Consider the following 51,046-nt stretch of genomic DNA (forward strand, 5'->3'; position numbering starts at 1 on the left):
CCACCCGGCGGCGTCCTGGCGCTCCAGCAGGTGGCGGGTCGCCCGCGCCACGGCCTCGTACGCCCCCGGCTGGGCGGTGGCGGGCCCGGCGCCGGCCCGCACGGCGGCGAGGTCCCGGGCGGGGCCCCCGGACGCGAGCCCGGTCACGGAGGCGAGCCCGCTCACGGGCGGTGCCGTGGCCTGCGGGGACGGGGCCTTGCGTGCCGCGGCCTGCCGGGCCGGGCCGCGCACCGTCCGGCCCTCGGGCGGGACGGGGCCGGGCCGGAGGGCCGCGGCGCCTCGGGGCGGCGCGGCGGTCTGCGGCCCGGCGGTGGTGTCATCCGGATCGGCGCCTCGGGAACCGGCGCCGTCGGTCGTCGCTGTCATGGCTTCCCCTTACGTGGCAGTGGTGCTCTGCTGTGCTGGGGTCTGCCGTCGGCCGGCGCCGCTAGCTGAGGGCGCCGGCCGGCGACTCGCGCGTCATATCCGTACCCGGGTGACGAGGGTGGTGGTCACTTCTTGCGGACGACGACGAAGTCGGCCAGGGCCACGAGCTGTTCGCGCACCTTCTGCGGCATGTCGACGTCGTCGAGGGCGGCGATGGCGATCGCGTGCTGGCGGCGCGCCTCCTCGGCGGTCCACGCGCGCCCGCCGGCCGCCTCGATCAGAGCGGCGCGGGCCGCGAACTCCTCCTCGGAGAAGTTCTCGAAGTCGTTGCTCTTGGCGTCGGCGGCGAGGAGCTCGCCGAGTTCCTCCGCGGCGGGTCCGCCCGCGGCGAGCGCGGCGACGACCGGCAGGGACTTCTTGCGCTGGCGCAGGTCGCTCCAGGTCTGCTTGCCGGTGGACTCCGGGTCGCCCCAGATGCCGAGCAGGTCGTCGACGGCCTGGAAGGCGAGGCCCAGGTGGTAGCCGTACTCCTCCAGCTTGTCGGCGGTGCGGTCGTCCGCGCCGCCGAGGACCGCGCCGATGGAGATCGCGCAGGCGAGCAGGGCGCCGGTCTTGTTGCCCTCCATCTCCAGGCACTCCTCGACGCTGACGCGCTCGCGGTGCTCGTAGGAGATGTCCTGGGCCTGACCGTCGATCAGCTTGCGGGTGGCGGTGGTCAGGCGGCGGGTGGCGCGGCCGGCCTCGACGGTGCCGAGTTCCAGGAGCAGTTCGTTGGCCAGGGCGAACAGCGCGTCGCCGACCAGGATGGCCTGCGCCGGTCCGTGGACCTTCCAGACCGTGTCGCGGTGGCGGCGCTGCTCGTCGCCGTCCATCAGGTCGTCGTGCAGCAGGGAGAAGTTGTGGACGAGCTCGACGGCGACGGCGCCGGGGATGCCGACCTCGGCCGGGGCGCCCGCGGCCTCCGCGGACAGCAGGGCGAGGGCGGGGCGGACGGCCTTGCCGCTGTCGGCGTCCGTCGGGTTGCCCCGGGCGTCGATCCAGCCGAAGTGGTAGGCGGCGACGGTGTCCATGGGCGCCGCGAGGCGGGCCACCGCCTCGCGGAGCACGGGAGTCGACAGCGTGCGGCCGCGCTCCAGGAGGGCGAGCGTCTCCGCCGTCCCCGTCCCCGCCGCTCCCTTACCGGCTTCCGTGTTCTCGACGGCCGGATTCCCCGGGTTCACTGGCTCTCCTCTGTTTCCTGTACGTGCTGCTGCGCCGGTGGTGCTGATGATCGTCATGCCGCCTCCTGCAGGGGGTGGGCGCGGTGGCGGCCGAGTGCGGCGAGCGCGGCGTGTGCTGCGCTCAGTCCGCTCCGGACGGCACTCTCCATGGTCGCGGGCCAACCGGTGGCGGTCCACGCACCGGCGAGATAGAGGCCCGGCGTGTCGGTCCGCGCCCCGGGGCGCAGCCGGCCGACGCCGGGGGTGGGGGCGAACGTGGCGGTCCGCTCCCGGGTGACGAAGAAGTCCCTGACCTTCGCGCCGCGTGCGGCGGGCAGCAGCCGTTCCAGTTCGGGCAGGTACTTCTCGCGCAGCACGGACACCGGCTCGTCGATGTCGTTCTGGGCGGCCGACTGCGACAGCGCCAGGTACTGGCCGCCGTCGGGCAGGCCGGAGGACTCCGTACGGTCGAACACCCACTGGACGGGGGTTCCGAGCGCGGCGAAGAAGGGCTGCCGGAGCACCTTGCGGTCGTAGACGACGTGGACGTTGAGGATCGGCGCGGTGCCGATGTCGAGGAGCTTGTCCGGGTCGGCGAGGGCGCCGGGCGGGAGCAGGGCGTGGGCCTCGCGCTGCGGGACGGCGAGGACGACGGCGTCCGCGTCGAGGCGTTCGCGTTCGGTGGCGATCTGCCAGGCGGCGCCGTCCCCGGTCCGGGAGAGGGACGTGACGCGGGTGCGCAGCTCGGTGCGTACGCCGGCGGCGTCGAGGGCCTTGCGGGCGAGGGTGTCGTGGAGCTCGCCGAGCGGGACGCGGGCCCAGCCGATGTCGGCGGCGCCGTTCTCGGAGAGCAGGCCGGTCTTGAAGACCATGGCGGCCAAACCCAGCGAGGAGTGCTCGGCGGTGGCGTTGAGGGTGGCGATGCCGACGAGGTCCCACAGGGCCTCGACGGCGCGCCGGCTCTGGCCGTAGCGGCCGAGCCAGGTCGCGAAGTCCAGGCCGTCGAGGGCCGGGTCGGCCGGGTCCAGGCGGCGCAGGGCGAGGGCGGCGCGGCCGACGCCGGCGCGCTCGGCCGGGCTCAGGTGCGGGTAGCGGGCGAGGGAGGCGGCCAGGTGCAGGGGCACGGGCAGGGCGCTGCGGCGCAGCCGGCCCAGCCGCGGGCCGCGGGGGTGGGCGACGTCGAGGACGGGTACGTCGAGGCGGTCCTGCACCGGGGCGAGGGCGGCGCCGTCGATGCGGTCCAGGAACCACCGGTAGGCGGTGCAGCAGCGCAGGTAGACGTGCTGGCCGTTGTCGACCGTCAGATCGCCGCGCTTGAAGGAGAACGCGAGGCCGCCGAGGCGCGGGCGGCCTTCCAGGAGGGTGACCCGCATCCCCGCGTCGGCCAGCTCCAGGGCGGCCGTCACCCCGGCGAGCCCGCCGCCGACGACGACGGCCCGCCGCTCGCCGGCGCCGACTCCGTCGCCGCTCATGCACCCTCCCCGGTGGTCCGGCGCCCTGCCCCGTGCGGCAGCGCGGACGCGGGGCGGGAGGCCCCGCCCCGGCCGGGCACCGCCACGGCGGCAACCCGGCGGCGGGCCGGGTACGGCGGGGCGGCCGCGGGCCGGGGCGGGGGCGGCGCGGTGGGGGTGAGGGGCATCAGGGCCGCCTTCGGGTGGTGTGGCGGGAGACGGTGCGGGCGTCCAGGCCGGACAGGCCGCGCACGGCGACGTAGGCCTTCTCGTGCGGGGGCAGCGAGACGCGGCCGCGGAGCACGGCCTCCGGCTCGCGCTCGATGCGGTCCAGCAGGCGCCGGTAGATGCCCGCCATGGCCGCGACGCAGGCGCCGCTGCGCCGGTCCAGCATGGGCAGCAGCCGGTAGCCCTCGGCGAACAGGGCCCGGGCGCGGCGCACTTCGTGGTGGACGAGCCCGGCGAAGTCGGCGCCGGCGGGCATCCGGCCGTCGGCCGGGAACTCCTCGGGGCAGCCGAACTTCCGCAGGTCCTCGGCGGGCAGGTAGGTGCGGCCGTTGCCGGCGTCCTCGCGGACGTCGCGCAGGATGTTGGTGAGCTGCAGGGCGAGGCCGAGGGTGTCGGCGTACTCGCCCGCCCGCTCGGCGCCGGCCGCGCCGGGCGCGGTGCCGAAGACGCCGAGGGAGAGCCGCCCGATGGCTCCGGCCACGCAGCGGCAGTACGCCTGCAGCTCCTCCCAGGTCTCGTAGCTCTCGCCGCGGACGTCCATCAGGACGCCGTCGATGAGCTCGTCGAGCCCGCCGAGCGGGATCGGGAAACGGCGCGCGGCGTGCGCGAGGGCGACGGCGACGGGGTCGGTGTCGTCCTCCTCGATCTCCTCGGCCCGGATCCGGCCGAGCAGGGTCCGGGTCTCCTCCAGGCGGGCGAGCTTGGCCTCGGGTGCGAGCGTGCCGTCGCCGATGTCGTCGACGCGCCGGGAGAAGGCGTACAGCGCCGACATGGCCTGCCGCTTGTCGGTGGGCAGCAGCCGGATGCCGTACGCGAAGTTGCGCGCCTGCGTCCCGGTGACGGCCTCGCAGTAGCTGTAGGCCGCGAGGACCGGCGCGGACGCGGTCGTGTGAGCGGAAGCCTCCACGGTCGGGCTCACCCCTTTCTCGGCGCGGTGCGCAGGACGGCGGCCACCTCGCGGAGCAGGCCGGTCTTGGTGGGCCCCGGCGGGCCGGGGAGGACGTCGAACCCGGCGGCGGCGACGGCGCGCAGGGCGGCGCGCCCGCCGCCCACGAAGCCCGCGAGCAGCAGCCGGAGCCGGCCGTGCACGCTGCCGACGAGCGGGAGCCCCTCGTCGAGCAGTTCCCGGGCGCGCCCGGCCTCGTACGCGACGAGGGCGCGGACGGAGGCGCCGGCGGTCGCGGCCTTGAGGTCGGCCTCGGCGACGTGGAAGCGGCGCATGTCCTCGGCGGGGAGGTAGATCCGGTTCCGGCCGAGGTCCTCGGCGACGTCCTGGACGTGCTCGACGATCTGCAGGGCGGTGCAGACGGCGTCGGAACGGCGGATCCGCTCGGGGGTGGCGGTGCCGGTGAGGGCGAGCACGAGGCGGCCCACCGGGTTGGCGGAGAGCTCGCAGTACGCCGCCAGCTCCGCGTAGGTCGCGTAGCGCGTGGTGCGCTGGTCCTGCCGGTTGGCCTCGATGAGCGCGAGGAACGGCTCGGGGGTCAGCGCGTGGTCGCGGACGACGGGCTGCAGGGCCAGCAGCAGCGGGTGGCGCGGCGGGCCGTCGATGCCGCCGAAGACGCGCCGCAGGTCCGCCTCGAAGGCGTCGAGGAGCGCGAGGCGGTCCTCGGCGGCGGCGGGGTCGAGGCCGAGGAGGACCGCGTCGCGGCCGCCGGGGGCGAGGTCGCCGTCGCCGATGTCGTCGACGAGGCGGGCGTACCCGTAGACCGCCATGAGGCCCTCGCGCCAGGCGCGCGGGAGGAAGGAGGGGGCGACGGGGAAGTTCTCCGTGCGGGCCTTGCCGAGCGTCGCGCGCGCGTGGGCGTCGGGGGCCGGGTGCGGCAGGGGGCGGTCGCGGTGGGTCGGCGTCACCGGCCGCCGCCCGCGGTGACGGCCTTCATGCCTGGGGGCCGGAGAATTCCCGTAGCCATTGCCGTCACATCTCCCGTTCTACACTGCCGACCCAATACATCCCATTTCGGACACGCCGCCGGACTTTCCCCCGGGTGGCCCCAGGCCGTTCACCTGCGGGGAATCGTCCCCTCTTGCCGCGATTCAGGACCGCCCCAGCTTACGCTGTACAACGCCGCGGGAGCCGCTCGGGTATTCACTGCGCCACCGAATGTCGGCCGGATGCCGACCGAAATCCGCCCCCCTTGTCCGCGGGGGCACGCGCAGGCCCCCGCCGCACGGGGCGACGGGGGCCTGCCGGACGATCGGCTCAGTGGCTGGTCGCCTTCTCGTAGGCCGAGACGACTTCCTCGGTCGGCCCGTCCATCAGCAGCTCACCCTTCTCCAGCCACAGCACGCGGCTGCAGGTGTCGCGGATGGACTTGTTGTTGTGGCTCACGAGGAACACGGTGCCGGCCTGCTCGCGCAGCTCGCGGATCCGCTCCTCGGAGCGCACCTGGAACTTGCGGTCACCGGTGGCCAGCGCCTCGTCGATCATCAGGACGTCGTGGTCCTTCGCCGCCGCGATGGAGAAGCGCAGGCGCGCCGCCATGCCGGAGGAGTACGTGCGCATCGGCAGGGAGATGAAGTCGCCCTTCTCGTTGATGCCGGAGAAGTCGACGATGTCCTGGTACCGCTCGCGGATCTGCTCGCGGCTCATGCCCATGGCGAGGCCGCCGAGCACGACGTTGCGCTCGCCGGTCAGGTCGTTCATCAGGGCCGCGTTGACGCCCAGCAGGGAGGGCTGGCCGTCGGTGTAGACCTTGCCCTCCTCGCAGGGCAGCAGGCCGGCGATGGCGCGCAGCAGGGTGGACTTGCCCGAGCCGTTGGAGCCGATGAGGCCGATGGCCTCGCCGCGGTAGGCGGTGAAGGAGACGCCGCGCACGGCGTGGACCCTGCGCACGCCCGGCGCGTCGACGCCCTTCTTCCGGCGGATTATCTTGCTCAGCGCCGCCGTGGCGCTGCCCTTGCCGGAGCTGCCGGTGTTGACGCGGTAGACGATGTGCACGCCGTCGGCGATGACGGTGGGGACGCGGCCCCGGTTGTTCTCAGCCACGGCCGTAACGCTCCTCAGCCTTCCAGAAGTACACGAATCCGCCGAAGCCGATCACGACGGCCCAGCCGACGGCGAAGGCCCAGACGTGCGGCGGCAGGTTGTGCCGGCCGTAGTCGTCGATGAGCGCGTAGCGGACCAGGTCCATGTAGATCGCCGCCGGGTTCCACTGGAGCACGTCGGTGACCCACGCGGGCACGTGCCGGTCCTTGAGCGCGCCGCTGATCGAGAACATGACGCCCGAGGCGTACATCCACGTACGCGTGATGAACGGCATCAGCTGCGCGAGGTCGGGGGTCTTCGAACCCATCCGCCCGAAGATCAGCGCGAGGCCGGTGTTGAAGACGAACTGCAGCGCCAGCGTCGGGATGACCAGCAGCCAGGACAGCTTCGGGTAGTTCCCGAAGGCCACGGTGACGATCAGCACGACGATCATCGAGTACAGCAGCTGCTGGAGCTGCTGCATCGAGAAGGAGATCGGCAGGGAGGCGCGCGGGAAGTGCAGGGCGCGGACCAGGCCGAGGTTGCCGGGGATGGCCCGGACGCCGGCCATGAGCGAGCTCTGGGTGAAGGTGAAGACGAAGATGCCCGTCACCAGGAAGGGGATGTAGACGCCCTTCTCCATGCCCCGGCCCGCATTCATGATCAGGCCGAAGATCAGGTAGTACACCAGCGCGTTGAGCAGCGGCGTCGCCACCTGCCAGATCTGGCCGAGCTTGGCCTCGCTGTACTGGGCGACCAGCTTGGCCCGGGAGAACGCCATGATGAAGTGGCGCCGGTCCCAGAGCTGGCGCACGTACTCGGCCAGGGTCGGCCGGGCACCGCTGACGAACAGGCCGTACTTCCTGGCGAGCTCGGCCGGGGTCAGCCCCGCGTCGTCGGACGGCGGCTTGCTCGTGGCGAGGGCGCCATCCTGGGTTGTGTCACTCACAAGTTGAAACTTTCCGTCTTCAAGATGCGGCTGGCATCGGGCGTCGGGCGGGGGGCGCACGGCCCGTGATCGGCCATGTTCTCAGATGCCCGCGGGTCAGATGACAGGCGGTCGGCCCAGCCGGGTCAGCCGCCAGACCGTGCGCCACCTCATGGGGCGCCGGGGACCGCAGGGGGTGGTCCATCCCTCCTTGAAGCCACCGAACCAGGCCTTGAGCGCCGGTCCCGAGGGTCTGCGCAGCAGCGTCAGCAGCAGCCAGACGCCCACGTAGACCGGGACCAGCGGGGCGGGCAGGTTCCGGCGGGCGAGCCACACCCGGTTACGGGCCACCATACGGTGGTAGACGGCGTGCCGGGAGGGGGCGGTCGTCGGGTGCAGCAGCACCATGTCCGCCCGGTAGTCGATCAGCCACCCTGCGTCGAGGGCGCGCCAGGCGAGGTCGGTCTCCTCGTGCGCGTAGAAGAACTCCGCGGGAAGCGCCCCGACCTGCTCGAACACGCGGGTGCGCACGGCGTTGGCGCCGCCGAGGAAGGTGGTCACCCGGGAGGAGCGCATCGGGTCCGAGGCACGCAGCCGCGGCACGTGCCGGCGCTGGGTCCGCCCGGTCTCCGGGTCGGCGATCCGGAAGCTGATGATCCCCAGCGCGGGGTCCTCCGTGAAGGCCTGCCGGCACAGCTCGGCGGTGTCGGTGCGCTCCAGCAGGCCGTCGTCGTCGAGGAAGAGCAGCACGTCCACGTCGCTGCCGCCGGGGCCGAAGGCCTCGATGCCGACGTTGCGGCCGCCGGGGATGCCGAGGTTCTGCGGGAGGTCCACGGTGCGCACACCGGCCGGCAGGTCCATCAGCTCGGAGACCTTGACGCCCTGGCCCACGACGACGGTCTCGACCGGGGCGCCGTCCTGGCGGGCCACCGAGTCGAGCAGCGCCTTCAGCTCGTCGGGGCGGTTTCCCATGGTGATGACGACCGCGCCGACGCGCAGCGGGGCGGTCACCGCAGCCTGCTCGAGACGAGGACGGACACCAGGTGCAGCACCGTCTGCAGCAGCGCGATGCCGGCGAGGACGGCGACGCCGAGCCGGGAGAAGAACAGGTCGCCGCGGACCTGGTCCGCGACCGCCAGCACGAGGATCAGCAGCGAGGCCTCTATGCCGAGGATCAGCCGGTGGAACTTGAGCGCGGCGGCGGCCCGGCGGGCGAGCGCCATGCCGGAGGAGCGCGGCTCGGCGGCGGCCTCCTTGACGGGCGGCAGGCCGCCCTGGTGGCGGGCGACGCCGACCAGGTCGGTCTCGGCCTTGATCAGGATGGCGCCGAGCGCGGCGAGGGTGCCGAGGAAGGCCCACAGCCAGTCGATCCGGCCGCCGCCCCACAGGTCGGCGGCGCGCAGGCCGAAGCCGGTGAGGACCGCCGCGTCGCACAGGTAGGCGCCGACGCGGTCCAGGTAGACGCCGGACAGCGAGAACTGCTTCTTCCAGCGGGCCACCTCGCCGTCGACGCAGTCGAGCAGCAGGTAGAGCTGGACCGCCACCACGCCCAGGACGGCGCCCCAGATGCCGGGCACCAGCAGGGCCGGGGCGGCCAGGACACCGGCGAGGGTCATCACGTAGGTCAGCTGGTTCGGCGTGACCTTGGTGGTGACCAGGTAGCGGGTGATGCGCAGGGAGATCTCGCGCATGTACAGGCGGCCGCCCCAGTGCTCGCCGCTGCGCCGGTCCTTGACGCCCGCCGGGTGAACGACGGGCCGGAGTTCAGCTACGGATGGTCTTGGCATAGTCGGCGTAAGCGTCCCTGATCTCGGCTGCGGACAGATTGAGGTGCTCCAGGATCGTGAAGCGTCCCGGGCGGGTCTGGGGGGCGTACTCGACGGCCGCGACGAACTCGTCCGTGCTGAAGCCGATCTCGGCGGGCAGCACCGGCAGGCCGTGGCGGCGCAGCACCTCGGTGAAGAGCCCGGCCTGCTCGCGGGCCCCGCGCAGGTGCATGGCGAAGGCGGCGCCGAGGCCGACCTGCTCGCCGTGGAGCGCGGAGCGCCCGGGGTAGAGCAGGTCGAAGGCGTGGCTGATCTCGTGGCAGGCGCCGGAGGCGGGGCGGGTGTCCCCGCTGATCGACATGGCGATGCCGGTGAGGACCAGGGACTCCGACAGCACGGTGAGGAACTCGTCGTCGCCGCAGCCCCCGGGGTGGCGCAGCACGGACTCGCCGGCGGTACGGGCCATGGCGGCGGCGAGTCCGTCGACGGCCTCGCCGTTGATCTCGTGCGAGAGCTCCCAGTCGGCGATGGAGGAGATGTTCGACAGCGCGTCGCCGATGCCGGCGCGGACGAACCGGACCGGCGCCTCCTTGATCACGTCGAGGTCGATGACCATCGCGATGGGCGTGGGCACGCCGTAGGAGCCGCGGCCGTTGTCGTTGTCGAGGGTCGCGACGGGCGAGCAGATGCCGTCGTGGGAGAGGTTGGTGGCCACGGACACCATGGGCAGGCCGACCCGCGCCGCGGCGTACTTCGCCACGTCGATGATCTTGCCGCCGCCCAGGCCCACGACGGCGTCGTAGCGGCGGCCCTTTATGTCGTCGGCGAGCTTGACCGCGGAGTCGATGGTGCCGTCGACGACCGGGTACCAGTCGGCGTGCGGCAGGACGGGCTCCAGCTTGGTGCGCAGCACCTGGCCGGAGCCGCCGCTGATCGCGATCGCGAGCTTGCCGGAGGCCGAGATCCGCTGGTCGGCCAGGAGGCCGGCCAGGTCGTCCATGGCGCCGCGGCTGATGTCGACGACGACCGGGGAGGGGATGAGCCTCGTCAGTACTGGCATGCGATCGTCCGGCCCTTGGCGAGGTCGTCGTGGTTGTCGATCTCGACCCACCTGACGTCGCCGATGGGGGCCACGTCGATCACGAAGCCGTCGTTGACGAGCTGCTGGTAGCCGTCCTCGTAGTACAGGTCCGGGTCCCGCTCGAACGTGGTCTTCAGGGCCTCGGCGAGGGCCTCGGCCGCCTCGGGCTCGATGAGGGTGACGCCGATGTACTCGCCGGTGGCTTCGGACGGCTCCATGAGCTTGGTGATCTTCTGCACGCCCTTGGCGCCGTCGACCACGACCTTCATCTCCTCGTCGGCCAGGCTCTTCACCGTGTCCAGGGCGAGGATGATCTTCTGGCCGTTGCCGCGGGCGGCGAGCAGGGTCTGCTCGACGGAGACCGGGTGGACGGTGTCGCCGTTGGCGAGGATCACACCCTGCCCCAGGACCTCACGGGCGCACCACAGGGAGTAGGCGTTGTTCCACTCCTCGGCCTTGTCGTTGTCGATCAGCGTGATCTTCAGGCCGTACTTGGCCTCCAGCGCGGCCTGGCGCGCGTACACGGCCTCCTTGCGGTAGCCGACGACGATCGCGACCTCGGTCAGGCCCACCGCGGCGAAGTTGCCGAGGGTCAGGTCGAGGACCGTGAGGCTCTCCTCGTCGCCTTCGGGGCCGACGGGCACGAGGGCCTTGGGCAGGGTGTCGGTGTAGGGACGCAGGCGGCGTCCGGCACCGGCAGCGAGGACAAGGCCGATCATGCTGGTTCTCCTTCGTCATGTACGGCGGGTGCCCCGGAGGAGACCCAGAAGCGGATGCTCTCCACGAGCACCACGAGTGCCACGAACACGGCGAGGGCCGTGAGCGCGACGGGGAACGCGTCCCGGGCGAGGACCGCGGCCAGGACCACGGTCAGCAGGACGCGGCCGTCGTGGCCGCCGATCGTCCACACCAGCCACCGCGGGGGCGCGCCGGAGCCACCGCGGATGCGGTAGACCGTGTCGTAGTGATGGTAGGCGACCGCCGCGACCAGTCCGAATGCGGCGGGAAGGGCCCCGGGGACGTCGGCCTTGGCGGCGAGGACCAGCACGGTGACGTACTCGGCGCAGCGGAACAGCGGCGGGAGGAGCCAGTCCAGCGCCCCCTTGAGCGGGCGGGAGACGGCCGCCCCGGCGGCTATGACATAGAACACCGCGGACCCGATCAGCGAGGCGGTGCCGAACGGCCTCACTGCGGCCGTTCCGACGACCAGGACGGAGCCCGCGAGGGCCATCGTCAGCGGGGCGACGGGCCGCCCCTTGGCCAGCGCCGTGCCGATCGCTGCCAGCGGGCCCGAGTCGGCGAGGTCGGCCAGGGCCTGCGCGGCCCGGTCGGTCCGCTTCGCCTTGCGGGTCAGCGAGCGCAGCACCCGGCCGGCGGTGGTGTAGAGCGCGCCGAAGGCGCAGCCGACGAGCAGGGCGTAGAAGACGATCCGGGGGCTGGTGGCCGCGGTGAGCACCGCGATCATCGCCCAGCGCTCACCGATCGGCAGGATGATCATCCGCCGGGCCCAGACCGTCCAGCCGACGCTGTCGAGCTTGTCGGACAGGGCGGCGGTCGGGCTGGTGTTGGCGGTCGCGTCGTGGTTGGCCTCGTTGAAGGAGAAGTCCACGACGTGCCGGCAGGTCATGAGGATCATTGAGCCGAGCGCGAGCGCCCAGACGTCGTCGCCGCCCCGTGCCGCGCCGAGCGCGAGGCCCGCGTAGAAGGAGTACTCCTTCGCCCGGTCGAAGGTGGCGTCCAGCCAGGCGCCCATCGTGGAGTACTGCAGGGAGTAGCGGGCGAGCTGCCCGTCGGTGCAGTCCAGGACGAAGGAGACCAGCAGGAGCACGCCTGCGGTGACGTAGCCCCAGCGCTCGCCGGTGGCGGCGCAGCCGGCCGCCACGAGGGCGGTGAGCAGCGAGGCGGTGGTGACCTGGTTCGGGGTCAGGCCGCGGCGGGCGCACCAGCGGGCGATGTAGCGCGAGTACGGGCTGATGAAGAAGGTGGTGAAGAACCCGTCGCGGGACTTCACGGCGGAGCGCAGCCGCACGGCCTCCTCGTCCACGGCGGCGACCGCGGCGGCGGCCGCCTCGCGCTCGGCCCCGTCGGCGGGGACGGCGGCGACGAGGCTGCCCAGCTCGGGACGCTGCACGGCGGTCCCGGCCGCCTCGACGGCGGCGGCCAGCCGGTCCGCGTACGGGCCGCTGCCGTCGGCCGGGGCCGCGGCGGCCCGGTCCAGGGCCGCGCGGGCGCCCGGCTGGACGGCGAAGGCGCCGGTCACGGCGCAGGCGTCGAAGCGCGGGTCGGTCAGCGCGAGCCGCAGGGCGTGGAGGTGCCCGACGAACGCGCTGTCCACGACGGCCACCCGCTGGTCGGCGGGTACTCCGGCCAGCGCAGCGGCGGTCTCTTCGGGGCCGGCTGCGGTGCGGACGTCGAAGCCGAGGGAGCGCAGCTCGTCGGTGAGCGGTGATCCGGGGACCGGCAGGCCGGTGAGGATGGCGGTCGACAGACGAACTCACTCCTTGCAGCGAACGCGGGCGGGCGGCCGCGCCGGGGCGGCGGCACGTCGGCAGAGGCTATCGGATGAATGGAAGCGGGGGTTCACCACCCGTTTGCCCCGCGATCGGCCGATTGTCGAGCGGCCTCGGCGGACGGCGGGCGGTACGGCCCCGGTTCGGCGCGATCATCATCGGTGATCGCGCCGGGGTCCGACAAACCCCCCGGTGCTAGGGTGGCCGAGGTCACGCCGGGCTCGGGGAGCGCCGAAGGCGGCGCCGGCGCAGAGGGCGCAGGAACACCCGGGCCCAGGGCGCCGCGCAACGAGGAAGCGAGGAGGTGGGTCGATGACCGTCGCAGTGGTCGCTGCCGTGCGCAGCGGGCTCCGGTACGTCCCCTCCTTCCTCCGGGCCTCCGGCCGGGCCTGATCACCGCGATCCGGTCCGCCGGCCGGGCCCCCTTCCCCAGGGACCGCCTTGACCGACCAATCCGGTTCCACTCCTTCCTCTTCCCCTTCTCCTCCCTCTCCTTTCTTCTGCCGCGCCGCCTCCGCCGAGTACCACGGCCCGCTCGCCGCGCACCTGGCCGAGGCCGCGGCGGCGCCGGACCCCGCCGACACGGCCGCCGTCCGGGCCGTCAACCTCGCGGCCTTCGACACCCCACTGGAGGCGGATCTCGTGGACGCGCTGCGCGCGGACGGCGCCTGGCTGCCGGGCCTGTCGTAGTGGCCGAGGGCCCGCACGGCAAGGTCGCGGCGCACGCCCTGCTCACCCGCTGCCGCGTCGGCGGGGCGCCGGCGCTCGCGCTCGCCCCGGTGGCCGTGGATCCGGCGCTCCAGCGCTCGGGCGCGGGCAGCGCCGTCGTACGGGCGCTGCTCGCGGCGGCCCGGGAGCGGGGCGAGGCCCTCGTGCTGGTCCTCGGCCACCCCGCCTCCTACCCGCGCTTCGGGTTCGTGCCGGCCTCGCGCTTCGGGATCCGGGCGCCGTTCGAGGTTCCGGACGAGGCGCTGATGGCGCTGGTGCTCGACGCTTCCGTGCCCCTCCCGCAGGGGGCGATCGCCTACCCGGCCCCCTTCGGGGTCTGAGGCGCAGGCCCGGTCTGCCCCTCGCCGCCTACCACGCGTCGGGGGGCAGACATGCGCGGATCTCCGAAGTGGGGACAAGCCTCTCTTGTACGGCAGACTGAAGGCCGGAGTCCGATTCGAAGGATGGGTATGCCGACCACACCAGCCACCGCCGCGAACAGCGCGCCCCACGGCACCGGTACTCAGGAACAGATCATGCTCGAACTGGTCGACGAGTCCGGGAACACGATCGGCACGGCGGAGAAGCTCTCCGCCCATCAGGCGCCCGGCCTGCTGCACCGGGCATTCTCCGTGTTCCTCTTCGACGAGCAGGGCCGCCTGCTGCTCCAGCAGCGGGCCCTCGGGAAGTACCACTCCCCCGGCGTCTGGTCGAACACGTGTTGTGGCCACCCCTACCCCGGCGAGTCGCCCTTCGCGGCGGCGGCCCGGCGCACCCACGAGGAGCTCGGCCTGTCGCCGTCGCTTCTCGCGGAGGCGGGGACCGTGCGCTACAACCACCCGGACCCCGCATCGGGTCTGGTGGAGCAGGAGTACAACCACCTTTTCGTGGGACTCGCGCAGGCGGCGCTGCGGCCCGATCCGGAGGAAGTCGCGGAGACCGCGTTCGTCACCGCCGACGAGCTCGCCAAGCGGCATGCCGAGGCGCCGTTCTCGGCGTGGTTCATGACCGTGCTGGACGCGGCGCGGCCCGCGATCCGCGAGCTGACGGGCGAAGCGGCGGGCTGGTAGGAAGGACCGGCAGGCGCACCGCCGCGTCAGCGCGGCGGCGCCTGGACCGGCGCCCGGTCCCGGGCCGGGGCGACCGGTTCGGCGAGCGGGAGCGCCGCCCAGATGACCTTGCCGCCGGTCGAGGTGTGCTCGACGTCGCACACGCCGCCGGCCTCGCGCGTGGTCTCGCGCACCAGGAGCAGCCCGCGGCCGCCGGTCTGGCCGAAGTCCGCCTCCAGCGCCTTGGGCCGGTACGGGTGGTTGTCCTCGACCGCCACCCGCACCCAGGCCCGGCCGATCGCCACCTCGACCGCGACCTCCGGCGAAAGCAGGGCCGCGTGCCGGACCGAGTTCGTCACCAGCTCGGAGACGATCAGCAGGAGCGCGTACACGAGGTCGGGGTCGGCCGGGACTCCCTGGCGGCCCAGCAGGTCGCGCACCGCCCGCCGCGCCTGCGGAACGGATTCTTCTAGAGCGGGCACGGTGAACCGCCACACGCCCTCGTACGCGAGCGGGCCGGCCGGCGCCTCCGGCTCACCCGCCTTGGCCTGCGGGACGCTCCCGCTGAGATCCATCTTCCCGCCCCGTCCTTCGCACTCGATCGTCTCCACGCGTCCAGAGTGGGGAACGGGCCGGTCCGGGCCGGACCGCTGACCATAACTCGGCGCCTATCGGACGCATTTTGACCGCAGGCGTATGACAGCGTCAGTTGTTGGACTGTTCCTGGCTCCCGGGGGAACGCTTGTCGGCCGCACCGCGCGCCCCGCCGCCGGTGTCCTCGCCCGCCGGGGACCCGTCTTCGCTGACCGCGCCCAGGATGCGGCGGGCCCCCATGCCGAGGGCCACCAGGCTCAGCCCGTCGAACAGCAGGGCGAGGGAGAAGAAGGTTCCGATCACGTACAGGCTGTTGCCCGGCCAGTTGGCCAGGATCAGCACGCCCAGCAGGATGCCGAACGCGCCCTGCACCAGCGCCAGCCCGAAGTGCGCACCGCGCACCACCAACGCCCCGACCAGCCGGAACACCCCGCCGGTGAGGAAGAGCAGCGCCGCGAACATCGTCAGCGCCTCGGCGCTCGCGCCGGGGCGGCGCAGGACCACGAACCCGGCGGCGATGTTGATCGCCGCGACGATCACGGCGAGCCAGAAGTAGTTGCTCCTGCGGGACTGCACCGCCTGGACCAGGCCCACGACCCCGCCGATCAGCAGGAGCCAGCCGAAGAGGAACATCGAGGTCAGCGTGGCGAATCCGGCGTACACCAGGCCCACCAGGCCGGCCGCGACCAGGATCACGCCGAGTACGGCCAGAAGGGCGTAGCTGCGGCCCAGCTTCTTCCTGCCCCGTGCCTTCTGCTGCGTCTTGGCCTCGTCGGCTCGGGCCGCCTTGTCTCCGCGACGTGGGGCCATGGGTGCGACACCGCCTTTCACCGCCCCCCGGACTCCCCTTGATCATAGGATCGGCCGCCCGGGATAGCATCCGGCGCATGGACGCAGCCCTCCTGCACGACGTCTCCGACGGGATCGCCACGGTGGTCATCTCGCACCCCGCCAAGCGCAACGCGATGACCGCCGCGATGTGGCGGGCGCTGCCGGAGCTGCTGGCGGGGCTCGCCGCCGATCCGGCGGTGCGGCTGCTCGTGCTCACCGGCGCCGGACCGACCTTCTGCGCGGGCGCCGACATCTCCTCCCTGACCGGCGACGAGGACCCGCAGGCCCTGTCCGTCGCGGCGGAGGAGGCCCTCGCCGCCTTCCCGAAGCCGACGATCGCGGCGATCCGCGGGTTCTGCGTGGGCGGCGGCAGCCAGCTGGCCGCCGCATGCGATCTGCGGTTCGCGGAGGAGGGCGCCTCGTTCGGGGTGACCCCGGCGAGGCTGGGCATCGTCTACCCGGCCTCCTCGACCCGGCGGCTCGCCGGCCTCGTCGGCGCGGCCACCGCCAAGTACCTGTTGTTCTCTGCCGAGTTGATCGATGCACAGCATGCCCTGCGGGCCGGTTTCCTCAACGAGCTCCTGCCCGAGGGGCGGCTGGAGAAGCGGGTCGCGGAGTTCGGGCGGATCCTGGCGGGCCGCTCACAGCTGACGCAGGCCGCCGCCAAGGAGTTCGCGGACGGGCGCACCGACCGCGACGCGTACTGGGCCGCTCAGGCGGCCGGGAGCGGCGACACCGCGGAGGGCGTCGCCGCGTTCCTGGAGCGCCGTACGCCGTCGTTCAGCTGGACCGTGCCGGGCTGAGCGCGCGCATCCGGGCGACGATCCCGGCCGGGGCCTTGGCCGGCGAGCCGGCGTCGTACGGCGGCTGCGGGTCGTACTCGGTCATCAGCTGGACGGTCTGGGCGTACTCGTCGCCGGCGATCCGGCCGAGGAGGGTCAGGCCCATGTCGATGCCGGAGGACACGCCGGCGGCCGTGACGTACTTGCCGTCGAACACGACCCGCTCGCCCGTCGGCTCGGCGCCGAAGGCAGGCAGCCGGTCCAGGAAGAGCCAGTGGCAGGCGGCGCGGCGGCCGTCGAGGAGGCCGGCGGCGGCGAGCAGGAGCGAGCCGGAGCAGACGGAGGTGGTCCAGGTGGTGGTGGCGTCGACCGCGCGCAGCCACTCCTGCAGGACGGGGTTGGCCATGTGCTGCTCGGGGTGCGGGGTGCCCGGGACGATGACGATGTCCGGGCGGATCACCTCGTCCAGGCCCTTGTCGGCCACCAGGGAGAGCTGGTCGGTGTCGTTGCGCACGGGGCCCGGGCGCTCCGCGACGAAGACGGTTTCGGAATGCGGGAGGCGGCCGAGGGTCTCGTAGGGGCCGATGGCGTCGAGGGCGGTGAGGCCGTTGTAGAGCAGGACGGCGATCTGCATGTCTCCTCCGGAGCGGGTCGGGTCGGTTCTGGTCTGGTTGGTTCGGCGGGTCGGTTCTGGTCGGGGCGGGCCGGGTCGGACGGGCGTGCGGGTTGGTCGTGCCCGCGGCGCGTTGCGGGGCCGGCTCCGGCTAAGCGGTCGGGCCGAAGCGGCGGCGGTATTCCGTGGGGGGCTGGCCCAGGGTTCTGACGAAGGCGCGGCGCAGGGCCTCGGGGGTGCCGTAGCCGCAGGCCCGGGCGATCTGGGCCACGCCCTCGGCGCTGTCCTCCAGCAGCCGCCGGGCGTGCTCCACCCGGACGCGCTCCACGTACCGGCCCGGTGTCACGCCGGTCTCCGCCTGGAAGGCGCGGGCGAAGTGGCGGGGCGAGAGCCGTGCGCGGGCGGCCAGGGCCTCCACGCTCAGATCCGCGCCGGGATGCTCGGTGATCCAGTGCTGGACCTCGCGCAGCGGTTCGCGCCGGGCCGTCTGGGCCGCCAACTGGGCGCTGAACTGGGCCTGGTTCCCGGGGCGCTTGAGGAAGACGACCAGCTGCCGGGCGATCGCCAGGGCGAGCTCGCGGCCGTGGTCCTCCTCCACCAGGGCCAGGGCGAGGTCGATGCCCGCCGTGACGCCCGCGGAGGTGGACACGGGGCCGTCGCGGACGTAGATCGGGTCCGGTTCGACGGTGACGCGCGGATACTTCTGCGCCATGTGGTCGCACACGGACCAGTGCGTCGTGGCGCGCCGCCCGTCCAGCAGGCCGGCCTCCGCGAGGAGCAGCCCGCCGGTGCACACGGACACCAGCCGCTGCGCTCCAGCCCCGTGGGCGCGCAGCCAGTCGGTGAGCCGCGGCTCGAAGTCGCCCCGGTAGCGGCCTCCGGGCACGATCAGCGTCGTCGCACGGCCCGGCCGTTCGCTGTCCAGGTCCCCGTCCGGGACCAGGGTGAGCCCGCTGCAGGTGCGGACCGGGGCGCCGCCCGGGGAGGCGGTGCGGATGCGGTAGCCCTCCGCTCCGGGGAAGCGGGAGACCGCGGCCAGGACCTCCACGGGTCCGCTCACGTCCAGGCTCTGGAGCCCGTCGTAGAGGACGACGAGCACGTTTCGCGACGACATGACCCCATGGTGTGAGAGCGGCGGTATGGCCGCAATGACGGGCATCCCACCTTTACCGCCATGGCGCGGGGGCGCGGATAGGATTTGCGGACCATGACTGCAACCCTCGTCGCCAAGAACCTGACCGCCGCGCACGGCGAGCGCACCCTCTTCGCCGATCTGGACCTGGTCGTCGCGCCCGGCGACGTGATCGGCCTCGTCGGCGTCAACGGCGCCGGGAAGTCCACCCTGCTGCGGCTGCTCGCCGGCCTGGACACCGCCGAGAGCGGCGAGGTGCGGCTGTCCCCGCCCGCGGCGGCCGTCGGCCACCTGCCTCAGGAGCCGGAGCGGCGGCCCGAGGAGTCGGTGCGGGACTTCCTGACCCGGCGCACCGGCGTGGCCGCCGCCCAGGCGGCGCTGGACGCGGCGACGCAGGGCCTGGTGGACGGCACCCCGGGCGCGGACGACGCGTACGCCACGGCACTGGACCACTGGCTGAACCTCGGCGGCGCCGACCTCGACGAGCGGGCCCAGGAGGTCGCCGACGAGCTGGGCCTCTCCGTGAGCCTGGACATGCCCATGACCGGTCTTTCGGGCGGCCAGGCGGCCCGTGCCGGCCTCGCCTCGCTGCTGCTCTCCCGCTACGACGTGTTCCTGCTCGACGAGCCGACCAACGACCTGGACCTGGACGGGCTGGAGCGCCTGGAGCGCTTCGTCACCGGGCTGCGGGCCGGCACCGTGGTCATCAGCCACGACCGCGAGTTCCTCGCCCGGACCGTCACGAAGGTGCTCGAACTGGACCTGGCCCAGCAGCAGATCAACCTGTACGGCGGCGGCTACGAGTCCTACCTCGAGGAGCGCGAGCGGGCCCGCTCGCACGCCCGTGAGGAGTACGAGGAGTACGCCGACAAGCGCGCCGCGCTCGAGGGCCGGGCCCTGATGCAGCGCAACTGGATGGACAAGGGCGTGCGCAACGCCCGCCGCAAGGCCACCGACAACGACAAGATCGGCCGCAAGCTGCGCGGCGAGGCGAGCGAGAAGCAGGCCGCCAAGGCCCGCCAGACGCAGCGCGCCATCGAGCGGCTGGAGGTCGTGGAGGAGCCCCGCAAGGAGTGGGAGCTGCGGATGGAGATCGCGGCGGCCCCGCGCTCGGGATCCGTGGTGGCGACGCTGCGCGAGGCGGCGGTGCAGCGCGGGGAGTTCTCCTTCGGCCCGGCGAGCCTGCAGATCGACTGGGCGGACCGGGTGGCGATCACCGGGGCCAACGGGGCGGGCAAGTCGACCCTGTTGGCGCTGCTGCTGGGCCGCCTGGCCCCGGACTCCGGTGCGGCCTCGCTCGGTTCGGGCGTGCTGGTCGGCGAGGTGGACCAGGCGCGCGGCCTGTTCCTCGGCGAGGAATCGCTGCTGGAGGCGTTCTGCGCGGCGGTCCCGGACACCGAGCCGGCCGACGTGCGGACCCTGCTGGCGAAGTTCGGCCTGAAGGCGGCGCACGTCCTGCGTCCGGCGGCCACGCTGTCCCCGGGCGAGCGCACCCGGGCGGCCCTGGCGCTGCTCCAGGGCCGCGGGGTGAACCTGCTGGTGCTGGACGAGCCGACGAACCACCTGGACCTGCCGGCGATCGAGCAGCTGGAATCGGCCCTGGAGGCGTACGAGGGCACGCTGCTGCTCGTCACGCACGACCGGCGGATGCTGGACGCGGTCCGCGTGACCCGCCGCCTGCAGGTCGCCGACGGCAAGGTCGTCGAGCTGTAGGGCCTCACCGCCCGGCGGGCGGGCGGCGGGTCCGGGCCATCCTGCGGGCCACGAAGCCGCGCGGGAGGTGCCGGACGGCGGCGGCGTAGGCCCGGTAGCGCCGGCCGGCGATGCTGACCGGGCGGCGCAGGGCCAGGTCGCGCAGGGCCTTGGCGACGACGGCCTCCGGCTCCAGCCACACCGCCTCGCGCAGGGAGCTGACGTCCATGCCGGCGCGGGCGTGGAACTCGGTGCGGGTGAAGCCGGGGAGCACCGCGAGCACCCGGACCCCGTAGGGGGCCATGTCGACCCGCAGGGACTCGCTGAACGCGGTGAGCCAGGCCTTGGCGGCCCCGTACGTGCCGGTCGGCAGCAGTCCGGCCACCGAGGACACGTTCAGCACGGCGCCGCGGCGCCGCTCGCGCAGCCCCGGCAGCACCGCGTGGGTGAGCCGCAGCGGGACCCTGACGAGCAGGTCGAGCATCCGCTCCTCGTCCTCGACGGGGCTGTACGGGAACGGGGCGGGCAGGCCGAAGCCGGCGTTGTTGACCAGGATGTCCACGGGCCGGGCGGGATCGGCGAGCCGCTCGGCGACCTCGGCGCAGCCGTCCTCGTCCAGCAGGTCGGCGGGGAGCACCTCGCAGGCCGCGCCGAACTCCCGCCCGAGTTCCCGGGCGACGGCGTGCAGGCGGTCCTTGTCGCGGGCGACCAGGACCAGGTCGCAGCCCTTGGCCGCGAAGCCGCGGGCGAAGGCCGCACCGAGGCCGGCACTGGCCCCGGTGATCAGAACGGTGGTCAAGGCGGCGTCACTTCCCGGTGTCGTGGTGGGTCGGCGGGGCGAAGGCGATGGTCGCCGGCGAGGCGTAGGCCCGGGCGACGTCGACGAGGAAGCGGGCCTCGTCCTCCAGCCCGCCGCCCTCGCCGGCGCTCTGCACCACGGCCGGCAGCTCCCACGCCGCGGCCTGTCCGGGCTGCTGCCCTGCCGGCCCGGCGAGCTTCGCCGCCCGCGCCTCCTTCAGTACGCAGGCCAGCTCGGCCGCGGCGCGCCGCTGCTCGGGGATCCCGCTCAGGCCGATGTGGCTGCGCGCGCGTTCGGGGATGCCGGGGCCGACGTACTCACCCAGGATCAAGATCGCGTCACGGGTCTCGATGACCTTGCGGTACACGAGCAGGTTGCGCGGGACCGGCGGCCACAGGAGCTCCAGGAGCCGGCCCGCGCGCGGCTTGGTGAGGGCGACGTGCGGCACGGCGCGGACCAGGTCGTGCCACAGGGGCCACAGCCGCCAGGCGGTGGCGATGTCGGCGCCGGCGCGGCGCAGGGCGAACGCGGTCGGCACCAGGATCGCGGCGGCGCGCAGCATGCCGTGCAGGTTCATCATCAGGGGCAGGGCGGGCATGGCCCAGGTGCTGCCGAACAGCGCCTTGAGGAGGTAGGCGAGCCAGAACAGCCCGGCCAGGGCGGTGCCGAGGCCGAACAGCAGCAGGCCGGCCGCGAGGCCGCGGCTCTCGGTGCGGCGGCTGTAGCGCCAGCACAGGAAGACGCAGGTGGTGTTGGCGAGGGTGTGCGCGGTGATCAGGAACAGCCAGTAGGCGAGGGAGGGGACCGGGTCGCCGTGCGGGGGCATGGTGTGCGTGCCGTGCCGCGGCGCCGCCGTGTCGAGGACGACGAGGACGGTCAGCCAGGCGACGGTGCCCATCCAGGCGGCGAGTTGGAGGGTGCGGCCGCGGGTGGTGGCGGCGACGAAGTAGAGGACGGCGCCCGCGGACAGCACGCCGATGAGGTTGCGGACCAGGCCGACGGTGTGCGCGTACGTCTGGTCGCGCATCGCGTACGCGACGACGGCGGGCAGGTTCAGGGTCATCGCGGCGGCCGCGGTGGCCACGGCGAGCCACAGGCCGCGCTGCTGCGGGGAGCGCAGGGCGCCGGGGGCGCGCAGCAGGACGGCGATCCACAGGCAGACGACGCTGGGGACGGCGAGCCGGTCGCCGAGTGCGAGGAGCTCAGCGGCCACGGCTGCCCCACTCGTACCCCATGGCGGACTCCAGCCGGGCGAGGGTGCCGCGCGGTTCGGCGGCGGTCTGCGGGCAGGGGGCGGCCGTGCGGATGCGGATCATGCTGGCGAGCATCTCCGCCTCCTGCTCCTGGCGGGTGGTGTAGTTGGTGCGCCCGAGGACGACGGGGGCCTGGCCGTCGTTCTCCTCGCCCTCCAGCGAGTGGTGGCCGAACAGGATGTGCCCGAGCTCGTGGAGGACGATGTGCTCGCGGTGCAGCGGGGTGGTCTGGGTCTCGTAGAAGACGTAGTCGACGCCGGCGGTGCCCACCCACAGGCCGCAGACCCCGGACTCGGCCGCCTCCTTGGGCAGCGGGTGCAGCCGGATGGGGCGGCCCCGCTGCTCGGCTATGCGGGCGCACAGCGCGTCGAGGGAGAACGGATGGGTCAGATCCAGATGGCCGAGAATCTTCTCGCACCTTTTGCGGAGGCTCAGTTGCGAGTGGCGCATGTGATCCCTCTTCGGACCCTTTCGCGGGCAGCGTCGGTAGGCGTGAGCAGGCATGGGCATGACGTCCTGTGCCATCAAGAAGGCCTCGGAGGAGTGCGGTCCTGAGGGGAAACGGAAGCCCGTCTGCCTGAGCGACGAACGGGCGTTCCACCATGCCTACCGATCTTCTGCGGCAGTTGGCAAGACAAGACCCCAGGTGGGGGCCCTATTCGGCCAAACCTGCCGACCCGCCGGGCGGGTCCGGTGGCGACGGACCGCCGTCGCCACCGCCGCCACCGCCGCGGAGGCGCGGCTACCGCTTGCGGCGGTCCTCGGAACCGCCGGCGAGGCCCGCCCGGCGCAGGGCGTCGGCCATGGCACTGTTCGCGGGGGCGGGTGCGCCGCCGCCCTGGCGCCGGCCGCCGTCGCCCTGGCCGCGGCCCTGACCGCCCTGGCCCCGGCCCTGCCCCTGGCCGCCCTGGCGGCTCTGGCCGCCGCGCTGCTGCGGGGGACGGGCGCCGCCGCGCCGGTCCTGGCGGTCCTCGCGCTGGCGGGGCGCGCCGGCGCCGCCCGGGCGGACGGCCTCGTCCTCCAGCCGCAGGGTGAGGGAGATCCGCTTGCGCGGGATGTCCACGTCCAGCACCTTCACGCGGACGATGTCGCCCGGCTTGACCACCTCGCGCGGGTCCTTGACGAAGTTCTTCGACAGCGCGGAGACGTGCGCCAGGCCGTCCTGGTGGACGCCGATGTCGATGAAGGCGCCGAACGCGGCCACGTTGGTGACGACGCCCTCCAGGATCATGCCGGGGGCCAGGTCGCCGATCTTCTCGACGCCCTCCTTGAACGCGGCCGTCCTGAACGCGGGGCGCGGGTCGCGGCCGGGCTTCTCCAGCTCGCGCAGGATGTCCGTCACGGTCGGCAGTCCGAAGGCCTCGGTGACGAACTGCTCCGGCTTCAGGGAGCGCAGCACGCCGGTGTTGCCGATGAGGGCCGCCACCTCGCTGCCGGCGGTCTTGGCCATGGTGCGCACGACCGGGTAGGCCTCGGGGTGGACGCTGGAGGAGTCCAGCGGGTCGTCGCCGCCGCGGATCCGCAGGAAGCCCGCGCACTGCTCGTACGCCTTGGGGCCGAGCCGGGCCACGTCCTTGAGGGCCCTGCGGCTGCGGAAGGGGCCGTTGGCGTCGCGGTGGGCGACGATGTTCTCGGCGAGGCCGCCGCTGATGCCGGAGACCCGGGCGAGCAGCGGCGCGGAGGCGGTGTTGACGTCGACGCCGACGCCGTTGACGCAGTCCTCGACCACGGCGTCGAGGGAGCGCGACAGCTTCACCTCGGACAGGTCGTGCTGGTACTGGCCGACGCCGATCGACTTGGGGTCGATCTTGACGAGTTCGGCGAGCGGGTCCTGCAGGCGGCGGGCGATGGAGACCGCGCCGCGCAGCGACACGTCCATGTCCGGGAGCTCCTGCGAGGCGAAGGCGGAGGCCGAGTACACGGAGGCGCCCGCCTCGGACACCATCACCTTGGTCAGCTTCAGCTCGGGGTGGCGGGAGATCAGCTCGCCGGCCAGCCGGTCCGTCTCGCGGGAGGCGGTGCCGTTGCCGATGGCGATGAGCTCGACCGCGTGCTGCTCGGCGAGGCGGGCGAGCTTGGCGAGCGCCTCGTCCCACCGGTTGGCGGGAACGTGCGGGTGGATCACGTCGGTGGCGACGACCTTGCCGGTGGCGTCCACCACCGCGACCTTCACGCCGGTACGGAAGCCCGGGTCCAGGCCGAGCGTGGCGCGGGTCCCGGCGGGGGCGGCGAGCAGCAGGTCGCGCAGGTTCGCCGCGAAGACCCGCACCGCCTCGTCCTCGGCGGCGGAGCGCAGCCGCATCCGCAGGTCGATGCCCAGGTGCACCTGGATCTTCGTGCGCCAGGCCCAGCGGACCGTGTCGGCCAGCCACTTGTCGCCCGGCCGGCCGCGATCGGCGACCCCGAAGCGCCGGGCGATCATGCCCTCGTACGCGGAGGGGCCGGGCGCGGCCGCGTCCTCGGGGGCCTCCGGCTCCAGCGTGAGGTCGAGGACGTCCTCCTTCTCGCCGCGCAGCATGGCGAGGACGCGGTGCGAGGGCAGCGCGGTGAACGGCTCGGCGAAGTCGAAGTAGTCGGCGAACTTGGCGCCCGCCTCCTCCTTGCCCTCGCGGACCTTCGCGGCGAGCCGGCCGCGGCTCCACATGCGCTCGCGCAGTTCGCCGATGAGGTCGGCGTGCTCGCCGAACCGCTCGGTGAGGATGGCGCGGGCGCCCTCCAGGGCGGCGGCCGGGTCGGCCACTCCCTTGTCGGGGTCGACGAACGCGGCCGCGGCGGCGGCCGGCTCCACCGACGGGTCGGCGAGCAGGCCGTCGGCGAGCGGCTCGAGCCCGGCCTCGCGGGCGATCTGGGCCTTGGTGCGCCGCTTGGGCTTGAAGGGGAGGTAGATGTCCTCCAGCCGGGCCTTGGTGTCGGCCGCGTTGATCCGGGCCTCCAGCTCGGCGTCGAGCTTGCCCTGCTCGCGCACCGACTCCAGGACGGCCGCGCGCCGGTCCTCCAGCTCGCGCAGGTACCGCAGCCGCTCCTCCAGGGTGCGCAGCTGGGCGTCGTCGAGCATCTCGGTCGCTTCCTTGCGGTAGCGCGCGATGAACGGGACGGTGGAGCCGCCGTCGAGCAGCTCGACGGCGGCCTTGACCTGCCGCTCCCGTACGCCGAGTTCCTCGGCGATCCTGCCTTCGATGGACGTCGTCACGATCGGTCCCGCCTGCCTTCGTTGTGCACTGGACGGCTGCCCATTGTGGCAGGTGGCGGTGGCGGCGTACGGGAGCCCCGCGCCGGTCGGCCGTGCGGCCGTCAGGCCGCCTTGCCGAAGGCGTCGGAGGGGAAGGCGCCCGCGGCGACGGCCGTCGCGACGAAGCCGCCGCCGAGCTCGGCGAGGCGGGCCAGGCCCCGGGCGCCGAGGTGCTCGTAGGGGGCCGCGTCGAGGCGGTCGGTCTCGGTCTCCAGGCGTTCGCGCACCGCCTTGCCCTCGTCGGTGAGCTCGCCGGAGGCGTCGAGGATGCCGCGGGTGCGCAACCGCTCGACGGCGGCGTCCAGGTCGGACTGCTCCCAGCCGCGGATGGCCTTGATCCACTTTGCGGTCATGCCGCGGCCGGTGGCGGAGTGGCTGACGAGGGCCTCGAGCGGGTCGAGGCCGGCGAGCAGGAGGGCGGCGACGTGGCCGTCGCCGCGGTGCTCGCGCAGCAGGGTGGTGGCGTGCCACAGGCGCAGGTGCGCCTCCTCGGGCACCGGCAGGTCGGCGTGGGCGGAGTAGAGGGTGCGGGCGTGCCGGGTACAGGCCTCCGTGGCGCGCAGGGCCAGATCTGCGGCCTCGGCGAGCTCGGCGGACTTCAGGGTCTCCTCGCCGAGGAGGCGGCGCAGGGTGCGGTCGACGGCGCGCAGGCGGGCGGCGACGGCCTGCTCGGGCGTGATGGTGTCCCAGACGGCGGGCAGGTGCCGGGCCAGGAAGTCGTGGCGGTAGTTGTAGAAGGTGGCGGTCACCGTGCCGGCGCCGACGGCCCCCATGGCGGCCGCGCGGGAGGCGAGGGTCGCGGTGGAGCGGTCCGTGACGCCGAGGGCGGCGAACTCCTCGGGGAGCTCCGGCGAGAAGTACACGGTCGAGTGGAGCGGGTTGATCGCGGCGTGCCAGGCGCGGCGGGCGGCGTGCTCGGGAAGCGTCATGGCGGCCAGGTTACCGACTGCTCAGTATGCCGCGGTAGGGCGGATCCCGCCTGGGCCCCGCGGCCGCGCCGGGCACGGGCCGGCGCCGCGCGGCCCGTACCGCCCCACGCGTGCTTTCCGGCCGTTCTCCTGCGGCCCGGCGGCGCCCGGGCGGCCGGCCGGCTGCCCCCGGATGCGGCTTTTTGCGGGCAATGGACTTCGGCGTTCCGCCCTCCCCGAGCGGTGCCGGCCCTGCCCCTGTGACGGCCGAATGGCGATCGTGTGACAGCAGGGGCCATGGACATGACGTGGGATGCGGCGGGTGAATACGGTCGAACCGAACCGTCTCCCCTACCCCTTGGAGCCTTTCGTGCACCGCAAAGTCATCGCCCCGAGCGTGCTCGCCGCCTCCCTTCTGCTGGTGATCCCGGCGTCGGCAGCGGGCTCGGCCGCGGGCGCGCCGGGTATCGGCGACTCCTACTACCCGGCCAGCGGCAACGGCGGGTACGACGTGTCCCACTACGACCTGCGGCTGAAGTACGAGCCGAAGACGGACCTGCTGGAGGGCACCGCGACCCTGTTGGCCACCGCCAAGCAGGACCTGTCCCGGTTCAACCTGGACTTCGGGCTGAAGGTCAGCGAGGTCCGGGTCAACGGCGCGAAGGCCAAGTTCGCCGTCTCCGGTGCGCACGAGCTCGAGGTGACACCCGCCCAGGCGCTCCAGAAGGACCGCCCGGCGACCGTCGTCGTCAAGTACGCCGGAAAGCCCTCGGAGTTCAAGGTGGACGGCTGGTCGGCCTGGCAGCGCACCCCGGACGGCGGCGTCGCCGCGCAGGAGCCCGACTCGGCGGTCTGGTGGTTCCCGAGCAACGACCACCCGCTCGACAAGGCCACCTTCGACGTCTCCGTCAGCGTCCCGGACGGTACGCAGGCCATCAGCAACGGCGTGCTGCAGTCGCAGAGTTCGCGGCTGGGCTGGACCCGCTACAACTGGCGCTCCAACAAGCCGCAGGCCACGTACCTGGCCACCCTCGCCATCGGCAAGTTCGACATCACCACCGACAAGACGGCGAACGGGCTGCCCATCATCAACGCCTACAGCAAGGACCTCGGCGACAACGCGGGTGCGGCGCGCGCGAGCGTGGAGCGGACCGGCGAGGTCGTCGAGTGGGAGGAGTCCGTCTTCGGCCCCTACCCGTTCAACGCGCTGGGCGGCTACGTGCCCAACGTGCCGAGCGGCTTCGCGCTGGAGACCCAGACGCGCCCGTTCTACAGCCCCCGCCAGTTCTCCAACGGCGCCAACGTCTCGGTCGTCGTGCACGAGCTGGCCCACCAGTGGTTCGGCGACAGCGTCTCCGTCGACAACTGGAAGGACATCTGGATCAACGAGGGCTTCGCCCGCTACAGCCAGTGGCTGTGGTCGGAGAAGGAGGGCGAGGGCACCGCGCAGGAGCTCGCGGAGTGGGCGTACGGGCTGCGGGCCGCGGACGACCCGTTCTGGCAGGTCAAGCCGGGTGACCCGGGCCCGGACAACCAGTTCCACGGGGCCGTGTACGACCGCGGCGCGATCGCCCTGCAGGCGCTGCGCAACGAGGTCGGCGACGAAACGTTCTTCCGGATCCTCAAGGGCTGGCCGACCGAGCGGGCCTACGGCAACGCCAAGGTCGGCGACTTCGTCCGGTACGCGGAGAAGATCTCGAACAAGCCCCTGGCCCAGCTGTTCGAGACCTGGCTCTACACCCCCGGCAAGCCGGCCTTCGCCCCGCCGGCCGCCGCGAACGGCAAGGCGCGCTCCCTGCAGAGCCCGGCCGCCAAGCCGGTGGAGCCCAAGTCCTGGAAGAAGATCGCCGAGACGAACGCGATCCACGACGGCGAGCACACGCACGGCCACGGGCACTGACCCCGGGCACGGGCGCGGCCCCCGGCCGGCGGGCCGGGGGCCGCGTCACGCGCCGCCGTCGCACCGCTCATAGGGCGCCGGCGCACCGCTCACAGGGCGCCGGCGCGCCACCGGGCCCGTGCCTGCCGGGCGATCGGCAGGTAGCGCAACCGCTCCGGGAGCAGCGGTACGAGCAGCCGCACGGCCGTGCTGAAGCGGCGCAGCCGGCGCTCCTGGGCCGCGGACCACTCCAGGCCGATCGCAGCCCGCGCGTCGGGCGGCATGTAGCCGACGGTCACGAACGCCCGGACGTGCAGGAACGCCGCCCGCAGCGCCGGCCACGTCAGCCGCAGCAGCAGCCGCACGGGCAGCGACCCGCCCGTCGGCCGCGGCAGCGGCACGTCCGTGGCGACCAGTTCGCGGGCGACCTTCGTCGGCTCGATCTCCTCGGCCAGCATCCGCCGGTAGTACGGCCAGTACTCCTCGATGCTCTGCGGCATGTCCCGGTCGTGGAGGCCCAGGATCCGGCCCACCTGGAGCCACTCCCGGTACAGCTGCCGCTCCTGCGCGGGGGTGAAGCGGCGCAGCAGGTACCGCCCGGCGTACAGGTAGATCGGGAACCCGGTGGCGTGGACCCAGGCGTAGCAGGCCGGGTCGAGGGAGTGGTAGCGCCGCCCGCGCGTGTCGATGCCCCGGATCTCCTTGTGCAGCCGGCGGACCCGGCGGCCCTCCTCGGCGGCCTGCTCCCCGCCGTACACCCACAGCTGGACCGAGCGCAGCGAGCGCTCGCCGCGCCCCCAGGGGTCGGTGCGGAACACCGAGTGCTCGTCGACGCCGGCGCCGATGGCGGGGTGGGCGACCTGCAGGGTGAAGGCGGCGGGCAGCATCAGCAGCGCCCGGACGTCGCCGGAGATGGTCCACAGCACCCCGCCCGGGGCGGGCGGCCGCGGCTCGCCCCGGCGCGCACCGGCCCCCGCCCGCCGCGGGCTCTGCTCGGCCGGCTGCTGCGTGCTGCTCATACGGGCCCCCTGGACGTGGTGCTCTGCACCTCCAGTATGACCGGAAGATCACCTCAGGCCGAGGGCCGGCCGCGTGCCCGGACGCCGCGCGGGCCTCAGGCGGAGGCGGGCAGCGCCGCGAAGACGCCGCGGTGCTCGGTGCCGTCGGGCAGCGTCCAGCCGGCCAGTACGGCGGTCTCGCCGGCCTGCGGGAGGCCCGGGCGCAGGACGCGGGTCAGCGACAGGGCGGCGGGCAGGCCGTCCACCCGGACCTCGCTGCCCTGCGGCGTATGGGCCGCCCGCGGGCGGACCGGGCCGTCGGGCCGCACCGCCGCCGCCCCCTGCACGGTGACGGAGGGATCGGGGGTGTCGGTGAGGCTCTGCGCCTGGGGTACGGCCTCGCCGCGCAGGAGGGCGAGGAGCTGCTCGACGGCCACGGGGTCGTGGGCGGCGTCGTACACCCAGCGCTTGCCCAGCACGCCGTGCTCGGCGGTGCCCACCAGGCCCGCCCCGGCGCCCTCCAGCGGCGCCCCGCGGTACGTCAGCGGCACGTGGTAGGCGACGGGCTCGGCGGCGGAGGCGTCGGTGACGACCATGAACTCGATGCCCACCTCGCCCTCGGGGTCGTCGAGCCGGAATCCGCCGGCCCTGACCGGCTCCGGGGCGCCGCCCGTGGCGGCGTACCAGGGCTGCGCCGGGAGCCAGGCGGCGAGGAGTTCGGGCTTGGTCGGGGTCATCGTGGTTCTGTGGATCACTGCCATGGCGCCGAACCTACCTGCTGTGCAGCCGACTTGGACCGGCAGTCCGGTCGGTGGACCTCATTCCCCGCCGGCGAAGGCCGCCTTCAGCTCCTCCTTCAGCGACCGCTGGAAGGCCGTCACCAGGGCCTGCACCACCATCGGCTGCATGTGGGCCGACAGCGCCTTCATGGACTCCACCCGCTCCGGGTCGTCCTCGCCCTCCGTGAAGGGCCCCCACACCTCGTCGCGGAACAGGCGCGTCAGCTCGTGCGCCGTCGCCCGCGCGTGCTCCAGCATCACCCGGCGCGCCGCCAGGATCGTCCCGTGGGAGATCGGCACGTCCAGCAGCGCGACCCCCAGCCGCAGCAGGGACAGGTCCACCCGGAAGCCGCCGGCCCCGCCGCCGGGCGTGATCACGTTCATCGCCGCGAGCCGGCGCACGTCCGTGTCCGACAGCGGCCGCCCGGCCCGCTTCTCCAGCTCCTCGCGCGAGACCTCCTCCGCCGAGTCCGGCGCCCAGGTCGCCACCAGCGCCCGGTGGATCGCCAGGTCGTGCGCGCTCAGGTCGTCCGGCAGCGCGTCGAGGTAGCGCTCGATCGCCGACAAGGTCATGCCCTGGTGCTGGAGTTCCTCGATCAGCGCGAGCCGGGACAGGTGCTCGGGCCCGTAGCGGCCCACCCTGCGGGGTCCGATCACGGGAGGGGGCAAAAGGCCGCGGGTGCTGTAGAACCGTACGGTGCGGACGGTGACCCCCGCCCGGGCGGCGAGCTCGTCGACGGTGAGCGAGGGCTCGGGCACCCGGTCGGTCATGGTCTGTCGCCTCGCTCTTTCGTCGCACAGCACGTCCCGTTCCAGTACCGCGGTTCAACAGTATTGCTGTCGCACCAACGATGTGAAACGGCCAGGAGCTGCCCATGACCACGAATCTGCGACTGCCCGGACGACCCGAAGAGCTCACCCTCCCCGCCCTGCTCGCCCGCAACGCCGCCGAGTACGGCGATCTGCCGGCCCTGTCGTGGCGCACCCGCCCCGGCTCCGCCGACTGGACGACCCTCGGCTGGGGCGAGGTCCGCCGCCGGGTCGCCGTCCTCGCCGCCGGGTACGCGGCCCTCGGCGTCGAGCGCGGCGAGCACGTCCTGATCATGATGGGGAACCGGCCCGAGCACTGGTTGACCGACCTCGCCCTGGTCCACCTGGGTGCCGTCCCCGTCACCGTGTACGGCACCTCCGCGCCCGAGCAGATCGCCCACATCGCCCGCCACAGCCGGGCGCGCACCGCCCTGGTGGAGGGCGCCCGCGAACTGGCCCGCTGGGAGCCGCTGCTCGACGATCCGGGCGTGCCGCTCCAGCGGCTGGTCGTCGCGGAGGCCGCCGAGGCCGGCGCGCACGGCACCTACGCCTCCCTGTACGCGAGCGGGGCGCGGCTGCACCGGCCGGAGGCCTTCGAGAAGGCCTGGCAGGAGACCCAGCCCGAGGACCCGCTGACCGTCGTCTACACCTCGGGCACGACCGGCGACCCCAAGGGAGTCCGCCTGACCCACCGCAACATCCTGCTCCAGTCGGTCCGCCTCGACCGGCGCGTGGAGCTGCCCGAGCACGCCGAGCACATCTGCTACCTGCCCTTCGCGCACATCGCCGAGCGGATCCTCGGCCTGTACCTGCCGCTGCTGAGGGCCGCGCACGTCCGGCTGGTCGCCGACCCGTCCGCCGTCGCCCTCGCCGTGCGCGAGCTGCACCCGGTGCAGTTCTTCGGGGTGCCGCGGGTGTGGGAGAAGCTGGCCGCGTCCGTACGGGCGGTGCTGGCGCAGCTGCCGGCGCAGCAGCGCGATGCCATCGAGAGCGCGAACGGCCTCGCCCGGGCCCGCGCCGGCCACCTGGAACGGGGCGAGGAGGTGCCCGCCGCGCTGGCGGCCTCGTACGCGCGGGCCAAGGAACGGGTCCTGGACCCGTTGCTGGGCCTGGCCGGGCTGGACCGGCTCGTGTGGACGGCGAGCGCCACCGCGCCGATGCCGATCGACGTGGTGCGCTTCTGGGCCGGCTGGGGGATCACCGTCATGGACGCGTGGGGGCTCACCGAGACCTCCGGCGTGTGCACCGTCAACAGCCCCGACGCCTTCCGCCTCGGCTCGGTCGGCCGGCCGATCGAGGGGCTGGAGCTGCGGCTCGCGGACGACGGGGAGATCCTTGCCCGCGGCGAGACCGTCTTCGGCGGCTACCTGCGGCCCGACGGCTCGGTGGAGAGCGCGCACGACGCCGACGGCTGGTTCGCGACCGGGGACGTCGGCCGCCTCGACGAGGACGGCTTCCTGTGGCTGACGGACCGCAAGAAGGAGCTGATCATCACCTCGAACGGCAAGAACGTCTCGCCCGCCCTGGTGGAGAACACCGTCAAGGAGCACCCGCTGATCGGGCAGGCCCTGGTGCACGGCGACGGCCGCTCGTACCTCGTCGCCCTGCTGGTCCTCGACGCCGAGCTGGCCCCGGCCTGGGCCGCGGCCCGCGGCATCGGGGCCGCCTCGCTCGCCGAGCTCGGTCGGCACCCGGCGGTCCGCGAGGAGGTCGCCCGCGCGGTCGAGGCGGCCAACACCCGGCTGAACCGCACCGAGCAGATCAAGCGCTACCGGCTGCTGACCGAGGAGTGGGGCCCGGAGTCGGGTGAGCTGACGCCCTCGCTGAAGCTGCGTCGGCGGGTGGTGCGGGAGAAGTACGGGGCGCTGATCGACGGGTTGTACGGGGAGCCGTACGAAGCCCCGTAGACGGGCGTCGGCGCCTCCGGCGGGCGGGCGGCCCGCCGGAGGCGCCCGGGCTCAGCGGCCGATCACCGGGTAGTGGTCGCTGAGGTTGGTGTAGGTGTACGAGGTGCCCCAGCTGGAGACCGTCCAGGGCGCCGCGTCCTCCTTGACCACGGTGTTCTCCCAGCCCGCCGGACGGGCGTTGCCCTTGCGGTAGAGGACGTAGTCGAGGTCCTCGCGCGGGTCCGTCGGGTAGCGGTAGTGCGCTATCGAGTTGAGGGCCGTGTCGAAGGAGTACGGGTGGCCCGTGCGCGCGTCGGCGCCAGCGAGGTCGGCGTTCGCCAGCATGGCGGCGTACTCGGGGCTGCGGGAGTCGACGTTCATGTCGCCCGCGACGATGACCTGCTCGTTCGCCGGGATGTTCTTGGCGTCGAGGAAGGCGTCGATCGCCCGGAACTGGCGGGCCCGCATCTCGGCCGCCTCGCCCGCGGCGCAGCCGGGGTCGGTGGACTGGGCGTGGGTGCCGACCACGTGCACCCTCGTGCCGTTGACGTCCAGGACGACGTACGCGAAGCCCTTGTTGGACCACCAGTCGGCGCCGCAGGCGTCCTTGTAGACGAACTGCTCCTTGCGGACGATCGGCCACTTGCTGAGGACCGTGACGCCGCCGTCCTCGGGGGTGGTGGAGGAGTAGGAGCCGCCCGTGGCGTCCCAGCCGCTCTTGCTGCGGCCGACGACGGGGGTCTGGTACGGGTACTGCGCCGCCGCGTTGGACTTCAGCGCGTCCGACGCCCCGTTGTCGAAGGCCTCCTGGAGCACGACCACGTCCCTGCCCTGGAAGAAGGGCGCCTTGGGGATCTCCGAAGCCCGGTGGTCCTGGCCCCAGTTGGGGTAGAGGTTCTTGCTCATCAGGAACACGTTGTACGTCAGGACGCCGAGCCGGGGCGCCGTCGCGCTCTCGGCGGCCTGGGCCGAGGGCGCGGTGGCGGCTGCCAGCGCGGCGGCGGCGACCGAAGCGACGGCCGCCGCGGCGGTGCGGCGGCGGCTGGGCCTGGTGTGCAGCATGGGCTCTCCATCAGCGGTGGGGGAGATCGACCCGCACATCCAAGCAGCCGCGGTTACCTCTGGGTAACACCCGTGCCACGACTTTCTGTCCGGCCCGAGGACATCGGGCGCGGATTCCCGTCCGGGCGCCTACAGGGCGGGCTCGGCCAGCAGCTGCAGCAGCCAACGGGCGCTGTCCGCCTTGCCGTTGGCACCGCCGGCGCCTCCGCCGCCGGCCCGCCCGGGGAAGACCCGGCCCCACGAGCAGGCCCGGCCCAGCGCGGCGAGCCGGTACGCCGTCGACACCGCGCTCCGCAGCTCAGCGGCGGTGGCCCCCGCGCCCGTCCACGGCTCCAGGTAGGCGTCGCGCAGCCGGGGCAGCACCCCGGGCCCGTAGCGCTCCCGGGCCGCCCGGGCGGGGACCAGCAGACTGCAGAAGGGGTGCGAGACGGCCGCGTCGCCCCAGTCGAAGAAGGTGAAACGGTCCGGCCCGGGCGCGAAGAGCTGGCTCTCGTGCAGGTCCGCGTGGTCGAGGGTGTCGGCGATGCCGGCGCCCGCGAGCTCGGCGCACCACTCGGCCAGCCGGGGCCGCAGGGCCACCAGCGCCCTGCGCGGACCGGGCTCCAGCACCGTGTTCGCATCGAGGAGCCGGTCGAAGACCTCCGGCAGGTCGGCCGTGCGCGCGACCGGGACGCCGAGCGCCTCGATCCGCCCGGCGTACGGGGTCAGCGCCCGCTGCAGCGCGGCGTACCGGCGCAGCGGCTCCTCCCAGGCGCCCGGATCGGCGGGCCCGCGGTCCAGCACCTCCCGGAAGAGGGGGCCGCCGTCGGGCAGCAGCGACCAGCCGCGCCGCGCGTCGACCGCGAGCGGCCGCAGCACGTGCCCGGGGACCCACCGGGCCAGGGCCTCGCCCAGCCCGGCCTCGAAGGCGCTCGCGGGCGGATTGGCCTTGAACCACACGCGCGCCCCGCTCCCGGCGCCGCCCCGGGAGCGGTCGGTTGCGACGGTCAGCCGCACCAGCACCGACCACGGCCGCAGCCGCACCTCGCGCGGGCCCTGCTCGTACAGCCCGTGCGCGGCCAGCTCGCTCCGGACCCAGTCGAACACCCCGGTGCGCCACTCCTCCTGCTCCCAGGGCGTCTCGGCGTGCGGGTACTGCCCTCGGTCCACCACGGCGCCGTCAGGCCGCATGTCAGCTCGCATGGCGGCCATGACAGCACCGCGACCGCCTGGGCCTCCACCGGTTTTCAAGGCGGCCGGGCCCCGGCCGGGACCCGCCCGGGGCCGGACTCAGGCCGGCGCCCGGCTCAGGCGCGGGGTTCGGCCGTCACCGCGAGCGCCCGCGGGAGCTCGGCGCCGGTGGCGCGCAGGCGGCGTACGAGGTCCTCGGGCGTGTGCCCGGACGGCTGCGCCACCCAGGCGTCCAGGGCCCTGTGGAACACCGCGACGAGCACGTCGAGGGCCAGGCGGGCGTGCGGTTCCCCGCGGCATCCCCGGAGTGTGAAGCGGCGCTCGACCACGGCGAGCGCGGACCGCGTGGTGCGGTCGCAGAACGCCAGGCCGTGGGCGTCCATGGACGGCGTGCGGGACGCCAGACGGCGGCTGGCCAGGGCCCGCTCCGCCCACCCGTCGGCCGGCATCCGGCCGATCGCCTCGGCGAGGGCGTCCTCGAAGAGCGCGAGGAGCGCCCGGCCGTCGGCCGGGGAGGTCTTCAGGACGTCGAGGAAGGCCGCCCACAAGTCCTGGGTGGGGGCCATGGCGACGTCTTCCTTGCTGTCGAAGTAGCGGAAGAAGGTGCGCTTGGAGACCTCGACCGCCTCGCAGAGCCCGTCCAGCGTCACGCCGTCGAAGCCGTGGGTGCCGAACAGGTCGAGCGCGGCGTCGATCAGCGCCTGCCGGGTGCGCAGCTTCTTGCGCTCGCGCAGCGGGAGGGGGGCGGTGGGCTCGGGAGTCATCGCCCCCACTGTATCCGAGCAGCGAATGCCCCCTATAGGCTCATGCCACTCAGTGGCACATTCTTGGAGGAGCTCATGCGCGCCCTGCTCGTCGACCCCGCGGCCCCCGGCGGACTCCGCCTCGGCACCGCCCCGGAGCCGCGACCGGCACCCCACCAGGCCCTGGTCCGGGTCACGGCCACCTCGCTCAACCCCGGCGAGCTGGTCTTCGGCCTCGGCGCCGCGCCGGAGGGCTCCGTCCTCGGCTGGGACGCCGCCGGCATCGTGGAGAAGGCCGCCGCGGACGGCTCCGGACCGGCCGCCGGCACCCCGGTCGTCACCCTGATGCCCGACGGCGCCTGGGCCGAACTGCGCGCGGTCGACACCGCGTTCATCGGCACCGCTCCCGCCGGGGCGGACCCGGCGGCCCTCGCCACCGTCCCCGTCGCCGGTGCGAGCGCCCTGCGCGCCCTGCACCGGCTGGGCCCCCTGCTCGGACGCGACGTCCTGATCACCGGGGCAACCGGCGGTGTCGGGCGTTACGCCGTCCAGCTCGCCCGGGCCGCGGGTGCCCGCGTGGTGGCGTCCACGAGCGACCCGGCCGCCCACGGCGGCCTGCTGCACGGGCTGGGGGCACACGAGGTGATCGGCAGGCCGAAGGAGGCGTCGGGGCCCGTGGACGGGGCGGTCGAGCTGGTCGGAGGTCCGCGGCTCGTCGAGGCGTACGACGCGCTCCGCCCGGGCGGCACGCTGGTCGCCCTCGGCCACTCCGCCGGCACGGGCGAGGACTTCCCCTTCGGGGCCCTCTTCGGCGACCAGGGCCGGCACGACCGGTCCCTGGTGACCTTCTTCCTGCTGGCCTGCACCGGTCTCGAACGCGACCTGGGCTGGCTCGCGCACCGCGTCGCCGACGGCACCCTGGACCCGGGCATCACCTGGCGCGGCGGGTGGGACGACGCGGCGGACGCGGCCGCCGCCCTCCTCGCCGGAGACCTCCACGGCAAGGCCGTCCTGACCTTCGGGTAGGCACCCGGCACCTTCGGCTGGGCACCCGGCGCCCGGTGGCGGCCGCTCCCCTCCCCCGCCGCCCGCCCGGCGCGGTGCCGGGCGGGCGGCGGGGGCCGGGCGGGTCAGTCCGCGTACGTTTCGCCGCGCTCGGCCTTGGCGACCAGCGACGCCGGCGGGGTGAACCGCTCGCCGTACTGCGCGGCGAGCTCCTGCGCCCGGGCCACAAACCCCGGCAGGCCGCCCTCGTAGCCGTTGATGTACTGGATGACGCCGCCCGTCCAGGCCGGGAAGCCGATGCCCATGATGGAGCCGATGTTGGCGTCCGCGATCGAGGTCAGCACGCCCTCGTCGAGGCAGCGGACCGTGTCCAGCGCCTCCGCGAAGAGCATCCGCTCCTTCATGTCCTCGAAGGGGATCGCCGCGTCCGGCTTGGCGAAGTGCTCGCGCAGCCCGGGCCAGATCCGGACCCGCTTGCCCGTCTCGTCGTACTCGTAGAAGCCGGCGCCGCCGCTGCGCCCCGGGCGGCCGAACTCGTCGACCATCCGGTCGATGACGTGGTCCGCGGGGTGCGCGGTCCACGCGCCGCCGTCGGCCTCGACGGCCTTGCGGGTCTCGTTGCGGATCTTCCGCGGGAGGGTGAGGGTCAGCTCGTCCATCAGGGACAGGACCTTGGCCGGGTAGCCGGCCTGGGCCGCCGCCTGCTCGATGGAGGCGGGCTCGATGCCCTCGCCGACCATGGCGACGCCCTCGTTGATGAACTGGCCGATGACGCGCGAGGTGAAGAAGCCGCGCGAGTCGTTGACCACGATGGGGGTCTTGTTGATCTGACGGACCAGGTCGAAGGCGCGGGCGATGGCCTCGTCCCCGGTGGCCTCGCCCTTGATGATCTCCACCAGCGGCATCTTGTCTACGGGCGAGAAGAAGTGCAGGCCGATGAAGTCGGCGGGCCGCTCGACGCCCTGCGCCAGCCCGGTGATCGGCAGGGTGGAGGTGTTGGAGCACAGCAGCGCGTCGGGCGCGACGACGTCCTGGACCTCCTGGAACACCTTGTGCTTGAGGGCGGTGTCCTCGAAGACGGCCTCGATCACCGCGTCGCAGCCGGCCAGGTCGGCGACGTCGGCCGTCGGCGTGATCCGGGCGAGCAGCTCCGCCCGCTTGGCCTCGGTCGTACGGCCGCGCGAGAGCGCCTTGTCGAGCAGCTTCTCCGAGTACGCCTTGCCCTTGGCGGCGGCTTCGGCGGTGACGTCCTTGAGGACGACCTCGATGCCCGCGCGGGCGCAGGAGTACGCGATGCCCGCGCCCATCATCCCGGCGCCGAGGACGGCGACCTTGCGGACGGTGCGCGCCTCGATGCCCTGCGGACGGCTGCGCCCGGCGTTGACGGCCTGGAGGTCGAAGAAGAACGCCTGGATCATGTTCTTGGCGGTCTGGCCGGTGACCAGCTCGGTGAAGTAGCGGGCCTCGATGGTCAGCGCCGTCTCGAAGTCCACCTGGGCGCCCTCGACGGCGCAGGCCAGGATGTTGCGCGGCGCCGGGTAGGGGGCCCCGTTCAGCTGCTTCTTCAGGTTCGCGGGGAACGCGGGCAGGTTGGCGGCGAACTTCGGGTTCGCCGGGGTCCCCCCGGGGATGCGGTAGCCGGGGACGTCCCAGGGCTGCTGCGACTCGGGGTGGGCGTCGATGAACGCCCGCGCCTTGGCCAGCATCTCCTCGGGCGTGGCGGCCAGTTCGTGGACCAGGCCGTTGTCGAGGGCGCGCTGCGGGGTGTACTGGGTGCCCTGGAGCAGGACCTTGAGCAGCGCGTCGGCGATGCCCATGAGGCGGACGGTGCGGGTGACGCCGCCGCCCGCCGGGAGCAGGCCGAGGGTGACCTCGGGCAGGCCGATCTTCGAGCCGGGGGCGTCGAGGGCGATGCGGTGGTGGGAGGCGAGGGCGATCTCGTAGCCGCCGCCGAGGGCCGCGCCGTTGAGGGCGGCGACGACGGGCTTGCCGAGGGTCTCGATGCGGCGCAGCGAGCGCTTGATCGCGGTGCCGGTGTCGAAGGCGAGCTGCGCGTGCTCGGGGCGCAGCCGGATCATGTCCTTGAGGTCGCCGCCCGCGAAGAAGGTCTTCTTGGCGGAGGTGTAGATGATGCCGCGGATGGAGTCCTTCTCGGCCTCGGCGCGGTCGGCGACGGCCGCGATGGAGTCCTTGAAGGCCTGGTTCATGGTGTTGGCGGACTGGTTGGGGTCGTCGAGGACCAGGGTGACGATGCCGGTCTCGTCCTGTTCCCAGCGGATCGTGGTGGACTCGCTCATGTTCGCTACTTCCGTGTCGGCCGTGTCGGAGGGGATCAGGGGTGCAGGACGGTTCAGAGGCGCTCGACGACGGTGGCGACGCCCATGCCGCCGCCGACGCAGAGGGTCACCAGCCCGTAGCGCTTGTCCTGGCGCTCCAGTTCGTCGACGACGGTGCCGAGGATCATCGCGCCGGTGGCGCCGAGGGGGTGGCCGAGCGCGATGGCGCCGCCGTTGACGTTGACCTTGTCGAGGGAGACGCCCATGTCCTTGACGAAGCGCAGGACGACGCCGGCGAAGGCCTCGTTGATCTCGATCAGGTCGATGTCGTCGATGGTCAGCCCGGCCTTGGCCAGGGCCTTGCGGGTGGCCGGGGCGGGGCCGGTGAGCATGATGGTGGGCTCGGAGCCGGAGACCGCGGCCGAGACGATCCGGGCGCGCGGGGTCAGCCCGCCCCGCTCCCCCGCCTCGCGGGAGCCGATCGCGACGAGCGAGGCGCCGTCGACGATGCCGGAGGAGTTGCCCGCGTGGTGGACGTGGTCGATCTTCTCGACCCAGTGGTACTTCTGCAGGGCGACGGCGTCGAAGCCGCCGAGCTCGCCGATGTCCGCGAAGGACGGCTTGAGCTTGGCGAGGGTGTCGGCGGTGGTGCCCGGGCGGATGAACTCGTCGTGGTCCAGGACGACCAGGCCGTTGCGGTCGGTGACGGGGACGACGGACCTGTCGAAGCGGCCCTCCTTCACGGCCGCGGCGGCGCGCTCCTGGGACAGGGCGGCGTACTCGTCGACGTCCCGGCGGGAGAAGCCCTCGATGGTGGCGATCAGGTCGGCGCCGATGCCCTGCGGGACGAAGTTGACGTCCCAGTTGGTCATCGGGTCGTTGAACCAGGCGCCGCCGTCGGAGGCCATCGGGACGCGGGACATGGACTCCACGCCGCCCGCGAGGACCAGGTCCTCCCAGCCGGAGCGGACCTTCGCCGCGGCCATGTTGACGGCTTCCAGGCCGGAGGCACAGAAGCGGTTCTCCTGCACGCCGGCCACGGTGTCCGGGAGCCCGGCGGCGATGGCCGCGATGCGGGCGATGTCGGAGCCCTGGTCCCCGACCGGGCCGACGACGCCGAGGACGATGTCGTCGACGGCGGCCGGGTCCAGGCCGGGGTTGCGCTCGCGCAGGGCGTGGATCAGGCCGACGACCAGGTCGATCGGCTTGGTCCCGTGCAGGGAGCCGGTGGCCTTGCCGCGGCCGCGCGGCGTGCGGATCGCGTCGTATACGTACGCTTCGGTGCTCACTGGTCAAGCCTTTCGAGGGGAGGTTAGCCGAGCAGGGAACGACCGATGATCTCCTTCATGATCTCGGTCGTGCCGCCGTAGATGGTCTGGATGCGGCCGTCGGTGAAGGCCTTCGCGACCCGGTATTCGGTCATGTACCCGTAGCCGCCGTGGAGCTGCAGGCAGCGGTCGGCGACCCGCTTCTGCAGCTCGGTCGCCCACCACTTCGCCATCGACGCGTGGACGTGGTCGAGGAGGCCGTCGGAGTGGTCGGTGATGCAGCGGTCGACGAAGGTGCGGGTGACGGCGCACTCGGTGGCCATCTCCGCGATCTCGAACCGGATGTGCTGGAGCTTGGCCAGCGGCCGCCCGAAGGCCTCGCGCTCCTTGACGTACTGCGTGGTGATCTCCAGCAGGTGCTCGGCGCCGGCGATGCCGGCCATCGCGATGCCCATCCGCTCCTGCGCGAGGTGGTTCATCAGGTGGACGAACGCGCCGTTCAGCTCGCCGAGCAGGTTCTCCTTCGGGACGCGGACGTCGTGGAAGAACAGCTCGGCGGTGTCCTGGGCCTTCTGGCCGATCTTGTCGAGGTTGCGGCCTCGTTCGAAGCCCTCCGTCCCCCGCTCGACCACCAGCAGCGACAGGCCGTGCGCCCCGCCCTCGGGCGTGGTCTTCGCGACGACGATGACGAGGTCGGCGAGGATGCCGTTGGAGATGAAGGTCTTGGAGCCGTTGAGCAGCCAGTGGTCACCCCGGTCCTCGGCAGTGGTGCGGATGCCCTGGAGGTCGCTGCCCGCCCCCGGCTCGGTCATCGCTATCGCCGTGATCGTCTCGCCCGAGCAGAAACCGGGCAGCCAGCGGCGCTTCTGCTCCTCGGTGGCCAGGTTGACCAGGTACGGGCCGATGATGTCGTTGTGCAGGCCGATGGCCAGCCCTGGGGCCCCGGCCCGGGTGAACTCCTCGGCGATCACGGCGGCGTAGCGGAAGTCGGTGTTCCCGCCGCCGCCGTACTCCTCCGGGACGGCCAGGCCCAGCAGGCCCTGCCGGCCGGCGGCGCGCCAGGCCTCGCGGCTGACGATGCCGTCCTTCTCCCACTGCTCGTAGTGCGGCAGCACCTCCTTGGCGAGGAAGGTGCGCACGGTCTCGCGGAACGCCTCGTGGTCGGCGTCGAAGATGCGGCGTTGCATCGGGGCCCCCTAGAGCCAGCTCTTGACGGTTTCGATCAGCCGGGCCGGCTCGGGGCCGACGGGCGTGATGTTGAGCATGGTGACGCCGGCCTCCCGGAAGGCCTCGATGCGCTCGCGCACGTACCCGGCGGGCCCGCACAGCGTCATGAGCTCGCAGAACTCATCCGGTACGGCGGCCGCCGCATCGCGCTTGCGGCCGGAGAGGTACAGCTCCTGGATCGTGCGGGCCTCCTCCTCGTAGCCGTAGGCGACGGCGAGGTCGTTGTAGAAGTTCTTGCCGACCGCGCCCATCCCCCCGACGTACAGGGCGATCTGCGGGCGCGCCAGGTCCCGCGCCGCGGCGGCGTCCTCGCCGATGGCCAGCAGCCCGCCGGCCACGGTCTGCAGCGGGCCGAGCGCCGGGTCGCGCCGGGCGGCGCCCTCGGCGAGCGGGCCGCCCCACACGGCGGCGGCCTTCTCCGGGATGAACAGGGTCGGCAGCCAGCCGTCGGCGATCTCGGCGGTCATCGCGACGTTCGCCGGGCCGAGGGAGGCGATGTACACGGGCACGTCCGGGCGGACGGGCCGGGTGAGGATCTTCAGCGGCTTGCCGTGGCGGCCGCCCTTCTCCGGCGGCAGCGGCATGTCGGTGATGCCGTGGTGGTCGATGGCCTCGCGGCGCCAGATCCGCCGGCACAGCTCGACCGTCTCGCGGGTGCGCCCGAGGGGCCGGTCGTACGGCTTGCCGTGCCAGCCCTCGACGACCTGCGGGCCGGAGGCGCCCAGGCCGAGCATGGCGCGGCCGCCGGAGAGGGCGTCGAGGCCGGCCGCCGTCTGGGCGATGAGGGCGGGGGTGCGGGAGTACACGTTGACGATGGCCGAGCCGATCTTCATCCGCTCGGTGCGGGCCGCGAGGTAGCCCATGATCGTCGGGGAGTCGAAGCCCCAGGCCTCGGCGACCCAGACGGCGTCGAGGCCGGCCACCTCCAGCGCGGCCGCCTCGTCGGCGGCCCGCCGCGGGTCGCCGGCGTAGTCGAGCAGCATGGACAGTTCCATCAGGCGCCCCCGCCCTTCCCGTTCAGGGCCGGCACGTCCCAGTCGCGGGCCACCGATGCGGTGTGCGCCCCGGGCTGCGCGGGGCCGCTGCGCAAAGCGGCGGGGGTCGCGGAGAACCGGGGCGCCGGGGCGGGCTGGGTGATGCCGCCGAGGTCGGTGAAGGTGCCGCGGGCGGCGAGGTGGGGGTGCTGCGGCGCCTCGCTCAGGGAGAGCACCGGCGCCACGCAGGCGTCGCTGCCCTCGAAGACGGCCGTCCACTCCGCGCGGGTACGGGACTTGAAGCGGGCGGCGACGGCCTCGCGGAGTTCGCCCCACCGGGCCGGGTCCTTGCGGGCGGGGGCCCGGTCGGCGATGCCGAGGAGCTCGGTGAAGGTGTCGTAGAACTGCTGCTCGAGCGCGCCGACGGCCATGTACCCGCCGTCGGAGGTCTCGTAGGTGCCGTAGAAGGGGCAGCCGCCGTCGAGGAGGTTGGCCCCCCGCCGGTCCTGCCAGCCGCCGGCCGCCATCATGCCGTGGATCATGGCGGTGAGGTGGGCGGTGCCGTCCACGATGGCCGCGTCGACGACCTGCCCGGCGCCGCCGGGGGTGCGCGCGTGCTGCAGCGCGGCCAGGACGCCGATGACGAGGTAGAGGGAGCCGCCCGCGTAGTCGCCGACGAGGTTGGCGGGGACGGCCGGGGGCGCGTCCGGGCTGCCGATCATGCCGAGGGCGCCGGTGACCGCGATGTACGCGATGTCGTGGCCGGCGGTGTGGGCGAGCGGGCCGTCCTGGCCCCAGCCGGTCATCCGCCCGTACACCAGGCGCGGGTTGCGGGCGTGGCAGTCGGCCGGGCCGACGCCGAGGCGCTCGGCGACGCCGGGGCGGAAGCCCTCGATGAGGACGTCGGCCCGCGCGGCCAGGTCCAGCACCAGGCCCGGCCCCTCGGGGGACTTCAGGTCGACCAGGACGGAGCGCTTGTTGCGGTTGGTGACGTCGTACGCGGGGTCGATCGCCAGGCCGCCCCCGCCGGGGCGGTCCACCCGTACGACGTCGGCCCCCAGGTCGGCGAGGAGCATGGCGGCGAACGGGCCCGGGCCGATGCCCGCCAGCTCGACGACGCGCACGCCCGCGAGCGGACCGGACCCTGTCACTGCCATCGAGCCCCCAGCGTCCCGTGCGGAGTGTGTGACACAACTGATGTAACACCAGCGATGCTAGGAACGTGTTCCACGCAGCACAAGAGCAAGCGCTTAGCCGTTTGGCCCGATCCGCGCGTCGAGCTCCTTCAGGTGCCGCTTGAGGGCCACGGTCCGGTAGCTCTCCTCCACCCACTCGCACAGCACCTCGACCGAGGGCGCCCCCTTCTCCCCCAGCGGCACCGACACCCAGCCGGAGCGGCCCAGACCGTACCCGGTCGGCTCGGCGCCGGGAGCCGTCATGGCGTGCCCGTGCAGCGCCTCGTCCTTGAGCTTGACCGACAGCCCGGGCGGCCGGGGGCCGTCGGCGTTGCCCAGGAAGACGAAGATCCTCTTGTTGACCTTCACGACGCAGTCCTCCGGTCCCCAAGGGAACTCCTCCACCGCCTCCGGCAACCCCAGGGCAAACTCCCGTACCGCCTCCCACTTGCGCACCGCAGCCTTCACGAAACGCCTCCACTCAGCACAGGTCGCGCCCGCTCACTCGGACAGGCCGGTCCTCACGCTAGCCCCGCAGACCCGCGCCCGCGGGGCAACCGGACCGAAGGCCTCCGGCGATTGGCCCCCGACCTGGGGAAACCCGCGCGAACGATGTCGGCGGGCCTATGTACTCTGAGCGGGCTTCAGCCCTTGATCCAGGGCTCAACAACTTTTTTTGGGGGGCTCGGTGTCTTACCGCCGACTCGCAGCATCCGCCGCCGTACTCGCGGCCGGCGTTTCTCTCATCCCGGGTGCGGCCCACGCGGCCGACCCGTCCACGGGCCAGGGCAAGGCCCACAAGGTGGCCGCGCCCGGCGCGGACCAGACGGCGACGAAGTCCACCGCCTTCGACAGCCCGGCCACGCGCTCGGCCCGCACGACCGCGCCCGCCGCCGGCAAGGCCGCGGCCTCGCCGCAGGCCGCCGCAGACGCCGCGACCGCCGCCAACGTCACGGTCGGCCTGCACGCCACGACCGTCACCGGCAAGGGCCTGAAGCTCGACACCTCCGTCACCAGCACGACCGCCAACCAGCTGAACATCAGCATCGACTGGGGCGACAACCAGTACGGCAACGAGACGGCGACCGGCACGAAGACGGTCTCGACTCCGCACACGTACTACCGGCTCGGCACGTACACGATCAAGGTGACGGTGACCGACTCCGTCACCCAGGAGTCGGCCACCAACGAGCTCGTCGTCACGACCGAGGGCTCCGCCTACACCCCGTACGGCCCCAAGCGCCTGCTGGACACCCGCAACGGCACGGGCGCGCCCCAGAAGAAGGTCGCCCCGTACAGCTCGGCCCGGGTACAGATCGGCGGCAACGGCGGCATTCCGGCCGGGGTGACCGCCGTGGTCCTGAACGTCACCGTCACCAACGCCACCAGCGGCGGCCACATCACGGCCTTCGCCGAGGGCGACGTCAAGCCGACGACCTCGAACCTCAACTTCACCCCCGGACAGACCGTCCCGAACCTAGTCATCGTGCCGGTCGGCGCCAACGGCTACGTCGACCTGTACAACGGCGGCTGGGAGTCGGTCGACCTCATCGCCGACGTCACCGGCTACTTCACCCAGTCCGACACCAACGGCTACACCCCGATGGCGCCCGTGCGCTTCGTGGACACGCGCACCGGCCTGGGCACCGCCAAGGGCCAGGTCCCCGGGTACGGCACCTTCAGCACCCAGATCACCGGCGTCAACGGGGTCCCGTACACGGCCAAGGCCGTGGCGCTGAACGTGACGGTGACCAACCCGAAGAGCGACGGCCACCTGACCGTCTACCCGAGCGGCCAGCCGGCGCCGACCGCGTCCAACGTGAACTTCACCACCGGCCAGACCATCGCCAACGCGGTCATCGTCCCCGTCGGCCCCGACGGCCGGATCAACATCCGCAACGGCGGCTGGTACGGGGCCGACGTCATCGTCGACGTCGTCGGCTACTACAGCCCCGAGAGCGCCAACTCCTACCTGCCGGTCCAGCCCGCCCGCCTGTTCGACACCCGCACCGACGAGAGCGGTCTGGAAGGGCGGAGCTACATCGCCCACTTCCTGGGCTCCGGGTACCCGCACACCAAGGGCTTCGCCCTGAACACCACGGTCACCAACACCAGGGACGCCGGCTTCCTCTCCGTCTCCCCGGACCCCTACACGAAGGAGGAGTACCAGAACGGCACGGCCGGCTGGCCGGCCACGCCGACCTCCTCGACCCTGAACTGGACCGCGGGCAAGACCGTCCCGAACCTCGTCCAGGCCAGCACCGGCTGGACCGGAGTCATCGACTACTGGAACCAGAGCGACGGCGACATCGACCTCATCGTCGACCTCTTCGGCGTATACACGGACAACTGATCCGACTGCGGCAGCGGACGGCGCATCGCCCCGGCGGCGGCCTTCAGGGCCGCCCCGGGGCGATTCCGGTTTCGGTGAGATAACGCAGGTGGGGGTAGGTGTCCGGCTGTTCCGGGTGTCGGTAATCTGAGCGCACTTTCAGCCCTGGCCAAGGGCTCATGGACAGTTTTGGGGGCTCGGTGTCATACCGGCGACTCGCAGCATCCGCAGCCGTACTCGCGGCCGGCGTCTCTCTCATACCGGGCATGGCCCACGCGACCGGCCCCACCACCGGCGCTGCGGGCGGCGTCAGCCAGCCCGACCTCACCCAGGCCGAGGCGGACACCTCCACCACGTTCACCAGCCCGGCCGGGGACTCGGTCCGGCAGCCGCTGCCGACGGCGCAGGACAAGACCGCCGACGCGCCGCAGACCGCGCCGCAGACCGCGCCCGCGACGGCCGCCGCCAACCCCACCCTCGCGGTGGCGCTGTCCGCCGTCTCCGTCACTGCGCACGGCTTCCAGCTGGACAGCTCCATCACGAGCGCGCAGACCCCGCTCGACGTCACCGTCTCCTGGGGCGACGGGACCACCACCCCCGCCACGGCCTCCGGTACGCAGGTCGTGTCCTCGGAGCACACCTACGCGGAGCTCGGCACCTACACCATCAAGGTCACCGTGGCCGACAAGGCCGCCGGCACCGAGGCCACCAACGAGCTGCAGGTCACCACCGAGGGCTCCGACTACACCCCCTACGGCCCGACGCGCCTGCTGGACACCCGCAACGGGACCGGTGCCGCCAAGGCCAAGGTCGCCCCGTACAGCTCCGCCCACCTGAAGGTCGGCGGCAACGGCGGCATCCCGCCCGGCGTGACCGCGGTGGTCCTCAACGTCACCGTCACCAACGCCACCAGCGGCGGCCACATCACGGCCTTCGCCGACGGCGACGCCAAGCCCACCACCTCGAACGTGAACTTCGCCCCCGGACAGACCGTCCCGAACCTGGTCATCGTGCCGGTCGGCGCCAACGGCTACGTCAACCTGTACAACGGCGGCTGGGAGTCGGTCGACCTCATCGCCGACGTCACCGGCTACTTCACCCAGTCCGCGTCCAGCGGCTACACCTCCCTCCCGCCGGAACGCTTCGTCGACACCCGCTCCGGCCTCGGCAGCGCCAAGGGCCAGCTCCCCGGGCAGAACTCCTTCGGCGTCCAGATCACCGGCAAGGGCCAGGTGCCCGCCTCCGGCGTCACCGCCGTGGCCCTCAACGTGACGGTCACCAACCCCAAGGAAGCCGGCCACCTCACCGTCTACCCGAGCGGCCAGCAGGCCCCGACCGCCTCGAACCTCAACTTCACCGCCGGGCAGACCATCGCCAACTCGGTCATCGTCCCCGTCGGCCCCGACGGCCGGATCAACATCCGCAACGGCGCCTGGGCCGGCCTCGACGTCATCGTCGACGTCGTCGGCTACTACAGCCCCGCCTCCAAGGCCGCGTACCTGCCCTTCGCGCCGGAACGCCTCATCGACACCCGCGACGCCTCCGTCTGGGACGGCCCGCTGGGCGGCCGCGACTACATCTACCTGCCGATCGCCCCCGACGCGCCCGGCGTCACCGGCTTCGTGCTGAACACCACGGTGACCAACACCAAGGACACCGGTTACCTCGCCGTCACCCCGGACCCCAACTCGCTGGACGAGTACGACGCCGGCAACGCGGCCTGGCCGATTCCGCCCACCTCCTCCACCCTGAACTGGACGACGGGCAAGACCGTCCCGAACCTGGTCCAGGCGAGCACCGGCTCCCACGGCATCATCGACTTCTGGAACCAGAGCGACGGCAACCTCGACCTCGTCGTCGACGTCTTCGGCGTCTACGAGGACAACTGAACCGGAACCACCACACGGCGCACCACCGCACCACAGCGCCCCGGGAACGGCCCCCGCAGCCGCTTCCCGGGGCGCTGCCCCGTACCCATCCGCACGCCAGGGCAAGCGAGGAGCCACGATGACCGCACCGACCCCGCACAGAACGCCGGCCGCGCAGGAACGCCCCTACGACGTCGTCCTCTTCGGCGCGACCGGGTTCGTGGGAGCCCTCACCGCCGCCTACCTCGCCGCCCACGCCCCCGCCGGCTGCCGCTGGGCCCTCGCCGGCCGCGACCCCGGCAAACTGGCACGCCTGCGCGACGACCTCGCCGCCCTCGACCCCGCCTGCGCACACCTGCCGCTGCTGCGGGCGGACTCCTCGGACGCCACCGCCGTACGGGAGCTGGCCGCCTCCACCCGCGTCCTCGCCACCACCGTCGGCCCGTACGTCCTGCACGGGGCACAGCTCGTCGCCGCCTGCGCCGAGGCGGGCACCGACTACGTCGACCTCACCGGCGAGCCCGAGTTCGTGGACCGCACGTACGTCGAGCACGACGCGCGGGCCCGCGAGACCGGCGCACGGCTCGTGCACGCCTGCGGCTTCGACTCGATCCCGGCCGACCTGGGCGCCTACTTCACCGTCGGACAGCTCCCGCAGGGCGTGCCGCTGCGCGTCGACGGGTTCATGCGGTCCAACGCCATGTTCTCGGGCGGCACCCTGGCCTCCGTCCTCACCGTCCTCGGCCGCGGCCCCCAGACCCTCGCCGCGGCCCACGCCCGCCGGCTCCACGAACCCCGGCTGCCGGGGCGGCGCGTACGGGGGCCGCTCGGCGCCCCGCGCTTCAGCCGCGAGACCGGCGCCTGGGCGCTACCCCTGCCCACCCTGGACCCGCGCATCGTGACCCGGTCGGCGGCCGCGCTGGAGCGCTACGGGCCGGACTTCCGCTACCGGCAGTACGCCTCCGTCAAGCACCTCCCCGTGGCGGTGGGCGGCACGGCCGCCGTGGGCGCCACCGTGGCCCTGGCCCAGCTGCCGCCCGTACGGCGGTGGCTGACGGGCCTGTGGGAGCCGGGCCGCGGGCCCGACGCCGAACGGCGGGCGCGCAGCTGGTTCACCGTCCGCTTCGTCGGCGAGGGCGGCGGCCGCCGCGTGTACACCGAGGTCTCGGGCGGCGACCCGGGCTACGGCGAGACCGCCAAGATGCTGGCCGAGTCGGCGCTGTGCCTCGCCTACGACGCCCTGCCCGAGCGGGCCGGCCAGCTCACCACGGCGGTGGCGATGGGCGACGCCCTGCTGGACCGGCTCCAGAAGGCGGGGATCCGGTTCCGGGTGGCACACACGCGGTGAGGCGGGGCGGGCTTGGGCCCGCCCCCTCGCGGCCGGGACCCCCTCGCGGCTAGGCCCCCGCCTCGCGCAGGGCCCGCCTGCACAGGGAGTCGGAATGCCGGGTGGTCTCCGGAATCCGGAAGCGCGGGCTCAGCGCGAGGGCGTGCGCGCAGGCGTTGTCCAGGGAGATCCGGTGGCCGACGGAGACGTACACCGGCTTGATCCCGTCCTGGGTCCGCAGCGCCCGCCCGACCACGGCGCCGTCGGCAGCGAGCAGCGCGGCGGCGTCACCGCGGCGGGCGCCCGGTTCCTCGTAGGTGAAGGTGAACGGGTTCTTGGCCACCCCCATGCTCGGCAGCCCGGTGACCACCCCGAGGTGGCAGGCGAGCCCGAAGCCGCGGGGGTGCGCGAGGCCGTAGCCGTCGCAGACGACCAGGTCCGGGGCGGCGGTCAGCGCGTCCAGGGCGGCCAGGACGGTGGGCAGCTCCCGGAAGGCGAGCAGCCCGGGCACGTACGGGAAGCTGACGTGCCCGACGGCGGTGCGCTCCTCGACCACCTCGAGGGTCGCGGCGTCGAGGACGACCGCCGCGGCGGCGACGAGGTCCCGCTCGTCGTCGTACGCGACGTCCACACCGGCGACGAGCCCGCGCCCGGGCGGCGGGCCGGGCTCGTCGAGGACGACCAGGTTGCGCAGTTCGTCTTGTACCGCCCGGGCCTCGGCCTCACTGGCGGGGGTCTTCGCACTCGTCATGATGGTGCGAGAGTAACCTGACGATCATGTTCGTCATGGAGCTCACGTACACCGCGCCGCTCGAAGCCGTCGAGGAGCAGCTGGACGCTCACATCGCCTGGCTGGACACCTACTACGCCTCGGGCGTCTTCATCGCCTCCGGCCGCAAGGTGCCCCGCGACGGCGGCATCATCCTGGCCGCGGGCGTCTCCCGCGCGGAGCTGGAACGCATCACGGAGCAGGACCCCTTCACGACCGCGGGCGTCTGCACCTACCGCATCACGGAGTTCATCGCGACGAAGACGTCGTCGGACCTGGCACCGCTGAGGGAAACACTGGCGTAGGGGAGCGGTGCAGGTCTGCCGACCGGGGCCAGGGAAGGCGGGGTCACGGTCGACCGGGTCGGAGGGTGTCCGGGGGCGTCCCGGCCGCCCATTGTCCTTTCGGTTCGCGCCGGCCCGTCAAGGGCGCTCCCTTCGGTCGCGTCGCTTCGCGATGTCGCTACGCTCCACCCTTGACAGACCGACACGACCCGAAATGCCAAAGAGCTGCCGGGAAGCCCCCGAAGGATGGCCAGGGGGTCAAGTCCAGCCCTCTCCCTCGTCAGAGACCTCACTCCCCCGCCCCCGGTGCAGAATCCTTCCTCCCGGCACCATCCACCTTGCCCAGCCCCGGGCATCCGGGAAGGGACACCCCCAGGCCCGCAAAAAAGCCCACGCCCAAAGCCGCAGGGCTCCAACCCGCAACAAACCTCAATGAGATGGCCGCCAGCAGCCGGGAAGCGCCCCAGATCGCTACGCGCTCCTCTCTTCTCGGCGTCTGACGGCCGTCTGGGGCCGGTAGGCGCAACAGATCGCTACGTTGTCACTCATTTCTTGGCGTCCGGCGGCCGTCGGGGGCCGGTAACGCACCAGATCGCGCAAGAAGGATCTTCGTGCGGCCATGGAAGGGAAGTGATCCGAATCCTCTCCACCACCTACGACCGTCGGTCGCCGTCCACGGGCGAGCGCCCACCGCTCGTGGGCGGCTCATGAGCGACCCCATGCGGTCTGCAGCCGCCGAGTCCCGGGCGGTACGTAGCGATCTGTTGCGCCTACCGGCCCCAGACGGCCGTCAGACGCCGAGAAGAGAGGAGCGCGTAGCGATCTGGGGCGCTTCCCGGCTGCTGGCAGCCGCTTCATTGAAGTTTTCTGCGGGTTGGAGCCCTTCGGCTTTGGGCGTGGGCGTTTTTGCGGGGCTGGGGGTGTCCCTTCCCGGATGCCCGGGGGTGGGCAAGGTGGGTGGTGCCGGGAGGAAGGATTCTGCATATTGGGATCCGGGCCGCTCTCTCTGGCGAGTGCAGAGGCTGGATTTGACCCCCTGGCCATCCTTCGGGGGCTTCCCGGCAGCTCTTTGGCATTTCGGGTCGTGCCGGTCTGTCAAGGGTGGCCGAAGGCCATCGCGAAGCGAC

General features: G+C 73.3%; 45 protein-coding genes and 1 pseudogene (1 of these 46 cut by a window edge). 12 read left to right on the forward strand and 34 right to left on the reverse strand.

The features are described from left to right. The 12 genes from shc to AB0953_RS05720 form a co-directional block, all read right to left on the reverse strand. On the reverse strand, nucleotides 1–366 hold the 5' portion of the coding sequence (gene shc, locus AB0953_RS05665; RefSeq protein WP_366858108.1) for a squalene--hopene cyclase. 1,848 nt of this gene lie to the left of the window's left edge; the window shows 366 of its 2,214 coding nt (coding positions 1–366); its start codon is at nucleotides 364–366; the stop codon falls past the left edge of the window. Nucleotides 367–491: 125 nt separating this feature from the next. Next, nucleotides 492–1,643: a polyprenyl synthetase family protein gene (locus AB0953_RS05670; protein WP_366858109.1), complete on the reverse strand. Its 1,152-nt coding sequence runs from the start codon at nucleotides 1,641–1,643 to the stop codon at nucleotides 492–494. Further along, nucleotides 1,640–3,037, reverse strand: coding sequence for a hydroxysqualene dehydroxylase HpnE (gene hpnE, locus AB0953_RS05675; RefSeq protein ID WP_366858110.1), 1,398 nt, complete (start codon nucleotides 3,035–3,037; stop codon nucleotides 1,640–1,642). Before hpnE ends, AB0953_RS05670 begins: the two co-directional genes overlap by 4 nt. A gap of 166 nt (nucleotides 3,038–3,203) precedes the next feature. Next, complete coding sequence (gene hpnD / locus AB0953_RS05680; RefSeq protein ID WP_366858111.1) at nucleotides 3,204–4,163, reverse strand: presqualene diphosphate synthase HpnD; 960 nt, start codon at nucleotides 4,161–4,163, stop codon at nucleotides 3,204–3,206. Next, on the reverse strand, nucleotides 4,160–5,071 hold the full coding sequence (hpnC, locus tag AB0953_RS05685; protein ID WP_366858187.1) for a squalene synthase HpnC: 912 nt from the start codon (nucleotides 5,069–5,071) through the stop codon (nucleotides 4,160–4,162). Before hpnC ends, hpnD begins: the two co-directional genes overlap by 4 nt. Before the next feature lie 376 nt (nucleotides 5,072–5,447). Beyond that, entirely contained in the window at nucleotides 5,448–6,233 is a 786-nt protein-coding gene (locus AB0953_RS05690) for an ABC transporter ATP-binding protein (RefSeq protein WP_366858112.1), read from the reverse strand. Continuing rightward, complete coding sequence (locus AB0953_RS05695; protein WP_366858113.1) at nucleotides 6,226–7,161, reverse strand: ABC transporter permease; 936 nt, start codon at nucleotides 7,159–7,161, stop codon at nucleotides 6,226–6,228. The genes AB0953_RS05690 and AB0953_RS05695 overlap by 8 nt, the downstream gene beginning before the upstream one ends. A gap of 96 nt (nucleotides 7,162–7,257) precedes the next feature. Continuing rightward, on the reverse strand, nucleotides 7,258–8,151 hold the full coding sequence (locus AB0953_RS05700; protein WP_366858114.1) for a glycosyltransferase: 894 nt from the start codon (nucleotides 8,149–8,151) through the stop codon (nucleotides 7,258–7,260). After that, a complete protein-coding gene (locus AB0953_RS05705) occupies nucleotides 8,148–8,927 on the reverse strand; it encodes a CDP-alcohol phosphatidyltransferase family protein (protein ID WP_366858115.1) in 780 nt (259 codons plus the stop codon). Before AB0953_RS05705 ends, AB0953_RS05700 begins: the two co-directional genes overlap by 4 nt. Further along, nucleotides 8,905–9,966 carry an iron-containing alcohol dehydrogenase family protein gene (locus tag AB0953_RS05710; RefSeq protein ID WP_366858116.1) on the reverse strand — a complete coding sequence of 354 codons (1,062 nt, stop codon included), beginning with the start codon at nucleotides 9,964–9,966 and terminating at the stop codon, nucleotides 8,905–8,907. Before AB0953_RS05710 ends, AB0953_RS05705 begins: the two co-directional genes overlap by 23 nt. Beyond that, on the reverse strand, nucleotides 9,954–10,706 hold the full coding sequence (locus tag AB0953_RS05715) for a phosphocholine cytidylyltransferase family protein (protein WP_366858117.1): 753 nt from the start codon (nucleotides 10,704–10,706) through the stop codon (nucleotides 9,954–9,956). The genes AB0953_RS05710 and AB0953_RS05715 overlap by 13 nt, the downstream gene beginning before the upstream one ends. Then, complete coding sequence (locus tag AB0953_RS05720; protein WP_366858118.1) at nucleotides 10,703–12,322, reverse strand: DUF5941 domain-containing protein; 1,620 nt, start codon at nucleotides 12,320–12,322, stop codon at nucleotides 10,703–10,705. Before AB0953_RS05720 ends, AB0953_RS05715 begins: the two co-directional genes overlap by 4 nt. On the opposite strand from AB0953_RS05720, the gene AB0953_RS05725 reads away from it, so the two are divergent. The 3 genes and pseudogenes from AB0953_RS05725 (at nucleotide 12,299) to idi (ending at nucleotide 14,275) form a co-directional block, all read left to right on the forward strand. Beyond that, nucleotides 12,299–12,436, forward strand: coding sequence for a hypothetical protein (locus AB0953_RS05725; RefSeq protein ID WP_366858119.1), 138 nt, complete (start codon nucleotides 12,299–12,301; stop codon nucleotides 12,434–12,436). The genes AB0953_RS05720 and AB0953_RS05725 overlap by 24 nt on opposite strands. A 607-nt stretch (nucleotides 12,437–13,043) precedes the next feature. Continuing rightward, a pseudogene (locus AB0953_RS05730) lies at nucleotides 13,044–13,546 on the forward strand (N-acetyltransferase). A 129-nt stretch (nucleotides 13,547–13,675) separates the two neighbouring features. Beyond that, entirely contained in the window at nucleotides 13,676–14,275 is a 600-nt protein-coding gene (gene idi / locus AB0953_RS05735) for an isopentenyl-diphosphate Delta-isomerase (protein WP_366858120.1), read from the forward strand. A 26-nt stretch (nucleotides 14,276–14,301) separates the two neighbouring features. On the opposite strand, the gene AB0953_RS05740 is transcribed toward idi, so the two are convergent. Together AB0953_RS05740 and AB0953_RS05745 are read right to left on the reverse strand one after the other, a co-directional pair. After that, a complete protein-coding gene (locus AB0953_RS05740) occupies nucleotides 14,302–14,829 on the reverse strand; it encodes an ATP-binding protein (RefSeq protein ID WP_366858121.1) in 528 nt (175 codons plus the stop codon). Between the two features lie 130 nt (nucleotides 14,830–14,959). Beyond that, nucleotides 14,960–15,658 carry an HdeD family acid-resistance protein gene (locus AB0953_RS05745; protein WP_366858122.1) on the reverse strand — a complete coding sequence of 233 codons (699 nt, stop codon included), beginning with the start codon at nucleotides 15,656–15,658 and terminating at the stop codon, nucleotides 14,960–14,962. A gap of 77 nt (nucleotides 15,659–15,735) precedes the next feature. On the opposite strand from AB0953_RS05745, the gene AB0953_RS05750 reads away from it, so the two are divergent. Then, nucleotides 15,736–16,482, forward strand: a complete 747-nt coding sequence (locus AB0953_RS05750; RefSeq protein ID WP_366858123.1) for an enoyl-CoA hydratase-related protein — start codon at nucleotides 15,736–15,738, stop codon at nucleotides 16,480–16,482. On the opposite strand, the gene AB0953_RS05755 is transcribed toward AB0953_RS05750, so the two are convergent. Both AB0953_RS05755 and AB0953_RS05760 read right to left on the reverse strand, forming a co-directional pair. Next, complete coding sequence (locus tag AB0953_RS05755) at nucleotides 16,460–17,095, reverse strand: DJ-1/PfpI family protein (protein WP_366858124.1); 636 nt, start codon at nucleotides 17,093–17,095, stop codon at nucleotides 16,460–16,462. The genes AB0953_RS05750 and AB0953_RS05755 overlap by 23 nt on opposite strands. Nucleotides 17,096–17,225: 130 nt before the next feature. Further along, nucleotides 17,226–18,188, reverse strand: a complete 963-nt coding sequence (locus AB0953_RS05760) for a GlxA family transcriptional regulator (RefSeq protein ID WP_366858125.1) — start codon at nucleotides 18,186–18,188, stop codon at nucleotides 17,226–17,228. Nucleotides 18,189–18,281: 93 nt separating this feature from the next. Here AB0953_RS05760 and AB0953_RS05765 point away from each other — a divergent pair, with 93 nt between their 5' ends. Further along, entirely contained in the window at nucleotides 18,282–19,919 is a 1,638-nt protein-coding gene (locus tag AB0953_RS05765; RefSeq protein ID WP_366858126.1) for an ABC-F family ATP-binding cassette domain-containing protein, read from the forward strand. Nucleotides 19,920–19,923: 4 nt separating this feature from the next. Here AB0953_RS05765 and AB0953_RS05770 read toward each other — a convergent pair whose 3' ends face one another. The 5 genes from AB0953_RS05770 to AB0953_RS05790 all read right to left on the reverse strand — a co-directional run bounded on the left by AB0953_RS05770 (nucleotide 19,924) and on the right by AB0953_RS05790 (nucleotide 26,108). Beyond that, nucleotides 19,924–20,697 carry an SDR family oxidoreductase gene (locus AB0953_RS05770; RefSeq protein WP_366858127.1) on the reverse strand — a complete coding sequence of 258 codons (774 nt, stop codon included), beginning with the start codon at nucleotides 20,695–20,697 and terminating at the stop codon, nucleotides 19,924–19,926. Nucleotides 20,698–20,704: 7 nt separating this feature from the next. Then, nucleotides 20,705–21,910 (reverse strand): MAB_1171c family putative transporter, encoded by a 1,206-nt coding sequence (locus tag AB0953_RS05775; protein WP_366858128.1) that lies wholly within the window; start codon nucleotides 21,908–21,910, stop codon nucleotides 20,705–20,707. Further along, nucleotides 21,900–22,400 carry a hypothetical protein gene (locus AB0953_RS05780; protein ID WP_366858129.1) on the reverse strand — a complete coding sequence of 167 codons (501 nt, stop codon included), beginning with the start codon at nucleotides 22,398–22,400 and terminating at the stop codon, nucleotides 21,900–21,902. Before AB0953_RS05780 ends, AB0953_RS05775 begins: the two co-directional genes overlap by 11 nt. A 292-nt stretch (nucleotides 22,401–22,692) precedes the next feature. Further along, nucleotides 22,693–25,140 carry a Tex family protein gene (locus tag AB0953_RS05785; RefSeq protein ID WP_366858130.1) on the reverse strand — a complete coding sequence of 816 codons (2,448 nt, stop codon included), beginning with the start codon at nucleotides 25,138–25,140 and terminating at the stop codon, nucleotides 22,693–22,695. A gap of 101 nt (nucleotides 25,141–25,241) precedes the next feature. Continuing rightward, nucleotides 25,242–26,108, reverse strand: a complete 867-nt coding sequence (locus tag AB0953_RS05790; RefSeq protein WP_366858131.1) for a hypothetical protein — start codon at nucleotides 26,106–26,108, stop codon at nucleotides 25,242–25,244. A 349-nt stretch (nucleotides 26,109–26,457) separates the two neighbouring features. On the opposite strand from AB0953_RS05790, the gene AB0953_RS05795 reads away from it, so the two are divergent. After that, nucleotides 26,458–27,987 carry a M1 family metallopeptidase gene (locus AB0953_RS05795; protein ID WP_366858132.1) on the forward strand — a complete coding sequence of 510 codons (1,530 nt, stop codon included), beginning with the start codon at nucleotides 26,458–26,460 and terminating at the stop codon, nucleotides 27,985–27,987. Between the two features lie 89 nt (nucleotides 27,988–28,076). Here AB0953_RS05795 and AB0953_RS05800 read toward each other — a convergent pair whose 3' ends face one another. The 3 genes from AB0953_RS05800 to AB0953_RS05810 form a co-directional block, all read right to left on the reverse strand. Next, the gene (locus tag AB0953_RS05800; RefSeq protein WP_366858133.1) at nucleotides 28,077–28,985 is read right to left on the reverse strand and encodes an oxygenase MpaB family protein; all 909 of its coding nucleotides are present in this window, start codon (nucleotides 28,983–28,985) and stop codon (nucleotides 28,077–28,079) included. 95 nt (nucleotides 28,986–29,080) lie between these two features. Further along, nucleotides 29,081–29,725, reverse strand: a complete 645-nt coding sequence (locus AB0953_RS05805) for a 1,4-alpha-glucan branching protein (protein ID WP_366858134.1) — start codon at nucleotides 29,723–29,725, stop codon at nucleotides 29,081–29,083. A 57-nt stretch (nucleotides 29,726–29,782) separates the two neighbouring features. Beyond that, on the reverse strand, nucleotides 29,783–30,514 hold the full coding sequence (locus tag AB0953_RS05810) for a MerR family transcriptional regulator (protein ID WP_366858135.1): 732 nt from the start codon (nucleotides 30,512–30,514) through the stop codon (nucleotides 29,783–29,785). 104 nt (nucleotides 30,515–30,618) lie between these two features. On the opposite strand from AB0953_RS05810, the gene AB0953_RS05815 reads away from it, so the two are divergent. Beyond that, complete coding sequence (locus tag AB0953_RS05815; RefSeq protein ID WP_366858136.1) at nucleotides 30,619–32,460, forward strand: AMP-dependent synthetase/ligase; 1,842 nt, start codon at nucleotides 30,619–30,621, stop codon at nucleotides 32,458–32,460. Between the two features lie 51 nt (nucleotides 32,461–32,511). Here AB0953_RS05815 and sph read toward each other — a convergent pair whose 3' ends face one another. The 3 genes from sph to AB0953_RS05830 all read right to left on the reverse strand — a co-directional run bounded on the left by sph (nucleotide 32,512) and on the right by AB0953_RS05830 (nucleotide 35,435). Continuing rightward, nucleotides 32,512–33,501 carry a sphingomyelin phosphodiesterase gene (gene sph, locus AB0953_RS05820; protein WP_366858137.1) on the reverse strand — a complete coding sequence of 330 codons (990 nt, stop codon included), beginning with the start codon at nucleotides 33,499–33,501 and terminating at the stop codon, nucleotides 32,512–32,514. A gap of 129 nt (nucleotides 33,502–33,630) precedes the next feature. Beyond that, nucleotides 33,631–34,683 (reverse strand): aminoglycoside phosphotransferase family protein, encoded by a 1,053-nt coding sequence (locus AB0953_RS05825; RefSeq protein WP_366858138.1) that lies wholly within the window; start codon nucleotides 34,681–34,683, stop codon nucleotides 33,631–33,633. Nucleotides 34,684–34,787: 104 nt separating this feature from the next. Then, nucleotides 34,788–35,435, reverse strand: a complete 648-nt coding sequence (locus AB0953_RS05830) for a TetR family transcriptional regulator (RefSeq protein ID WP_366858139.1) — start codon at nucleotides 35,433–35,435, stop codon at nucleotides 34,788–34,790. 75 nt (nucleotides 35,436–35,510) lie between these two features. On the opposite strand from AB0953_RS05830, the gene AB0953_RS05835 reads away from it, so the two are divergent. Next, the gene (locus AB0953_RS05835; RefSeq protein ID WP_366858140.1) at nucleotides 35,511–36,440 is read left to right on the forward strand and encodes a zinc-binding dehydrogenase; all 930 of its coding nucleotides are present in this window, start codon (nucleotides 35,511–35,513) and stop codon (nucleotides 36,438–36,440) included. A gap of 104 nt (nucleotides 36,441–36,544) precedes the next feature. On the opposite strand, the gene AB0953_RS05840 is transcribed toward AB0953_RS05835, so the two are convergent. The 6 genes from AB0953_RS05840 to AB0953_RS05865 all read right to left on the reverse strand — a co-directional run bounded on the left by AB0953_RS05840 (nucleotide 36,545) and on the right by AB0953_RS05865 (nucleotide 43,807). Then, on the reverse strand, nucleotides 36,545–38,716 hold the full coding sequence (locus tag AB0953_RS05840; protein ID WP_366858141.1) for a 3-hydroxyacyl-CoA dehydrogenase NAD-binding domain-containing protein: 2,172 nt from the start codon (nucleotides 38,714–38,716) through the stop codon (nucleotides 36,545–36,547). A 53-nt stretch (nucleotides 38,717–38,769) separates the two neighbouring features. Beyond that, the gene (locus AB0953_RS05845) at nucleotides 38,770–39,984 is read right to left on the reverse strand and encodes an acetyl-CoA C-acetyltransferase (RefSeq protein WP_366858142.1); all 1,215 of its coding nucleotides are present in this window, start codon (nucleotides 39,982–39,984) and stop codon (nucleotides 38,770–38,772) included. A 23-nt stretch (nucleotides 39,985–40,007) separates the two neighbouring features. Next, nucleotides 40,008–41,150 (reverse strand): acyl-CoA dehydrogenase family protein, encoded by a 1,143-nt coding sequence (locus AB0953_RS05850; protein WP_366858143.1) that lies wholly within the window; start codon nucleotides 41,148–41,150, stop codon nucleotides 40,008–40,010. Between the two features lie 9 nt (nucleotides 41,151–41,159). Then, nucleotides 41,160–42,185, reverse strand: a complete 1,026-nt coding sequence (locus AB0953_RS05855; protein ID WP_366858144.1) for an LLM class F420-dependent oxidoreductase — start codon at nucleotides 42,183–42,185, stop codon at nucleotides 41,160–41,162. Next, a complete protein-coding gene (locus AB0953_RS05860) occupies nucleotides 42,185–43,321 on the reverse strand; it encodes a CaiB/BaiF CoA-transferase family protein (RefSeq protein ID WP_366858145.1) in 1,137 nt (378 codons plus the stop codon). Before AB0953_RS05860 ends, AB0953_RS05855 begins: the two co-directional genes overlap by 1 nt. Before the next feature lie 93 nt (nucleotides 43,322–43,414). Beyond that, nucleotides 43,415–43,807, reverse strand: coding sequence for an MmcQ/YjbR family DNA-binding protein (locus AB0953_RS05865; protein WP_366858146.1), 393 nt, complete (start codon nucleotides 43,805–43,807; stop codon nucleotides 43,415–43,417). Nucleotides 43,808–44,027: 220 nt separating this feature from the next. On the opposite strand from AB0953_RS05865, the gene AB0953_RS05870 reads away from it, so the two are divergent. The 3 genes from AB0953_RS05870 (at nucleotide 44,028) to AB0953_RS05880 (ending at nucleotide 48,887) form a co-directional block, all read left to right on the forward strand. Beyond that, nucleotides 44,028–45,692: a hypothetical protein gene (locus tag AB0953_RS05870; RefSeq protein WP_366858147.1), complete on the forward strand. Its 1,665-nt coding sequence runs from the start codon at nucleotides 44,028–44,030 to the stop codon at nucleotides 45,690–45,692. A 245-nt stretch (nucleotides 45,693–45,937) separates the two neighbouring features. Continuing rightward, entirely contained in the window at nucleotides 45,938–47,560 is a 1,623-nt protein-coding gene (locus tag AB0953_RS05875) for a PKD domain-containing protein (RefSeq protein ID WP_366858148.1), read from the forward strand. A gap of 118 nt (nucleotides 47,561–47,678) precedes the next feature. Next, entirely contained in the window at nucleotides 47,679–48,887 is a 1,209-nt protein-coding gene (locus AB0953_RS05880) for a saccharopine dehydrogenase NADP-binding domain-containing protein (protein ID WP_366858149.1), read from the forward strand. A 49-nt stretch (nucleotides 48,888–48,936) separates the two neighbouring features. Here AB0953_RS05880 and AB0953_RS05885 read toward each other — a convergent pair whose 3' ends face one another. Next, nucleotides 48,937–49,617, reverse strand: coding sequence for an endonuclease V (locus tag AB0953_RS05885; RefSeq protein ID WP_366858150.1), 681 nt, complete (start codon nucleotides 49,615–49,617; stop codon nucleotides 48,937–48,939). A 26-nt stretch (nucleotides 49,618–49,643) separates the two neighbouring features. Here AB0953_RS05885 and AB0953_RS05890 point away from each other — a divergent pair, with 26 nt between their 5' ends. Continuing rightward, nucleotides 49,644–49,940: a YciI family protein gene (locus AB0953_RS05890; RefSeq protein WP_366858151.1), complete on the forward strand. Its 297-nt coding sequence runs from the start codon at nucleotides 49,644–49,646 to the stop codon at nucleotides 49,938–49,940. Nucleotides 49,941–51,046: the final 1,106 nt, after the last annotated feature.

It is taken from the genome of Streptomyces sp. NPDC046866, from assembly GCF_040704625.1.
GTDB lineage: Bacteria > Actinomycetota > Actinomycetes > Streptomycetales > Streptomycetaceae > Streptomyces.

Bases quoted from the DNA above. Each gene is read 5' to 3' on its own strand.
- AB0953_RS05850 (WP_366858143.1), bottom strand. From the start codon at position 41,150: ATGCAACGCCGCATCTTCGACGCCGACCACGAGGCGTTCCGCGAGACC.
- AB0953_RS05740 (WP_366858121.1), bottom strand. From the start codon at position 14,829: ATGGATCTCAGCGGGAGCGTCCCGCAGGCCAAGGCGGGTGAGCCGGAG.
- AB0953_RS05890 (WP_366858151.1), top strand. From the start codon at position 49,644: ATGTTCGTCATGGAGCTCACGTACACCGCGCCGCTCGAAGCCGTCGAG.
- AB0953_RS05810 (WP_366858135.1), bottom strand. From the start codon at position 30,514: ATGACCGACCGGGTGCCCGAGCCCTCGCTCACCGTCGACGAGCTCGCC.
- sph (WP_366858137.1), bottom strand. From the start codon at position 33,501: ATGCTGCACACCAGGCCCAGCCGCCGCCGCACCGCCGCGGCGGCCGTC.
- AB0953_RS05830 (WP_366858139.1), bottom strand. From the start codon at position 35,435: ATGACTCCCGAGCCCACCGCCCCCCTCCCGCTGCGCGAGCGCAAGAAG.
- AB0953_RS05790 (WP_366858131.1), bottom strand. From the start codon at position 26,108: ATGACGCTTCCCGAGCACGCCGCCCGCCGCGCCTGGCACGCCGCGATC.
- AB0953_RS05710 (WP_366858116.1), bottom strand. From the start codon at position 9,966: ATGCCAGTACTGACGAGGCTCATCCCCTCCCCGGTCGTCGTCGACATC.
- AB0953_RS05805 (WP_366858134.1), bottom strand. From the start codon at position 29,725: ATGGCAGTGATCCACAGAACCACGATGACCCCGACCAAGCCCGAACTC.
- AB0953_RS05800 (WP_366858133.1), bottom strand. From the start codon at position 28,985: ATGAGCAGCACGCAGCAGCCGGCCGAGCAGAGCCCGCGGCGGGCGGGG.
- AB0953_RS05705 (WP_366858115.1), bottom strand. From the start codon at position 8,927: ATGCCAAGACCATCCGTAGCTGAACTCCGGCCCGTCGTTCACCCGGCG.
- AB0953_RS05715 (WP_366858117.1), bottom strand. From the start codon at position 10,706: ATGATCGGCCTTGTCCTCGCTGCCGGTGCCGGACGCCGCCTGCGTCCC.
- hpnE (WP_366858110.1), bottom strand. From the start codon at position 3,037: ATGAGCGGCGACGGAGTCGGCGCCGGCGAGCGGCGGGCCGTCGTCGTC.
- AB0953_RS05840 (WP_366858141.1), bottom strand. From the start codon at position 38,716: ATGAGCGAGTCCACCACGATCCGCTGGGAACAGGACGAGACCGGCATC.
- AB0953_RS05875 (WP_366858148.1), top strand. From the start codon at position 45,938: ATGGCCCACGCGACCGGCCCCACCACCGGCGCTGCGGGCGGCGTCAGC.
- AB0953_RS05880 (WP_366858149.1), top strand. From the start codon at position 47,679: ATGACCGCACCGACCCCGCACAGAACGCCGGCCGCGCAGGAACGCCCC.
- AB0953_RS05815 (WP_366858136.1), top strand. From the start codon at position 30,619: ATGACCACGAATCTGCGACTGCCCGGACGACCCGAAGAGCTCACCCTC.
- AB0953_RS05855 (WP_366858144.1), bottom strand. From the start codon at position 42,185: ATGGAACTGTCCATGCTGCTCGACTACGCCGGCGACCCGCGGCGGGCC.
- AB0953_RS05745 (WP_366858122.1), bottom strand. From the start codon at position 15,658: ATGGCCCCACGTCGCGGAGACAAGGCGGCCCGAGCCGACGAGGCCAAG.
- AB0953_RS05750 (WP_366858123.1), top strand. From the start codon at position 15,736: ATGGACGCAGCCCTCCTGCACGACGTCTCCGACGGGATCGCCACGGTG.
- AB0953_RS05755 (WP_366858124.1), bottom strand. From the start codon at position 17,095: ATGCAGATCGCCGTCCTGCTCTACAACGGCCTCACCGCCCTCGACGCC.
- AB0953_RS05885 (WP_366858150.1), bottom strand. From the start codon at position 49,617: ATGACGAGTGCGAAGACCCCCGCCAGTGAGGCCGAGGCCCGGGCGGTA.
- AB0953_RS05760 (WP_366858125.1), bottom strand. From the start codon at position 18,188: ATGTCGTCGCGAAACGTGCTCGTCGTCCTCTACGACGGGCTCCAGAGC.
- AB0953_RS05860 (WP_366858145.1), bottom strand. From the start codon at position 43,321: ATGGCAGTGACAGGGTCCGGTCCGCTCGCGGGCGTGCGCGTCGTCGAG.
- AB0953_RS05825 (WP_366858138.1), bottom strand. From the start codon at position 34,683: ATGCGAGCTGACATGCGGCCTGACGGCGCCGTGGTGGACCGAGGGCAG.
- AB0953_RS05765 (WP_366858126.1), top strand. From the start codon at position 18,282: ATGACTGCAACCCTCGTCGCCAAGAACCTGACCGCCGCGCACGGCGAG.
- AB0953_RS05670 (WP_366858109.1), bottom strand. From the start codon at position 1,643: ATGACGATCATCAGCACCACCGGCGCAGCAGCACGTACAGGAAACAGA.
- AB0953_RS05835 (WP_366858140.1), top strand. From the start codon at position 35,511: ATGCGCGCCCTGCTCGTCGACCCCGCGGCCCCCGGCGGACTCCGCCTC.
- idi (WP_366858120.1), top strand. From the start codon at position 13,676: ATGCCGACCACACCAGCCACCGCCGCGAACAGCGCGCCCCACGGCACC.
- AB0953_RS05780 (WP_366858129.1), bottom strand. From the start codon at position 22,400: ATGCGCCACTCGCAACTGAGCCTCCGCAAAAGGTGCGAGAAGATTCTC.